Raw genomic sequence first — 57671 nt, 5'->3', positions numbered from 1 at the left:
AAACGGATTAAACGTTCTTCTGGAATACCGATTTCCTGATGCCAAACATCATATGCTTCCTGGTCTTCAGGGTGAATCGTGATGGATAATAACGCTGGATCAAAGCCCATCCATTTTTTATCTGTTAAAAACTCCCAAGCGTAATGAATTGCTTCTTTTTTAAAGTAGTCACCAATAGAGAAGTTTCCTAACATTTCAAAGAATGTATGATGTCGAGCTGTTTTCCCAACGTTTTCAATATCGTTGGTACGAATCGATTTTTGAGCATTTGTAATACGTGGATTATCAGGGATAATACGGCCATCAAAATATGGTTTTAAAGTTGCCACACCTGAGTTGATCCAAAGAAGTGATGGATCATTTATTGGCACAAGTGGAGCTGATGGCTCATGATGATGCCCCTTTTCTTTAAAAAATTCCAAATACATACGGCGAATATCTACTGCTTTCATTGGATAAATTCCTCCTATTTTATATTGTAAAATCACGATACGAATCCTGCGATTTACCGAAGAAAATAAAAAAAGCCCTCATCCCCAAAAAGGGACGAGGACTTGTCATTAGTCTCGCGGTACCACCCTAGTTGTAAGTAAAAACCTTACTTACCTCTTTAGCACTTGTAACGTCAGTGAACGGCAGGGATTAGCTGCACTCTGGAGTAGCTTTCGGCATTTGCTGTTGTGAGGATTTTTTCAGCCTAGAAATCCCTTTCTTGTGCACACACAAATACGTACTTTTTCCATCATCGTTTTTACTTTTTCTATCGAAAATTATAAAAAAAATCTATTGCGCTGTCAATTAGTACTAGTATGACTAACACTAACTAAGCAATCATTTTTTTGAAATATATCCACATACCCCATGTAAAAATAACTAAGAAGGCGCTAATTGCAATAGTTGTATAAGGGGTATCTTGATAAGGTAAAGGTACATTCATTCCAAAAAAACTAGTAATTACTGATAGTGGTAACATAATTGTCGAAATGACCGTTAATAAATTCAGCTTTTCAATGGATTTCCCACTGATAATTGAAAAATACGTATCAAGCGTGCTGTTCACTAAATCTCGATATGTCTCTGTGGAGTCGACAATACGTTCTAGATGGTCATTCAAATCTTTATAGAATGGAATATTTTCTTCTTGAATGTCAAATTTCCACTGGCCATTGATTGTAGAAAAAATTCTTCTTTGTGGCATAATGGCCTGACGAATTAAAATAATTGTCCGCTTCAATGCAAGAAATTCCTCTGTCACCTCTTTTGGTTGATAATCATAAATTTCTTCTTCTAGTTCATCTATACGTGCGCGAATTCGTTCTAATACTGGGAAGTATTCGTCTGTAATACCGTCAATAATTGTATGCAATAAAAAATCTGTACCCTTTTCTAAAAATCTTGGGCTATTGACACAAACATTTTCCATTTTTCCTAGCCATTGCAACTTTTGTTTATGCACAGTCACAATATAGTTTGGTCCCATAAAAATATTTAACTCAACGGTTGTAATTTCATTGTTACTTTTCTCATTATAAATTGGTGCATGGAGCACAAAAAATTTATAATCACCATAACTATCCATTTTTGGACGTGAGCCTTCATGTAAGCAATCTTCAACTGCTAGTGGATGAAAGCCAAATACATCAGCTATATTATTCAATTCATTATAACTATAGGCATATAAATCTACCCATAATAAATCTTCGTTATGAATAGGGAGTTGTAAATCAATCATATTGAAATCATGTTGGACTGTCTTCCTGCTGCTATTATAATAGTGGATTTTAATCATTGCATTTCACCTCGTGTTTGTTATTGAGGGAAACAAAAGGTCATCCTTAATCACCCTTTGTCTGCATCGGTGATTAGAAATCGATGACTTTTTATGTGTTTCCGTTTGCCTAAATGATACTTATTCGGTTCAGGACTACTATCCATTTCTCATCACCTTCCTTCCATAACAAAAACACGCCTTCTACGAATGAAGGCGTGTTGAATACACATATCAAAAAAATAGCAATAAAATACATTGCATGCTTGTTACCTTCAAACGTTGAGTTTTAGCACTATGCGGCATAGGAATATGTCCAGCTACGTTAAAAAACACCTTATTTCGATGATTTCTGTTGACCCATTGGCGTCTCTCGACATTTTTGGGTAGTAGCGTATCTCCAGCATAGGAGCCTCACCTAACGAAGGGAGTCTTATTTTTTTATTCCTGTAAATGATAACGGATAGTTTCACAACTGTCAAACTTTCTATCAATCATTTTTCAAAAAGTCTTCCACTCTTTGCACTAAATGCTCTCGTTGATAAGATTGATAGAGCAGGCTAGATAAACGTACAGGATCACCAAAGAAAAAGCGTTCATACAATGTCTGTCTTGTGCCAAAACTACTCATCGTTAAATCCCAAGCTAAACGGAATTTCTTTACTCGCTCTTCCCCTTTGTCTTGAAATGATTGCAGATAATGATCAAGATCCCCATCATCCGTTGCAAAAGCTTTTGCACTCGGTATCGACATTAATCCACTTGCTCCCAGTTGCTGTATGATATCTGTAAAGGTAGGATATACTTTCGGGAAGATATGAATAGCGACCTGTAATGTGGATTGGTCTGGTCTGATAAAGCCAAAGGAATCCCTTTGTGCCTCAATTTCTGATTTTAATTGCAATGCTTTCATCGTTTCTAATGCTACGATGACATCTACCACTTTTTGATGGACATGTTGGTAATCCCCAATATTTATGGAATCCACAATCATTTGTACAACCCCTAGGATGAATTCCGTCTTAGCAATTTGACGTGACAGCACATGATGCAAAGTATACGCTTGGAAGCCACTAACATTCATAAATTGATTGGCCACTTCAACATTTTCGTAATAAAATACCCGTTCCCACGGGACAACTACTTCATCAAACACAACGATTGCATCCATTTCTTCAAAACGTGCACTTAACGGATAATCAAAGGTAGAATCTCCGCCTACAAATGATTGCCGACATAAAAACTTTAAGCCTTTCGTGTTACTTGGAATAGAAAACCCGAAACCTTTTCCTTCATCATAGCCATTTGTTGATAAAACAAGAAGCTCATCTGTTATGCCACCCTGTGTCGCTAGTAATCTTGCCCCTTTAATGACTAAGCCCTCACTTGTTTTCCCAATGATTTTAGCTGCAATGGTTACTTCTTCATCCTCATAGTAAAAGCGCTTGCGATTTACCTGTGGTTCGATAAAGGTATGTGTTATCGTAATATCATTCTCGCGAGCATACTCATAGAACTTTAGCAAATGCTCTGGGAAACAATTTGACTTCTCTTTTAAAAAATCTGACGCTGATGCAAGGGCCATTAATGTTGTATTCATATAATCAGGGCTTCTCCCCATAAAGCCTTGAGAAGATAATGCCCATTCCCTTGCCGCTTTGCGCCTCTTCACAAGATCTTCTGGCGTCAATACTTGAAGAAATGACATGCCAACTTTCTGTTTACTAGTTGGCGATTCATAGGTCATTTTTTCAAGAAGTGCCTCTTGATGTTGTAAATCAAAAAGTTTCGCTTGACTCTGGATAATTCCTTTAAAGGCAGGATGTTCTGACACCTTTCCTGTCACGACTTTCCCATCTATCGAAATATACGTTTTTAAAGCATCAATTCGTTCAATATACTGTTGCCCTGTCATTATTGGCATGCTGTCACCCCTATACATTCCCTATGTTTTTGTACTCATCTAGTATATGAAATGTCCAAATATTAGGTGACGATACATCAATTAGAAAAACCCGATTAGACAGTCTAATCGGGAATATATATTTTAGTCATCCAAAAAATCATATGGAGAGACATCATTCATACCAATCATTGGATGAATATAAGGGGCTGTTTCTACTGTTAGCTTTTGTTCAACGGAAACAGGCTCCTGCATCCCTTCATTATCTACTGGCACTGCCTCGACTTCCACAAGTTCTTCCTCAATTTCCATTGGGTTAAGTCTTGCACGTAAAGAGGTGAAACGCTGAAGGTCATCTGTACGTTGTAAACCATCCGCAAGCACTTCTGGTTCACCACATAAAATCAAAAAGTTTTTAGCACGTGTAATACCTGTGTATAAAAGATTACGCCGTAACATTTTGGAATACCCTCTAACCACTGGCATAATGACCGTTTGAAACTCAGAGCCCTGTGATTTATGGATGGAGCAACAATAAGCTAGTGTCAATTGATTGAGGTCGCTTCGTTGATAGGTCACTTCAATGCCATCAAAGGATACGATCAGTAAATCTTGTTTTTCGATCGTCTCTTTCGCCTTAATAATACTAATGACCTCACCCATATCTCCATTAAAGACATTGCTTTCAGGTTGATTGACAAGCTGRAGAACTTTATCCTTTATTCGATAGGTGACATCCCCAAAGACTAGCTCTTTTCGTGTGCCAGTATCATTTGGGTTAATAAGCTCTTGAATCATTTTATTTAAATTATCTATACCAGCTGGTCCTTTATACATGGGCGCCAACACTTGAATATTACGGATTTCCTGGCCCTTTGCGACAGCACTTTTGACAACTTGAGTAACAACGTTGGCAACTTGGTCTGCTGAAGCCTTAATAAACGAACGATCAGAGGTTTTAGCTGTTAACTCTTGTGGAATCGTTCCTTTTTTTATTTGATGCGCAAGTTCAATAATCGTTGAGCCTTCTGCTTGTCGGTAAACATCTGTTAGCTCGACAGTTGGTAGCTGCTTGGATGCTAATAAATCCTTTAACACCTGTCCTGGACCTACTGGTGGAAGCTGATCCTGATCTCCAACAAAGACAACTTGAACATCTTCATGTAAAGCTTTTAATAATTGATGGGCAAGCCATGTATCAACCATTGACATTTCATCCACGATAATCAGCTTACCTGTTACTTCCCGCTCTGTTTCTTCCTCTTTTTCTTGCCCTGTAAAACCGAGCAGTCGATGGATGGTCATCGCAGGAAGCTCTGTTGATTCGGCTAATCGTTTAGCAGCACGTCCAGTCGGCGCACAAAGAATAATCGGAAAAGGCTCCTCTTTTTGAGCATACTCTTTTGGATTTAAGGATAGCCCATGAAGCTTTGCATAAACTTCTACGACTCCCCGTACAACAGTGGTTTTCCCCGTACCAGGACCACCCGTTAAAATCATAACAGCTGAATTTAAAGCCTGTTCGATGGCATTCGCTTGTGTTTCTGCATAGGTAACATTGAGTAGCTCCTCTGTTTCTCCAATGGCTTTTCGAATTTCATCTTTACTAAAATGTTCAGCCTTATTATTCCGCTCGATAAGCGATAAGATTTTCGATGCAATCCCTACCTCTGAAAAATAGAGTGATGGCAAATATAACCTTGTCTCTTCACCACAAATTTTGCCTTCTTCACGGAGTCTGATACAGGCTTGAGAAATATCCTCGAATGGTATCTCCTGTCGTTGGCTTTGTTCAAGCATTTCCTTAACGAGCGGTAAAACCTGTTCTGCATCTAGATAAACATGTCCATCCGATAAAGCTGCTGTATTTAAAATATGTAAAATCGCTGCTTTGACACGATCAGGATGTTTACCAGTTATACCTAATTTCGCACCTAGCTCGTCGGCTCGAAAGAAACCCACTCCTTCCACATCTTCAATCAAGCGGTATGGATTTTCTGTCAGTAATTCAATGGCTTCTGTTCGATAGGTTTGATAAATCTTCATCCCAAGCTGTGGACCAAATCCCCACTCATTCAATTGAATCATGACCCGCTCTAAGCCTAAGTTTTGCTCAATGGTGCGGTGAATGACTTCTTTTTTTTCAGCGGATAGACGCGGAACAGCATCGAGGGCACTAGGATCTTCTAAAATAACACGGAGTGCATTAGCACCTAGTTTTTCAACAATCGTTTCAGCTGTTTTTTTCCCGATCCCTACGAAGAGGTCACTAGATAAATAATGAATAATTCCTTGCTCAGTTGCAGGTACCTCTTTTGTAAATGTCTCAATTTGAAATTGAGCACCGTATTTAGGATGCTGTTTTAAAATACCAGTAAATCGATATTGTTCATCCATTTGTAGTGGGGGAAAATAACCAACAACAATAATCTCTTTATCTTCATATTGCAAATTCGTCTCTTGAATTTTCACACGTACAATCGAATACATATTTTGCGCATTATGAAAGATAGAGACGATCGGACGTCCGAGTATAAAAAATTTATTGAGTTCAAATAAATCTAAATGATCTGTCATGTTCGGTCCGTCCTTTCTTATAGTTTTCAATCTTTTTATTTTACCATAGCCACATGAAAATATCGCAGACAAAAATATATCCACTTTGTTATTTTTACATTATTTTGACAAATGACAATTCTCTGCCTTTATCCTCCGTTCCATGCTATGATTAATATGAATTAGTTGCACGGAAGGATTGTGAAATTATTGGAATTTAGACCTTGCATCGATTTACACGATGGCAAAGTAAAGCAAATTGTAGGTAGCACTTTGGGATATACAAATCAAGCAGTTGTAGAAAACTTTATTTCTCAACATGACGCTAGCCACTATGCACAAATGTTTGCCCAAGATCGTTTAACAGGTGGACACGTTCTTATGCTAGGCTCTGGTAATGAAGAAGCTGCCCTATCCGCTTTAACAGCCTATCCTCAAGGCTTGCAAATAGGTGGCGGCATTACGGCTGACAATGCTCAAAAGTATATTGACGCAGGCGCTTCGCATGTCATTGTCACATCCTATATTTTTCATGATGGTCAGCTCGATTTAGCGCGTTTAAAGCGCTTAAATCAATTAATTGGTAAAGAACACCTTGTTATCGATCTCAGTTGTAAGATGCGTGACGGAAAGTGGTTTGTCATGACAGATAAATGGACTACATTTAGTCATTTCGAAGTCAATGCTGCGTCGATTGCCTATATTGAAGACTTTTGTGATGAGCTGTTAATACATGCTGTCGATGTTGAAGGAAAAAAGGGTGGTATGCAGGAAAGCTTGGTACAGGATTTAGCTGCCTGGACATCTATTCCAACTACCTATGCAGGTGGCGTTCGTTCAATCGAAGACTTAGAAAAATTTAATCAATTAGCCCACGGAAAACTTCATGTAACCATTGGAAGTGCGCTCTCAATTTTTGGTGGCGATTTACCTTATACAGATGTAGTAGAATATTGTAAAAAAGGCGGGATCTTGTGAAGCTCATTTATAAAGATTATGTTTTTCCATTTCAAGAAACTAATTTAGAGAGAATCATAGATGGTAAGTATTTTAAAGTGAATAAAAAAGATCATTCTCTTGCGATTCATGTACAACTTGACAACGAACAAATGTTATTGRAMKTYTCMAAATCACTAAAGGCAACATGTGGGTTCTTACGCGATCAAGAAACAGAGCCTTATATTGGAACCTATATTGATTTACAAATTTTCGTTGATGAGTTTAATAAGCGCTATAACTTAAATGCTGAAATTATTAGTTAAAACAAGGGGACAAATGGTTCCCTTTGTTTAACCTCAAACCCTCTTCTGCATTTCTTCCTTGCCCCTATTTCTGAAACCTTTTCATTGTCATGTGAGTTATATATTGTATAGCATAAACCACAGGGGGCTTACATGACTAAACTACATATTTTTTTCCTACCTTATTTTTATGCTTTCCGCTCTTCTTATAGAGATGATCACCGTGATCCCCTATGGTGTAGGCTTTCATAGTGGATACAGAACATGGTGGATAACTTTTGGTCCGTTTAATTTTTATATAGCTCGTATTAGTTTGCCTATATTAATTGTTTATTTATGGAAGCTTTCAATCAATAAAAATTTATCATTGACGATAGGATTGAAGTTCATCATAGAAGGTATATTATTAATGAATCAGATGCAGGGCAAATCATTACGTTTGCTTGTGCATCAAACATTCTTTTATGGAGAGCTATAGAAAATTCCATTTGGAAGTATCTCGTTGCCCATCACAGCTATACGAAAAATAAAAATCGAACAAACCGTAAAAGAAAGGATTTACAAACGATGAAAACTGAACTAGAAGTAAACACTTTAAAATCTTTTCAAACTGAATTAACTCGCTTCTTTTTAGCTTACAAATTTGCTCTACAGGAAGTGGAAACGAAAATTAATATATTACAAGAAGAATTTAAGTTAATTCATGAATATAATCCAATTGAGCAAGTTTCTACACGTGTAAAATCACCTAAAAGTATTTTAACGAAGATGATGAAAAAAGAGCTTCCTCCATCAATAGAGACTGTGCGTGAAAATATCCGCGATATAGCTGGTGCTCGCATCACCTGTTCCTTTGTGGAGGATATTTACAAGGTAAGTGCCATGTTACAAGCACAGCATGACATGGAAGTTGTTGAGGTGAAGGATTATATAGCCAATCCAAAAGAAAATGGCTACCAAAGCTTACATCTTATTATTAAAATTCCTATCTTTATGTCAGACCATATGGAAAAGGTCTATACAGAGATCCAAATTCGTACAATTGCAATGGATTTCTGGGCAAGCTTAGAACACAAAATTTATTATAAGTATAACAAAGAAGTACCTGAGCATATTCGACATGAATTAAAGGAAGCCGCACTACAAGCAGCTGAATTAGATCGAAAAATGGAGCGACTGAATAAGGAAATCAATATTTTAAAAGAAAATGAAGCCGAGCCTTCATTGCTAGACAGTACCCCCATCGCACATTTAGCGAAATACTTAACGGAACTACCTGGCAATCAAATAATTGATGACACTCTATTCAAAAAGTAAATTTATTCTATGGTTTAGTCGTCAAATGAAAAACCCACCTCACACGCTGCTTGATCACAGAATGTGAGGTGGATTTTACTTTTTATTCACTATTGCGCTTTCCTTGTAGATTTCGTTGCTACAAAAAAGGAGAAAATAAGAGCACCAATAGCAAAAATAAAGGTAGCTATATATACATAACTGACGCCATTCGCAATAGTGTCCTTTAAAAAGTTTACTTCTTCTAAATTAAACCCACCTTTTGCAAATTCACCATTTAATTGAATTTCACCTTTTCCTAATGAAGCCATTTTTTCACTCGTTGCCAGGTTGAAAATCATACCAAATAGCGCTGCACCAATCGCTTGGCTAAATGTATTTGTAAAAGAGTTCAAACCAATTGAAATACCAAGTTGCTTTGGATCTGCCACCTTTTGTATGGAAATCATCAACATCGGCATAATAAAGCCCATCCCTAGTCCAATTAATGATGATGCGAAATAAACGCTGAAATCACTAGAATCCGAAGATAGTCTTGCCAACAATAGTGTACCCGTAACAAGTAAAATCGTACCCATTTGGATAATGCGTTTATTTGTTAAACGACCGATTAAATAACCTGCCATAATCGAGTTCACCGTCCAAAAAATAGACATTGGTGTTAATAATAAACCAGCCTGCGTTGCATTTTTGCCTAAAACACTTTGAGCAAATATAGGAATATAAACGGTTACACCAATGACAATAGACATACCGCTTAAAGTTAATGCATTAATGACCATTAGTCGTCCATTTTTAAATAGTGTTAACGGAATAATTGGCTCCTCTGCWCGTAACTCCACCCAGATAAAAATACTTAAGAATACAAGAGCAACACCATACATTAGCAGCGATTGACCTGATAACCAGGTTTGTGTTTTACTGTTTTCGATAATAACAAACAGTAACGCAACCATGCCAATTGTAAAAAACACTGCACCTAGGTAGTCAATTTTACGCTTCACTGCCTCTAGTTGTTCTTTATAATGTTTAGCAATTAAATAAATAGAGGCTAAACCAAACGGTACATTAATGAAGAAAATAAAATGCCAAGATACTTGGTCAACTATAAAGCCTCCAAATAACGGACCTACTACACCAGAAACACCCCATACCATACTTAAATAGCTTTGTCCTTTGGCACGCTCTTTTTCAGTCTTAAACAATTCACCAACCATTGTTAATGTAATCGGTAAAATTGAACCTGCGCCAATACCTTGAATTGCTCGAAAAACAATTAATTGCTCCATGGATTGAGCTAAACCACATAACATAGAACCTACTAAAAAAATAATGATACCAGTAATAATCATCCGTTTACGACCAAATAAATCGGCTAATTTACCAAAAATAATCGCCGCTATGGCTGAAGCTAGTAAATAAGCAGAATAAATCCAGCTTATTAAGTCTACACCTAATAAATCAGCCGTAATACTCGGAATAGCAGTACTAACAATAGTTCCCTCAATTGCAGCAAGTGCTGTTACAAGTAATAGTGCAATAAAAACTTTATTCATTCTGTCACCTTTTCCTTTCCTGCATGACATACATTACCAAGTTTGAACTAGAATTAAAAGAGAAAGAGATTCAATTTATGAAAAAATAAACAATTTTTTCTGTATTACTAGATAAAATCAATAAAAAAGCAGCAAGAATGTTAATCAACATTCACTCGCTGCTTATTATCTATCAGTTAAATCGTTGAGCAATCATATCGTAAATATAACGTGCTTGGTCATATTCAGGTTGTAAGGTAAAGGCTTGTTTCAAATGATACATTGCATCCTCTGTTTGTTCGGTAGACACGGCATATAGTACGCCTAAATTATAATGTGCATCTGCATTATTCCAATCCTGTTCAATTAAGAGATCTAGTTCCTTCTTCCCTTCCTCAAACATTTCTAATGCACATAACACTATCGCATAGGCTAAACGAATCTGTGTATCCTCTGGAGCAATTTCTACCGCACGTTGTAAATATGGTAATGCCAATTTTGAGTTATCCAACCGTTCAAAGCATTTCCCCATCATATAATAGACATCGGCACCTTCAATATGATGTTTTAGCGCTTGCTCATATAGCTTCACGGCCTCGGCATAGCGTTCAGCATTGTAATATAAATTCGCTAGACCGTAATAGGCTGTAGCTGCTGATTCATCTACAGTGATTGCCTTTTGGAAGAAACGTTCTGCACGTTCAGTATCCTCTAATACGGCTAATAAATTGCCGAAATTTACATACCCAATAGCCTTTTCAGGCTCTGCCTCTATTGCTTTTGTAAATAGTTGAGCAGCATCCTCATAACGTTTTTCTTGAAATGCTTGGATGCCCTGTTCATTATAATTCATTTGTTCTTCACCTCTATGTAGCGAAAGACTGCTTTTAGGAAGCCAAGAGGCCATAAAAGCAGTCTTAACGCAATTTATCCAACATATGTTAGTTTTTCATTACTTTTAAAGACTTCATCAATCGTTCCGCCACCCATACATTCTTCTCCGTTGTATAGCACTACAGCTTGGCCAGGTGTAATTGCACGTACAGGTTCTGCAAATGTAATGTGTGCACGGCCATCTGGTAAAATTTCAACTTCTACTGGTGTATCAGTTTGACGATAACGGAATTTTGCTGTGCAAGAAAATTTCCCAGGCAATTTTTTTGTCGAAGTATAGCTCATTTTCACAGCTGTTAATGATGTTGAATACGAATATTCATTGTCAAAGCCTTGTCCGACAAGTAGAACATTACGCGCTAAATCTTTTCCTAGCACAAACCAAGGCTCGCCGTCCCCACCAATACCAAGCCCGTGTCGTTGACCAAGTGTATAGTACATTAAACCATCGTGTTGGCCCATTACAACGCCATCCATTGTTTCCATTTTCCCAGGTTGCGCTGGTAAATATTGACTCAAGAACTCCTTGAAATTACGTTCACCGATAAAGCAAATGCCTGTTGAATCTTTTTTCTTTGCCGTAGCAAGGCCAGCTTCTTCTGCAATTTTTCGTACTTCTTTTTTCTCTATATCACCAATTGGGAACATTACATGCGCCAATTGCTCTTGGGATAATTGATTTAAAAAGTATGTTTGATCTTTATTATCATCAACGCCACGTAACATTCTAACTTCACCATCACCACTACGATCAATTCGTGCATAGTGACCTGTCGCTAAATAATCAGCACCAAGGTTCATGGCATGCTCTAAAAATGCTTTAAATTTAATTTCTTTATTGCACATAACATCAGGATTTGGTGTACGCCCTGCTTTATATTCTTCTAAAAAGTATGTGAAGACCTTATCCCAATATTGTTTCTCGAAATTGACAGCATAGTATGGGATACCAATTTGATTACATACTTTTATTACATCGTCATAATCTTCCGTTGCCGTACAAACACCGTTTTCGTCTGTATCATCCCAGTTTTTCATAAAGATCCCGATTACTTCATACCCTTGTTGTTTTAACAAGTATGCCGCCACCGATGAATCTACCCCACCTGACATGCCGACAACAACTCGAATTTGAGAGGGGTCACGTGTTTCTTTCATTGTGGTCACCTTTTCTTTTATCTAATTACAGTTTATGTTTCAATATTTTAACGAAACATAACATAAGTATTTTGCAAATTATTTTTTAGCTAGTTTTTTCACAATTTGAGCCGTTTTTTCTGCTGCATCTTGTATATCCTTTTCCGTTAAACCCTGCCCAAAGCTGAATCGGATTGAATTTCGTAGCTCCTCTGCACTTTGTCCAAACATTGCTACTAACACATGAGAAGGATCAATCGATCCTGCAGTACATGCCGAACCACTCGAAACATAGATACCTGCCATATCAAGGTTCACTAAAAATGATTCTACCTCCATGCCTGCAAAGCTAATATTTAAGACATGAGGCAACGAATCCACCTCATCACCATTTACATGGAATGCTAGCTTTTCCTGTGAAAAAACAGCAAGCATAATTTGCTTAAAGTGATTGTATAGTGAACGCTTTTCTTCACGCAACTCATTTGCAACTTGCACTGCAGTCGCAAAAGCAATAATGGCAGGTATATTTTCAGTACCTGCACGACGTTTTTTCTCTTGTGCGCCCCCAAGAGCATAACTTGCTAACGGTGTTCCTGCTTTTTGATAAAGGAATCCAACACCTTTTGGACCGTTGATTTTATGAGCAGATACACTCAATAAATCCACCTGTAATTCATTTACATCAATGGACTCTAAGCCATAAGCCTGAACCGCATCTGTATGGAATATGGCACTATGCTCACGCAATAGCGCGCCAATCTCAGCAATTGGCTGTATCGTTCCAACTTCATTATTTCCATACATAATTGTCACTAAAATGGTATCATCACGAAGGGCTTTTTGGACATCCTCAATCGCGACACGCCCTTTTTGATCAACAGGTAAATAGGTCACCTCAAAGCCATCACGTTCAAGTTTTTCACACGTATGTAATACTGCATGATGCTCTACTTGCGTTGTTATGATGTGTTTTCCTTCATTTGCACGGGCATAGACAGTTCCTAAAATTGCCATATTGTCAGCTTCTGTGCCACCACTTGTGAAAATAATTTCCCCTGCTTGCGCACCAATTGATTTCGCCAATAGCTCACGTGCATCATCTAGATATTTCCTTGCTTCTCGACCTGCTTTATGAATACTCGATGCATTGCCAAATACCTCTTGCATAGCAGTCGTCATCGCTTCTATTACTTGGCCATTCATTGGAGATGTGGCCGCATGATCGAGATAGATATATGAATTCATGTTGAAAACTCCTTTTTAAACTCTGTGACATCCGCCAGAGGCTTTCGCTTGATTCAGTTAATGCTTGCAAAAAAATACAAGTGTTCTTCGCTCCTCTATAAGTGGGGAGTCTTCCGTACTTAGTGGTTCATTTTAGTACAAAACATTTGCTGAATCGAGATAAAAGCACAAAACCCACATCACTCATCGTAAAAATAGCCATTGAGATGTGAATAGTTCACAATCTCCCAAAAAGATGAAGTGAATGCAGGAGTAGCGCTTTAGCTTAAACTATTTTAAATATAGAACATGTAGCCTTCCACTACATTTTCTTCTGTATATTGTGCTAAATCTTCAATTGTCGTTGTATCTAACACGTTTTTTACTGCATCACGAATACGTAGCCATAACTCACGTTGCGGGGCTTCTTCATTTTCAATACCCTCTACTGGTTGAATCGGCCCTTCTAGCACACTAATAACATGGGCTGCTGAAATTTCGCTAGGTGGATTTGCTAGCATATAACCACCATAAGCACCACGTACACTTTTTACTAAGCCTGAATTACGAAGCGGAGATACTAATTGCTCTAAATATGCCTCTGAAAGCTCCTTTTCCGCCGCAATTTTACGCAAGGGAATTGGCCCTTCCCCATAATGCTTTGCTAATTCAATCATAATTGTAAGCCCATAACGGCCCTTTGTTGAAATTTTCATTTTATCACCCTCAATTAGTCTAGTCAAAATACTACCAACAGTATATCATAATCTCCTCTTGATGAACTCGGAAATACACCTAGAAGGATATGATATACTAATTAAAGCGATTCATAATCGTTCAAAATCCATATGAGTGCTTTATTTTAGCTTAAAAAAATGTATGAAGCAAAAAATGACAACGACAGAAAGGGGAAGTTATTTTGCACAATGAACCACTCGCTTTTCGAATGCGACCTTTAACCCTTGATGAGATTGTTGGTCATCAGGATTTCATTGGTCCCAACACAGCCCTTTATAAAATGATTCAAAATGGACATGTCCCTTCCATGTTGCTATATGGAGAACCTGGTATCGGTAAAACATCCATTGCCAATGCCATTGCAGGAAGTTCCAAGCTCCCTTTCTTCGCACTTAATGCCACACGAGCTGGCAAAAAAGATGTGGAAGATATTGTACAAGAAGCAAGAATTTCAGGGAAAGTAATACTTTTCCTAGATGAAATTCACCGTTTCAATAAATTACAGCAAGATACACTGTTACCACATGTAGAAAATGGATCAATTGTATTAATTGGTGCCACGACAGAAAATCCCTATCATGATGTTAATCCAGCGATTCGTTCACGCTGTGGCGAAATTTACCAGCTAAAACGCTTAACGAAGGAAAATTTAATCGAACTAGTTGAAAAAGCACTTGCTGATGAAAGACGCGGACTAGGTAAATATCATTTTGCCTTAACACCATCACAAATTGAACAAATTGCAGCCGCAGCAAACGGAGATGCACGAAAGGCGTTAACTTTGCTAGAATCCATTTACTATGCCAGTGATGAGGTGGATGGACAAACGGTTGCTGCCGACCATGTCATTGAACATCTCATTAGTCGAATTGGTGTGTATGGCGATAAAAAAGGATCACATTTTTATAATTTACTATCAGCCCTGCAAAAGTCTGTGCGTGGCAGTGATACCAATGCTGCTCTGTATTATCTAGCGCATTTATTGGAAACAGGCGATTTAGTGGCTGTCAGCAGACGCCTACTTGTTATGGCCTATGAGGATATTGGTCTAGCTAATCCCGAAGTCGGACCTCATATATTAGCTGCTATTCAAGCAGCTGAACGACTAGGATTACCAGAGGCACGTATCCCACTTGCCAGTGCTGTCATTGAAATGTGCCTTGCCTCAAAATCCAACTCAGCCATTACGGCTATTGATGCTGCCATTAAGGCTATTCATGAAGGCAAAACAGGTGATATACCTCATCATTTGCGAGATGCTCATTACGAGGGTGCAAAAGATTTAGGACACGTTGGCTATCAATATCCTCATAACACACCGATCGGTACTTTTGGTGGTTGGGTAGACCAGCAATATTTGCCAGACGAACTTGTAGGAACTGAATTCTACAAACCTGTTATTGCTGGTGAGGAAAAGCGCATGGCTGGCATCTACGACAAACTAAAATCATTTCAAGATAAGAAATAATAAAACAAAGCAAAGTCACTATCTTAAGTAATTGAAATGACTTTGCTTTTTATATAACAACAGGATAGGCTACTCTAGCAATCATCCTGTAAAGCTCGGGTTATTTGTTGTATATCGTTCTTGGTAAAACAAATTTAATGGTTCTGCCAAATGTCGAAGTGATGGCAAAATGGACTCTTTCACATCTCCTTCATTTGCCTTACTATGCAAAAAAACAATCAAATTATACGACTGATACAACAAGCTGGCGAACTCTTGATTGTTTTCTCTTACCTCAAAGCGAATTGCTTTTACAGCAATTGCTTGTGCAATTTTTTGTTCTCTTGTTTCACAGGAGGGCTCCTTACTTAATTCATCATCCGACACTCTGTATAACCGTTTTAATGCACCATATACCTCTTTATTTCCACTAAATCGATCTTTTAACCATTGCAAGACAAATTGCAAAAGAATAACTGCATAGATAAGGGAAAGACATTCATCGCCACGTGATTTTTTTGCTAAGCGTTGGAAATATTCTGCTTGTGTGACTAGTTCAAAAAGAATTAAACGTATTGGATAAAGCATGGCATGACCGCTATTGACGTAAAGCTTTTCTCGATCTCTATACATAGCCAACCAAATATCTTTGACCAATGAAATAGATTTCCTTGTTGAGAGCGCTAATTGACATTGAATAAGCTCCTGTTCAATTGTCGGTTGGATAAGCTGTAGAAATAAAAGTTCATCTTCCTCACTAACTAATAAAAGCGGCTTTTCCAAATTCGCCAAATCTATTTCTATTCCATTTACAATCATTGCTTAGCCCCCTTCCAATAAGTTCTTTTAGCTAAGTTCTTACAGCGTGAGCACATATATTACCAATTTTCTAACTATAATTCGACAAAAAAACATAAATACCTTTCAAGAAAATATGCCTTTTTACTTTCCTCACAATAAAAAAGAACCCACGCTACTAAAAGAGGCAAGTAAATCACTCTCTTTCCACATCGAACATTGTAGAAAAAAACTGATTTAAATCCCAATAAGTTACGTAGATTCTTGACGTATAGGCTATTTTCAGAAAATAGATAGTCTATTATTGTCTAAGGTTTATGCAGGAAGTTCTTGTTCCACAAATAATTTAAATTGTTGAAGACATTGCTTCACTTCACCTTTTTGTGACAGTACTTCGTTGCGTATGTTTGTTGCTTTTTCTTCATCCTCTAGCACTTCAGTTAAAAGAGCCATGATATCTTCTAATAATTGCTCATTCTCTTCCTGCTCAATACTCGGTAAGGAATAGGCTGCTATTTTTAATAAATGCTCTACTTTTTCAGGCGTTTTTTGCAAAGCATTCGAAGAATAATAAGTCGATGCAGCTAAAAAGTAGCATAATTTTGCACAACAATCGATAAATAAATGCCAATACGTATTTGCTTTCGGTAATTCCCCTGCCCGCTGATTAACATATTCCTTATAATAGGTAGTGACTTGTATATATAAAGGATTCAATTCTCTCATGGCTTTCGGATAGTTGTTGGATGTATCCAAATAGTCAAATACAATGGCATTCATTTTCTCTTGAAGTTTAACAATATCTAAATGATCACGAATTACTTGAATTTCCATTTTCTCACTCTCCCATATGTCATTTGCTGTTTAGCTTTCTGTCTATTCACTGAGTAGCACCAAGCATCCCAAACAAACTGATCGATTATCTAATGGATGATTCAAATTATAGCAATAAACCATATGAAGTAGTGTGGACATGAAAAAAATAAGACAATTTCGTGAATTAATAGCATTTTATGTACATAAGAGGAACTATTTTGGTAAAATTATACCCTTTGTACATAATCATCAAACAAGCATGGTTCGTTTGCTCGATCGATAATTTCAATAATACTTCCATGCACATATTTTTTAATGCGCTTTTGAGGTATATAAAAATAAGCATTGTTCATAATTAACCATTCACTTAATGTTAAATCACTACCTGCTTGTTGATTCGTTAAGATTTTTTTGTGTCGCAGAACATCAGCCATTTTATAAAAACCATCTGACAATTCGTAGGCTGATACATCAAAATTAAAAATGGGGCTGACAACCTGTCCAACATCAAAAATATGTATAGTTTGGTTTTCTTCATCTATAGCTAACTCTACTGTGCTAATCTCGTCGAAAAGATTTAAACCTCTATACTCCATTTGATAAATTTTTTCCATTTGTATAGGCCTCCTTTTTTACAACGGTCTAATTGTAACATAGAAAAAGTAGCTACCTCTAAATACAATTAAGGCAGCTACTTCTACGAAAATGAACATTTATGCTGTTTTTTGACTATTACCAAAGCACCGTATTTGGTATTAACCTTGTACGCGCGTAATTTTCACATCTTTTAGGATGGTATTGACTACCCAGCTTGCTGCAATTAAACCTGCTACTGACGGTACAAAAGCGTTAGATGAAGGTGGCATCTTTGCTTTTCGAATTGCTGCATCCGGCTTACCTACATGTTCGACAACATCTGGACGTACGACAATTGGACTTTCATCTGAAAATACAACCGTAACACCCTTATGAATACCTTCTTTACGTAGCTTAGTACGAATGATTTTAGCCAATGGGTCTGTATGTGTTTTTGAAATATCTGCAATTTGGAAGCGAGTAGGGTCCATCTTATTTGCTGCACCCATGCTTGAAATAATAGGAATATTACGCTTTAAACATTCCTTCATTATATGAATTTTATACATCACTGTATCACTTGCATCGATTACATAATCAATGCCTTGTGCAAAAAATTCTTCATAAGTTTCTTCCGTATAAAACATGTGCATGTCAATCACTTCACATGCTGGGTTAATATCTGCAATACGCTCTTTCATGACAGCTGATTTTGATTGACCAACTGTTGATAAGTATGCAACAAGTTGTCTGTTGACATTTGTGATATCTACATTGTCCTTATCGACTAGAATAATACGGCCGATTCCGCTTCGTGCACATGCCTCAGCCGCGAATGAACCGACACCACCCACACCAAGAATGGCAACCGTTGTATTTTTTAATTTCTCGAGACCCTCTGTTCCTATTGCGAGCTCGTTACGTGAAAATTGATGTAACATCCTGACACTCTCCATCTATGAAATTTTATTAGTAAACCTAGTTATATACTAAGATAAAATCAAAACCTATCTTACATTTTATCATGTTATTGTTCAAGATAAAAATATAAAGAAAAAGTCAAAATTGTCTACTTCAATCCTTTGAAATAATAATCCATAAAAACATTTCATCCAATTCTGCTATATATGGTAAAATAGTACATTAAAATTAGTTGATTAATCAGGTAAATCTTATATAACATTATGCTCAACCACATAAAGAAAAAGAGATTGATGACTCAATCTCTTTCTCACTCTTCTTTACTTTGTAAATCCAAATGATGCCCATGGTTGAATGTATGTTAATAAAAATAGTTCTTCCTCTACAATGCTAGCTACGACATTACTCGATCCTGTATTCGGAATGTCCTTTAGCACAATCTGTAGCTCTCCCTTATAACGAACATCTAAATTATTATCAATCGTGACATCTCCTCTTATTAATGGCCGTATATCATGCACAGGAAAATCTCCATTTTTATATTTCACACGGGATTGGGTGCTCCGAATCACGTATTCAGACACATCACCCCGATTAAAATGAGGCTCTTTATAAAGAATCGTCTCCTCTAAAATGCTTGTGTCTTCAGACTGGACAACCCTTAACTCAAGCTTATTACGATTTAATTGTCCTAATGCACGTAGTTCTTCCTCAGAAGCAAACATATTGCCAATAATACAATCGTCAATTAACCCTGTATGCCATAAATCTTTCGCCTGTACAGTGATTGGGAGATAACGGTGTTCCTCTAATGTAGGTAACCCGTGCTCTGTTTGCTCCCAAGGTCCATATTGACCATGTTGTGAGGAGATCATTGCTGCTGTTCTCACATTGTGCGCTTTAAAGTGTTGTGACGTTTGTAAAAAATGCTGACGAGATAGCCCCGTAAATCGTTTTGGATAAAAATTATGACAGCCGATAATATTCTCTTTATTGGGCTGATAAGAGATAATATTATCTACATACTTCGTACCATTACTAATGTTTAATTCTATTTTTAGATGACTTGCATCGAGTGACATCAACGCTTCTTCTTGACCTGAAAATCCCATATCTAAACGTAAGGCTGCCAAATAATAATGTTCTTTTAAATAGCCAATATCCCTATAAGTTAAGCCTAAATCATCAAAAACACCTGGTGCAATATCGGCGGATATGTCAAAGCCGAGGCGTTGCGCAAATTCGTTGATTTGTTGTAATTTTTGACGCTCCTCATCCTGTTTTATTGACATAAGGCATGTGAATAAACGATCAAAGCCATTATCATGAGCCAGCTGAACATAGCGCTTCATCTCCTCTAGCGTACTATGCTGCGGATATAGCGAGATTCCTAATCTTTTCACTTCAAACCCTCCGTTAATTGATGCTTATACTTCCACTTTTTGTCCTCTGGATTCCACTACAGATTCCTCACTCTGTGCCGCTAAAGCAGCTTTTTGCTCATTCTGCCTTGCCATACGGTTCGCCATCGAGATAAATGGCAGATAAATACAAACAGCGATGATAATTAAGACCATACTCAAAACAGCACCACGCCAAGATTGAGTTGCTAAAAAACCATTAATAATCGGCGGTGTTGTCCAAGGCGGTGAAACGGTAGCGGCTGGCACCCATCCCCATTTCGTTGCAAAGAATGCAATTGTTACGTTTATCATTGGTGTCAAAATGAACGGAACAAATAAAACCGGATTTAATACAATTGGTAACCCAAAAAGTAATGGCTCATTGATATTGAAAATCCCAGGTGCTGCGGATAATTTCCCAACTGTATTATATTGCTTATTCTTTCTCGCAAATATGAAAATCGCAATAATAAGTGCTATTGTTGTACCAGAGCCTCCCATATTAATAAAAGCATCAAAGAATGGTTTATTGACAATGTAAGGCGCAACTTTACCAGCAGAGATTGCTGCAACATTTTCATTAATAGCTGGTAAATTAATCGTTTGCATGAATGGTTCGATGATATTTGCTCCATGTACGCCAAGTGTCCATAAAAATGTATGTATAAATGCCAAAATTAAAGCAGCAAGCCATGTATTTGTTAGACCCATAAATGGCTCTTGAATCGCAGAGTAGAAGGACCCGACAATATCTGGTATATCAAAACCTGCTGAAATAATTGTACGTACTAAAGCAAATATTCCAATCGTAATAATGGCAGGAAGTAACGCAGCAAATGATTTGGAAACAGCTGGTGGTACACCAGTTGGCATTTTAATTAGTAGTTTAGGATTGCCAGACAATCTACAAAACAATTCTGTAGAAAGTAGTGCCACAATCAGAGCAATAAATATACCACCCGTGCMTGTTGTTAAGCCGGTTAATCCACCTTCCCCGAAAGTCCCAAACGTCATGTAGCTTGATAAACTAATTACTCCAGCAGACAGACCATCTTTTTGATAACTTTTAGCAAGATGATAAGCAACCGTAAAGGCAATGAGCAGTGAAATGATATTAAATGTAGCACTCCAAATATTACCGCCAAATTGAGTCCATGTCTCATGTTTCCAGATGGCATCGAGTGTATTTTGATAAAATTTGATAGGCAAATTGTTAATAAGTACAGCCAAAGATCCCACAATCGTTAAAGGCATAATCGTAATAAATCCGTCACGAATGGCAACTAAATGACGCTGATTCCCAACCCTAGCAGCAACCGGTACAAACTTTTCTTCTAAAAAACGGAACACTCACATACACTCCCTTTGCTTTTTATTGATAACATCAAAATTTGATGTTACTCCCCTTGAATTCGTTCATATAGCTCAATCATTTCCTGTGCTAAATCTCGAAAAGTAATAGCATTCATTAAATGATCCTGGGCATGAATTAATAACATCGAAACCTCTACCTTTTCTCCCCTTGCTTCTTGAGACAGTAACCCCGTTTGAGCATGATGCGCTTCAATTAATGACTCATTCGCTAATTTGATTTTTTCTTTTGCTGCCTCAATTTGCCCCTTTTTTGCTAGCTGAATAGCTTCCATACACTCACTTTTCGTATTTCCACTATGCACAATCAGTCCCATAATGGACGCCATTAATGCTGTATCTTCCATTCCCCATTGCCCCTTCTTTTATCCAATTAGTTGTAGAGCCTGTTTCAGGACATTTTCACCGTTCATCATGCCGTAATCCGCCATATTGATCACATCGATTGGAAAGCCTTTATCCTTATATTTTGTTTCAAATGAACCTTTCAAATAACGAACCTGTGGGCCTAATAAAAGAACATCAGCCTTCTTTGTCGCTAAGATCTTTTCCACCTCTCCTTCAGCAATGGCGTAAATATCGGCTTCAATATTTTGCTCTTGCGCCGCTTTTWGCATCTTCGACACTAATAAACTAGTACTCATACCTGCTACACACACTAACATGATGTTTTTCATTCGATACACTCCTTTTATTTTCTTCGATTGTGTAATCGCTTACTTATTTTGAGAATAGCACCTATTGGTATATACCACAATATAAATTTTACAGTAAATTTATTTATATCAAGTTATTTACAGGATTGGGCTATATCAATTTTGTCGTGAAATTAATGATTATAATCAACTGGTATAGTCCAGAAAAAAAGCCAAAAAATTTTTAAATTTTCTTATTATTCAATACCTAGAAATACTCATAAAATGCTGGCTTTTCAGTAGGGATTGCCCATTCCCACTGTTCGATCACTTTTTCTACCGTAGGTTGATTAGCATAGACAACTGTTTCTTTGACAGAAAGATAACCTGCCATCATAGCAGAAAAAAGATTAATTGGTAGTGTTAACATATGCTTATCAGAAACTGAACTTGTCTCAATTATTGCGACCTGACCATTTTTATTTATTTGATAAATATGCTCATTCCAGAGACAAAATGGATCTTCAATACGAATCGTTAATGTTTCTTGAATATCCTTCCACGGATACTGCTGCATAAATGCATAAACATCTACTACTCTAATCATCACATCCTGTATGACTTCCCTTTTGAATTGTGGCTCCTTGAAATAAAAGCCAAAAGGATAATGATTACTAGTAACTCCCGTTATGCTACTGACACTTGCTGCATGAGATGTCATATAACGCCACATAGCTTGTTCAGCTAAGAGATTTGCTACAACAAAGTCTTGGATAGTAAATGCCCCATCTCGAATCGTATAACGAATATAGCCTTCTATGTTACTGCCTTGAAAATAGGCAGCAAAGTGACTATCTGGACTCCTTCTTTCAAGTCTTTTCCACCATCCTTCATCCCTTACCATGCCACCATTTCGAATGATTGCCTGTGCATTATGAAAATCCTTAATCATCTGAAAGAGCGCAGGATCTAACCACTCAAAGCTCATCCTTTTCATGACGTTTACTTGTTTCCCTAAAGAGGGAAACATAGTTTGAGGGATTGTATAATGGAGCTTCTCAAAAAATAATTCCCAACCAAAATAACGATAGAAGGACACAGAAAATGGCGCTAAAACTGAAATCGTTTGTCCATTGTCTCTCATTTTTTGCAGCGCTTCTGTCATAAGCCTTTTGATAATACCCTGTTGTCGATACTCAGGATACGTTGCAACAAAGCCGATGCCTCCCATTTTAAATGAAACTCCATGCACTGTAATATTTAGCGGTAATATTAATAGCTGCCCAACCATTTTTTTGTCATCATAAGCACCTAAGGTCGTGCTTTGCTCAATCCAATAATGAAAATCCTCTCGACTAGCCCCTGAGTACTTATTTGGAAAGCAATAGTCTCTCAATCGATGAATCTGCCCATAATCATTAGGCGAGACGATGTGAATGTCCATTTAACCACCCCTAAAATTCCTAATATTCAGATAATTAGTCATAAGATTCTTTTACAGTGGCATAATCATAACCACTGCAAGAATCTTTTATCCCTCTTGCCATTCTTCTCCTATTGCTTTAGACAACATGACTTCAGTAATAGTTTGAAATAATGTTGCTACATTTGGTCCATCCGCTGAAATTTCCACTACACTTCTTGTTTTCACACCTAATGACATCACGCCCATAATAGACTTTAAATTAACGGATGTTTCTTCGTATGTTAATTTAATATCACTTTGAAATGGTGTCACTGCAGTTACGAGTAATGCAGCCGGTCTGGCATGGATACCTTCAGTAGATGTAATTTTATACATTTTCTTCATTTACATACCTCCACTCTTTCACGTGAAATTAATCCGATGTTGATATTTGGCAATCATTTTCTCATTATGTGACCAATCCGAATCAACATTATTGCTGACAAAAATCGGTAACTCTATTGAGGACTTTGCTAGTGTTTCTATGATTTCACTGAACAAAGCATTTAATAGTAATGAACCAATAACAGTAGATGCTGGCGCATACTGTATGTCATGTATAGTTAGTACACCATCACCAATCGGTATATGTGTATTAATTACAAAATCTACCACATCTTCTAGCCGCAGCCCACTGTGATGACGTGTAGTCTGTTCCTTATAGTGGAGCGATTGGAGGGATAGCACAAATATCCCTGAATCCTTTGCTAATAAAGCGGCGTCAATAGGTGCTGCATTTCTCCCTGAGGTTGAAATGACGATGCAAACATCATTTTCACGAAAGTCAAACTGTTCCTTATGCTGTTCAATAATAGTTGAATCTTTCTCATTGATTGAAGAAGCTAATGCTCCAGCATGTAAAGCTAATGGTTCAATAAATATAGGACGGACGGGTACTAAACCACCTGCTCGATAAAATGCCTCCTGTGCCAATAGCTGTGAATGACCACAACCAAATAATTGAATTATCCCACCTTTTTGGAGACGTTGGACAATGATTTGAGCCACATCACTTATATGTGATGCCTCCTTTTCCTTCACAACCTGGATAAGCTTTTCGATTTCAGAAAAATATGCATGCATAAAATCACCTTTTAATTTCACTTATGAATTTATAACGATCAGCTCGATACGTACTGCGCACAAGCTCAAAGGGCTTACCATCTGATAAATAACTTGTACGTTTGATAATTAAAACTGGTGCTGTTTGATTAATTTGTAGAAACTTACTATCCTCTTTCGATACGATGGCTGCCTCCATCTGTTGTACCGCATTCCCTATTTTTTGATGGAACTTTGCTTCGATTAAGGCATAAAGCGAGCCCATTATTTGCTTCTCATCCAACTCCGGATAAATTTTAACTGGGATATATGTTCTTTCGATTGCCATTGGTTGCGCATCTGCATTTCTTATGCGCACTACAAAAAATACTTCTTCGCCAGACTCTATCATCAAATCTCTTGCAATATCCACTGGTGGTATAATTTTCTCAAATCGTAATACCTTACTGCTTGGTTCCATTCCTCTTGCCCGCATATCTTCCGTGAAACTCGTTAAGCCTTTTAACGGTTGCTCTAATTTTGGATTTGCAACATACGTTCCTCTCCCTTTTTCTCGATATAATAGACCACTATTTACTAGATTGGTAATGGATTGACGAACAGTCATTCTACTTACATCAAATTGTGCAGAAAGCTCTCGTTCTGATGGGATAGTCTCACCAATTCTGTATTCTTCTAAATAAATTCGTTGTTTAATAATCTCTTCTATTTGTATATAAATAGGTATATGAGAATTTTTCTCTAACAATTCTTGCACCTTCCTTATCGCCTTTATGATTTCTCCATACAACTTTACCTCGTTAGATCGGTTTTTGTATTTCGCATGATTAAACAAAGCTAAATGATATCCACGATAACAGTGTGAAAAAGACATATTTACACGTCGCTTGATGTGGTAACTTTCTCACTATCATTGTAGCATCTGAGCTCAATCATTGTACCATTATATTCTCAACTGACTAATCACCGTCTTGTAATTTTGATCCAATTTGCCTTATTTCAATAGGCTTTTCCCTCATGTGTTTTGTATCAACCACAATTAAAACGCTTTCAAAATCATTTAAATAAAGTGTTTTTCCTCGTAATATCTGCCTAAAGATATAATGTATCTTTTCCTTTAGCGGATATAGCTTCTCAAAAGGTATAGTTGTCTATACCAATTATATGCTGCTTCATCAGAAATAAAAAGTAATTGTTCATATTTTCTAAACATTCACTTAAAACACTCTACTAGTTCTTGTTTAATTTTATGTAAAAAAAGGAGCTATTAATAAGCTCCTCTCAATCCTATGTATAGGACGAATCCCAATTTTGCCGTAATGCCAAGAAACATTCGTTTTGAACCCGCAATTTGCAGGTGGGTGCCCGCTTTGCAACTTTAAACGTCCCGCTTTGTTAGGGGMATGTTTGCGACTMCAAAATGAAGGCTCCCGATTCTATAATGTTCGGTCAAAACTGTGAAGTAGAGTTAGCAGTTAGACAAACACATCAGGATTCGTATTACAGTTATCATAACACCACTTTTCTGATAATTCAAACGATTTTCTCTAATAATCTATAATTTCTTACGAAAACGCAAAAAATACCTAGATTCCCAACAGTATTTGCTAGGTAATCCAGGTATTTTGAATTATACATTATTTTCTAAATGGTTTGATAGCCAGGCTTAGTTCACTTAGTTGCTCAGGAGATACTTCGCTTGGTGCTTCTGTCATCAAGCAGCTTGCACTAGCTGTTTTAGGGAATGCGATTGTATCGCGTAAATTAGTACGACCTGCTAATAGCATAACGAAGCGATCAAGACCAAAGGCAAGACCTGCATGTGGTGGTACGCCGTATTCAAACGCTTCTAATAGGAAGCCAAATTGTGCTTGTGCTTCTTCTTCTGAGAAGCCAAGTAATTCAAACATTTTCTCTTGTAGGTCACGTTCGTAAATACGTAATGAACCACCACCAAGTTCATAGCCGTTTAAAACGATATCATATGCTTGTGCACGTACTGCTGCAGGGTCTGTGTCCATTAACGCTATATCTTCATCAAACGGGCGTGTGAATGGATGGTGTGCTGCATAGTAGCGTCCATCTTCCTCAGAGTATTCGAATAATGGCCAATCAGTAATCCAAAGGAAAGCAAATTGTGATTCATCGATCAGATTTAAATCTTGTCCTAATTTTGTACGAAGAGCACCTAATGAAGCTGCTACAACATCGGCTTTATCTGCTACAAATACTAGAATATCGCCAACTTCTGCTCCCATACGCTCGATTAAAGCTGCTGCTAATGCCTCGTCAAAGAATTTCGCAATTGGTCCGTTTAAGCCTTCTTCTGTTACCTTTAACCAGGCAAGACCTTTTGCTCCGTAAATCCCAACGAATTTTGTTAACTCGTCCATGTCTTTACGAGAATATTTGTCAGCTGCACCTTTAATATTGATACTTTTCACTTGTTTTCCTTGTGCAACCGTATCAGCAAATACTTTGAAATTACAGCCTTCAAAAATATCATTTAACGCCACAAGCTCTAATCCAAAACGTACATCTGGCTTATCTGAACCATAACGATCCATTGCTTCTTGGTATTTCATGCGCTGGAATGGTGCAGGAATGTCGATTCCTTTTACTTCTTTCATAACCGCTTGAATTAATCGCTCGTTCATTTCTAATACTTCTTCTTGTGTTAAGATACTGGTCTCAATGTCCACCTGTGTAAACTCTGGTTGACGGTCAGCACGTAAATCTTCGTCACGGAAGCAACGCGCAATTTGGAAGTACTTTTCAAAACCAGCAACCATTAATAATTGCTTAAATAATTGAGGTGATTGTGGTAAGGCATAAAATTCACCTTCATGTACACGTGAAGGAACTAAATAGTCTCGAGCACCCTCTGGCGTTGATTTTGTTAAAATTGGTGTTTCAACTTCTAAGAATCCTTCATTTTGTAGGAAGTTACGAATTGTACGTGTCACATCAGAACGCATTTTGAAAGTATCGAACATTACGGGACGACGTAAGTCTAGATAACGATATTTTAAACGTAAATCTTCTGATACATCTGTACGATCTTCGATTTGGAATGGCGTTGTTTTTGCCGTATTAATTACGACTAATTTTGTTGCTTCCACTTCAATTTTACCGTTTGGTACATTCGGGTTGATTTGATCCTCTGTACGAAGGATGACTGTGCCTTCCACTTCGATCACATATTCACTACGCACTTTATCCGCTAATGCGTGTGCTTCTGCAACATCTGGACTAAACACAACTTGCGTAATACCTGTACGGTCACGCAAATCAATAAAAATTAAACCACCAAGGTCACGACGACGCTGTACCCAACCTTTTAATACGACTTTTTCGCCTTGTAACGCTTCTGACAGCTCGTTACTAGCATGTGTTCTTGTAGCCATTGTTAAATTCCTCCAAAATATCTTCAATTTATGTAGCATTTCCTAGAAATGCCCTCTGTCTATTTTTAAGCTTTTTGTGTTAAATAGTTCACTAGCTCTGAGAACGCCACTTTGTGCTGCTCCCCAGATTCCATATGTTTTACAGCCGCTGCTTGCTCTTCAAGTTCTGTTTCGCCAAGAACAAGCGTATATTTTGCACCTAGTCGATCCGCTGATTTCATTTGAGCTTTCATTTTACGGTCTAAATAATCCATCTCTGTCGCAAGTCCCTTCGCTCGGAAAGTGCTTGTCAGCTCAACAGCCTTTTGCTTCGCTTCATCGCCCATTGCAATAATGTAAACATCTAGCCCTGAAGCTGTGTCTAATTCAACACCCTCCGCTTCAAGTGCCAGCAACAAACGCTCAATACTTAATGCAAAACCTATACCTGGTACATCTGGACCGCCAATTTCTTGCACTAATCCATTGTAGCGTCCACCACCACATAATGTTGTAATAGCACCAAAGCCTGATGCTGTGGACATAATTTCAAAGGTTGTGTGATTATAATAATCAAGTCCTCGTACAAGATTTGGATCGACCTCATATGAAATACCCAATGTATCTAAGTACGATTTCACTTGATCGAAATAAGCAGCTGACTCTTCTGTTAAGAAATCAGTTAACGCTGGAGCCGTTTGCATTAATGGATGCTCACGATCTACCTTACAATCTAAAATTCGCAATGGATTCTTTTGTAAACGATTTTGACAGTCTGAGCAAAATTCATGAATATGTGGCTCAAAATGCTGTAATAAAGCAGTACGATGTGTATCACGTGTTTCTTTATCGCCAAGAGAATTAATCACTAATTTTAAATCCTTTAAACCCGCTGATTCGTAGACGTCCATAGCAAGAGCAATGACTTCTGCATCAATCGCAGGATCTGCTGAACCAATTGCTTCTACCCCAAACTGTACAAATTGACGATRACGACCAGCCTGTTGGCGCTCATAGCGGAACATTGGTCCTAAATAAGAAAGCTTAACTGGCTGATCAGGAGCACCAAACATTTTATGCTCCACATAGGCACGTACGACACCAGCCGTATTTTCTGGACGTAGTGTTAATGAACGCCCTCCACGATCTTCAAATGTATACATTTCCTTTTGTACAACATCAGTTGTTTCCCCAACACCACGTGCAAATAGATCCGTTTGCTCGAAAATTGGTGTGCGAATTTCGTTATAGCGATAAACACGACAAATATCACGAATAATCGCTTCAACTTTTTGCCATTTTTCAGATTGACCTGGCAAAATATCTTGTGTCCCTCGTGGCACTTTAAAACTCATGTAATTCCCTCCTATATTGATTGCTTATGATAGAGCAGCTGTAGTCCCACTTTGAGCGAATGCATGCTTTGGTTGAGCAAATTTTTGTCCGGTTGGAGCGGGTTACAGCCTTGATGAGCGCTTTTCATACTAATTAGAGCGCCTTCCCCTCTTTTCTGAGCAAAAACAACAATCCCTCTTAAAAAACTCATTACTTTTTGAACAACAAAAAAGCCCTCGTCCCTTGCAATAGCAAGGGACGAGAGCTGTATAAGCTTCCGCGGTTCCACCCTAGTTGACACAAATGATTACATGTGTCCTCCTCTTAATCGGATAACGGCCGATTCCGTTTTTTCCTACTAGGCACTGCTTTTCAGAAAAAAGCCTCTCAAGTGTTATTCACGTGATACATTTTTGTAGGAAAGATTGCAGCCTAAGTCTTTCCCTCTCTTTTCCAATAGTGGTATACGCTACTTGCTTGGTCATAAGCGATTAATCATTTTTCGATTACCCTTTATGTTAGTCACTAGCTAAAGCAATGTCAACTATTTTTGTATTTTTCATCAGTCTATGTTGAAAATAACTAATTCTGTTACCATTTTACCACGAATTTTATGATAAAAGCATGGTAAAATAGCACAAGGAATAGGAGGAATCTGATGAGGACAAAAATTTTACATAGTATAATCATCTTCGTACTAATGGTAACGATGGCGATGCCAAATAAGAACTTTGTTCAAAGAGCTTCCGCTGACACCAGTGATCTAAAAGTCGCTGGAACGATTCTTCATTTGCGAGAGGGTCCTGGATTGTCTTATCCCATTATTACGACTTTAGAAGAAGGTGACCCTTTAACCTCAATCGGTCGAGAAGGTGATTGGTACCAAGTCAAAGCAGGCAATTACGAAGGATGGGTTGCCTCTTGGCTGACAGCACCTACTAATGCTAAACAAGTGATCGACAAAACCGTCATTTCACAAGTTGACCGTTTAAATATTCGAACAGAACCAGATATCTCTTCAGCTGTTCTTGGTCAACTTTCAACTGGTAACCAAGCAAACCTCGTTGAAGAAAATGGAGAATGGGCAAAAATCGATTGGAATGGACTAACAGGATGGGTGTCGAAGGATTATGTCACGATCAACGATAACCCTAAAAAAGAAACAGAACCCAAAGAAGATGCTGTAGAAGTAACCACTACAACCACGGCACCCGCTAACAAAGATACAACCTTCACCATTTTAGTGGACACCCTTAATGTTCGTAAGAAGCCAGATTTGAATGCTAAAAAAATCGGCACAGCAACAAAAGGACAAGCCTTTAAAGTCCTCGCACATGAGCATAATTGGGTACAAATTCAGTACAATGATAAAAAAGTAGGTTGGGTCTATAGTTTTTACGGTACATTCTCTAATAAAGTAAAAAGTACCTCAAAAACATCAACTTCCAAAGAGTTAGAGTCTGTTACGATTATTTATAATGGGACAAACCTACGAACGGATGCCTCAACAGCAGCAGAAGTGGTTGAACGTGTAGATGCTGGTGTAAATTACCCGATAGTAGGCGTTAAAAATGATTTTTATGAAATACAAATAGACGACGAAAAAACAGCTTTTGTCGCGAACTGGGTGGTCACAACAAGTTCCAATAAAGCGACAAGTCCACAGAAAGAAAAGGAAGAGCCTCGCAAAAAAGGTACTTTAACTGGATTAACAATCGTTGTTGATGCTGGTCACGGTGGAAATGATCATGGCACAACTGGTCAACGAGGTACAGAGGAAAAGGGCATTACGTTAAAAACGGCTACTTTGCTTGCTTCCAAGTTAAGTGCTGCTGGCGCAAACGTTGTCATGACGAGAGAATCGGATGAATATGTGGCATTGCGTAAGCGTGTATCGATTGCCCATCAATATGAGGCAGATGCCTTTATTAGCCTTCATTATGATGCGACAGATGATAGCTCCATTAACGGCTTCACATCCTATTATATGAATAGCAATCAAAAAGGGCTTGCTGAAGCAATTCATGATGGTCTTTCCAGTAAACTAGATTTAAGAGACCGTGGTACACAACAAGGGAATTATTTAGTTTTACGAGAGAATCGTCAAAAGGCCGTCCTTATTGAGTTAGGCTTTTTAAGTAATTCCAGTGAGGAGCGCGTCATTACAACAGCTAAATTCCGTGAACAAGCGACTCTTGGTATTTATCAGGGAATTCTCAACTACTTTAATGAACAAGAAGAATAAGCAAAAAAAGCTGCGGATGATGATAACATCCACAGCTTTTTTATATTTAAGATATTCCTAATGCTACCGCAGCAATTAGCGCCAGACAGGCAATCAATGCCCACCCAAGAATCATCTTCCAGATAAACTTAATCCACTTTTCATATGGGATACCTGCAACAGCTAAATACGCCATTAATGCAGACGAAGTAGGAATAATAGAGTTCGTTAAGGAATCCCCATATTGGAAGGCTAAAACAGCCACTTGTCGCTCTAATCCTAGTAAATCAGTGATTGGAATCATAATCGGCATTGTTGCAGCTGCCTGTCCACTACCAGATGAAATAAATAAATTCAAAAGAGCTTGGATAAATAACATGCCGATTGCACTGATAGCATGTGGCAAATGTCCAATTGTTTCTGATGCTGCATAAACGATTGTATCAATAATTTTCCCCTGCTCTAAAACAACTGTAATAGCACGGGCAAAACCTACAATTAAAGCACCAAATGTTACTGCCTTGGCTCCCTCAATAAAGGAATCAAAGATAGTAGCAGGTTTTAAACCACCAATTAATCCTGCAATTAACCCCATAATTAAAAAGGATGCAGTTAGCTGCGTTAAGAACCAGCCCCAGTTAAAGACACCATAAATATTAAAGCCAATCCCACAAGCCATGACAATAAATACGAATTTATGCTTGCCTGTTAATGCAGGGATGTCAATCGCTGAAACATTGGATTTAGCTTTTTGCTCAATATCGTAAATAACGCTTGCTTGAGGATTCTTTTTCACCTTAAAAGCATAGCGAGATACATAGAAAATAGCAAAACCTAATACAAAAACATAGACAACAGCACGGAAGCCAATCCCTGAGAATAATGGCACATCCGCTAATGATTGTGCTACACCTACCGTAAAGGGATTAAGCATTCCTCCAAAAAATCCACTGGCGGCACCAAGTGTAATCATGGCTGTTCCTGTTACAGCATCAAAGCCCATCGCGCGTGCAATGGCCACACCAATTGGTACGAAAATAATAGTTTCTTCCGCCATCCCCATTGTAAAACCACCAACAGAGAATAAAATCATCGATAAAGGAATCAGTAATTTCTCTCTGCCCTCTAAAGCTTTTACTCCTTTATAAACACCAGCCTCAATAGCACCTGTAGAACGAATAATACCAAATACACCACTGACTAAAAAAATGTAGAAAATAATTTGAGCCCCTTTTTCGAGACCCATTGGAACCGCTGTAAACATTTCAAAAAAGGAAACTGGCTCACTCTCAATATGATGATAGCTTCCATCTACAACGAGCATTCGCCCTTCTTCATCCTCTACACGTTCAAACTCACCCGCTGGTATAATATAGCTTGCAATACCTGCTAAAAAAATAATAGCAAAAATAATCGTATATGTATGAGGTACTTTCAACCAGCTTTTCTTCTTGACCCCCTGTTCATTTTCCATTAAATCACGCTCCTTTTTCTGATTTAGACATTAGCAGTATATTGTCGCTATTTGTCGCTAATTGAAAATAAATATACATGAGTTTAAATTTATTGTAAAGTATTAATTTTCTATTATTTCTGAAAGCACACGCTATCTTTCCTAATTAAACCTCTTGTTCCTCTTCTATAAACATGGAAAATTTTATACACATACTCAAATAATAATGGGCATTTTCAACATTATTTTTTGTTTTCCAAAATAATAATTTCATCGTATATGACGAATTGTTTTTTATTAAGGCAGGAGCAATATGCAGCGGTGTTAGAATGATAAAGTTGTATGGATTGTCCTTAAATGCTTTTTATTCATGAACTTCATAAAGATCCCCTTATTACTGGGATGAAAGACATCAAAGGTTGTAAGTAGAATGGAAATCGTAGGTTAACTATCCATGAGGAATCAAATGGACTTTCTTACATATCGTTTATATTTTTTTAAAAAAATAATATTCAAAGAGTAGAAACTGTTTTAATAGTTTTTATCTCTTCGAAATAAATTTGCTATTTAGGTATTTTTATTTGCCCTAAACAAATAAAAAAACCTTCTATCATTTATTATGATTTGAAGGTTCATATTTTCTCATTTTTTTGTAGTTTCCAATGTAACCCATACAATTTCCTCCATCCGAATGAAGAAAGGCGTACGATTTTTCTCAAGAACCATATGGTCAGGTAGTATGGATAATAAAATACCTTGTTGAATATTTTTTTCTGTTTGCACAACTACTGCCTGACCAATCATCATGTTAAGAGTTTCGTATAAATATGGATTTGTTATACTTCTCGTCTGCGTCATGTTTAAGACACTCCTTCCTATAAAACTAACCATACTCTTTAGTATATGAAGGAATTATAGGAAATGTTCCATTATTTTGACTCTAGAAGAATTGTGACTGGACCATCATTAATTAGTGCTACATCCATCATGGCACCAAAAATACCTGTTTCCACATGTAAGCCCTGCTCGCGTAAAGCTTGATTAAAAGCCTCCCACAGTGGCTCAGCTGCTTCTGGTCTAGCTGCATTGATAAAACTTGGACGATTCCCTTTTTTTGCATCCCCATACAATGTAAATTGTGAGACGGATAAAATAGCGCCCCCATGCTCTAAGATCGAATGATTCATTTTTCCATCTGCATCTTCCCAGAGACGTAAATTGGCTACTTTTTTTGCTAAATAGGCAACATCCTCTTGTGTGTCTTCATGTGTGATTCCCACTAAAAGAACATAGCCGTGATCAATGGCTCCTGTAACAGTTCCGTCCACTGTTACAGAGGCAGCTTTACTGCGCTGTAATACTACTTTCATGTACTAAACCCCAATTCTATATTGCCTATCAATTAGTTAATGACACGTTGCACCGAATAAATATCAGGTGTTTGTTTAATTCGCTCAACTACTTTATGCAAATGTGAAATATTCGAAATAGAAATTGTTAAATGAATTGTTGCCATTTTATCACGGTCAGCACGACCACTTACTGCTAAAATATTCGTTTTCGTTTCACTAACAATTTGCATGATTTCATTTAAAATGCCAGGTCTATCAAAAGCTGAAACCTCAATATCAACAGGGTATTCCTTTTTCTCAGGAATGACACCATGCTCCCATTCTACTTCAATTAAGCGCTCCTGCTCATCCTCAATTTGAATATTTGGACAGTCCTCACGATGGACAGAAACACCTCTACCCTTCGTAATAAAACCTACAATATCATCACCAGGAACGGGCGTACAGCAGCGAGAAAGTCGAATGAGCATATTATCAATACCCTTTACAATAACACCCGATTCCGTACGTTTTTGTGGAATTGGATTTTTCATTTTTTGTTCAATTTTCTCTAGTGCTTCTTCCTGCTCACGTTCTTTACGACGTTTTTCAGCTAAACGATTTACGACCTGTTGCGCAGTAATCCCATTCACACCAACTGCAGCATACAAATCTTCTTCATTCGTATAGTTAAATTTGTCGCATACCCGTTTTAGGTTTTCGGAGGACATCGTTTCCTTTAAATCGAAATCCTGAGCACGGATTTCTTTTTCAATCATTTCTTTACCTTTGACAATATTTTCTTCACGCAGGTGTCGTTTAAAGAATTGCTTTATCTTATTCTTCGCCTGCGAGGATTGAGCTATTTTTAGCCAATCGCGACTCGGACCAAAGGATTGTTTAGAAGTTAAAATTTCAATGATATCGCCCGTTTTTAATGGTGTATCAAGCGGTACCATCTTCCCATTGATTTTCGCTCCAATCGTACGATTTCCCACTTCGGAATGAACACGGTAGGCAAAATCAATAGGAACAGAACCTGCTGGCAATTCAATGACATCACCTTCAGGTGTAAAGACATAAACCATATCAGAAAATAAATCAAATTTTAAGGATTCCATAAATTCTTCTGCGTTGGAAGATTCATTTTGAAATTCTAAAATTTCACGGAACCACGTTAATTTTTGGTCAACATTCTGCTTTTGATGATCAACGTTTTTGCCTTCTTTATATGCCCAGTGCGCCGCAATCCCGTACTCTGCAATTTTGTGCATTTCCTTTGTACGAATCTGTACCTCCAACGGATCACCATATGGTCCAATAACAGTCGTGTGTAGGGACTGGTACAGGTTTTGTTTTGGCATAGCAATATAGTCTTTAAAGCGTCCTGGCATTGGTTTCCAAAGTGTATGCACAATCCCTAATACGGCATAGCAATCTTTAATACTATCGACAAGAACACGAATGGCTAATAAATCATAAATTTCATTAAACTGTTTCTTTTGTAACACCATTTTTCGATAGATACTGTAAATATGTTTTGGTCGACCATAGACATCTGCGTCAATTTCAACCTCATTCAGTTGTGATTTCATCTCAGCCATCACATTTTCTAAATAAGCTTCACGTTCATCACGTTTTTTCTTCATCAGACTGACAATACGATAATATTGTTGTGGGTTTAAATAGCGCAGTGCTGTGTCTTCAAGCTCCCATTTTACAGTCGAAATTCCAAGACGATGAGCAAGTGGTGCAAAAATCTCGAGCGTCTCTTTTGAAATGCGTCGTTGCTTTTCAGCAGGTAAATGCTTTAACGTACGCATATTATGAAGACGGTCTGCTAGCTTAATGAGGATGACACGAATATCTTGCGCCATAGCCACAAACATTTTCCGATGATTTTCTGCCTGCTGCGCCTCTTTAGATAAATATTTAATTTTCCCTAGTTTGGTAACACCATCAACAAGAACGGCCACCTCTTCGCCAAATTCACGTACCAAATCATCCCGTGTAAAATCCGTATCTTCGACAACATCATGTAAAAAACCTGCCGCTACAGTTTCTGGGTCCATTTGTAATTCAGCTAGAATACCTGCTACTTGTACTGGGTGAATAATATACGGTTCACCAGAGCTACGGAATTGCTCAATATGGGCATCCCTTGCTAATTCATATGCTTTTTTCACGAATGCGACATTTTCATCATTCATGTAGGATTTGACTAACTCAAAAACGTCCTCAGGAGTCAAAATTTGCTCTTTCGCCATAACATGTCCACCTTGCTCGTCAAATTTTTCAGATTAGATATAAACTTAATTGTATAAAATATTGTGGTCTATTGTAAAGAGACTGTATCATTTAGTTTAGTTAATCTCGTGAACAGTTCGAAAAATGGAAAAAATATTCTTCTTTTTAATAAAAAAGACCCTCTGCGACTTCACGTCACAAAGAGTCCTTGTTTCGACAAATTGATTAATGTAATTGATTGTAAGCTACAGCAATTTTCGCGCCGACTACTGCATTGTTTTTCACTAATGCAATGTTGGCATCAAGACTTTTACCTTCTGTTAATTCTTTAACTTTGCCAAGTAAGAATGGTGTAACATTTTTACCTTGAATGCCATTCTCTTCAGCTTCAACTAAAGCTTTTTCAATAATGTTTGTAATAAATGCATGCTCTAATGCTTCAGACTCAGGAATTGGATTTGCGATGACAGCGCCACCTTTTAAGCCTAATTGCCATTTCGCAGATAGCATTGCTGCAATTTCTTCTGGCGTATCTAATTGGAAGTTTACATCAAATCCACTTTGACGTGTGTAGAATGCTGGTAATTCATTCGTACCATAACCAACCACTGGCACACCTTTTGTTTCAAGATATTCTAATGTAAGACCGATGTCTAAAATAGATTTTGCACCCGCACAGATAACGGCAACATTTGTTTGTGCTAATTCTTCTAAATCAGCAGAGACATCCATTGTTGTTTCCGCACCACGGTGTACACCACCAATACCACCTGTAACAAAGATTTCAATACCTGCAAGCTCTGCACAGATCATTGTCGCTGCAACTGTTGTAGCACCTAATTTTTTCGTTGCTAGTAAGTAGCCTAAGTCACGACGTGAAGCTTTTGCAACACCTTGAGCATTACCGAACATTTCTAGTTCTTCATCTGATAGACCAATTTTAATTTTCCCATCAATTAATGCAATTGTTGCTGGGACTGCACCATTATCGCGAATAATTTGCTCAACTTCACGCGCAGTTTGCACGTTTTGTGGGTATGGCATACCGTGTGAAATAATTGTTGATTCTAACGCAACGATTGGTAGACCTTTTGCTTGTCCTGCTTTTACTTCTTCTGATAATACGATGAATTCTTTCATGTTGTTATTCCTCCATTTCATTTTTCAACAAATCTACTGATAATTCAGGTCTTACTGTATAAGGAGATGCCAATGTATTTTTTGCATTGGTTAATCCAGCATCAATACATGTCTCAAAAGATTGTCCAGTCAGCCAACTGTGAATAACAGCGCTGACAAAGGCATCTCCTGCTCCTGTCACATCTTCAATTTTGTCAATCACTTTAGCGGCAACATGACAAGGGGCAATCGTTGTAGATGCTGCATAAACGCCCTTGCTACCAGCCGTGATAATGACATGCTCCGCACCTAATTGTAGGAGCTGTTGTAAAGCTTTTTCATAATGGGTAGCGTTTTCAATTTTATGTCCAACAATCGTTTCCGCTTCATCTGTGTTACAAATAAACCAAGTTACGCCTTGTAATGTTTCAGGTAGTCGATTCATTTTTGGCGAAGATACTGGCACAATGACAAGTGGAATATCACGAGCAAGGGCTACTTGCTGGATATACGCCACTGTTTCTTTTGGACAGTTTAAATCCAAAATAAAACAGCCCGCGTTTACAAGCATTGTTTCATGTTTTTTCAACAAGCTCGGTAACAGAAGGTCGTAAACTTCCATATTTGCTACAGCTAGTGCTAGCTCACCTTGTTCATCCATGATGGCAGTATAAGAACCTGTGGAAGCCTCTGCAAGCTGCTCTACATAACGTAGATTCATAAAGGATTCCGAAGCCTCTTGGATCACTTGCCAATCAGCATCCTTACCTGCCGTTGTCAGTAACGTCACTTGGTGGTTTAATCTGCCTAAGTTTTCAGCAATATTTCGACCAACACCACCTACACTAAAGGAAGAACTGGCAGGGTTAGATGTTCCAAATTGAACATTGCCCTTGACATGGAATTTGCGGTCTAAATTAGCTCCACCGATGCAAATAATTTCATTTTCTTCGGGTAATATATAAGCACGACCTACAATTTTTCCTTGCTTCGTTAAACTAGDCACTAAATTAGCAAGCACAGGACGCGACAGATTCATTACATCTGCCATTTCTTGCTGAGACATAAACGGATTCTGGCGAATTAAAGCAAGCACCSYCTGTTCTCTTTCATTCATAGCATCACCTTTTATTATATTTGTTTATATTATAAACTTTTGTTTGTGTTATGTCAAAAGATTCTTTATTAAAAAAGTTGAACCTCATCTTACTGAGGTTCAACTTTTTTTGTTTATGCTTGCTGAGGTGTTTGTTTTTTAACAATGATGACGAAKAAACTGGCCATTGCACAAAACATTCCTGCAAGGAAAAAAGCCCATGTATAAGAGTTAAAAAATTTATAAATTAACCCTCCACCATACGCAGCAACCGCCGCTCCTGCTTGATGGGAAGCAAATATCCACCCATAGATAATACTGCTTTTTTGCATACCAAAAATTTGTCGTGTAATACTGATGGTCGGTGGCACTGTAGCAATCCAATCTAGTCCGTAAAAGATCGTGAAAATCGTTAATAAAACAAATGATCCTTGTGCAAGTGCATAAGGGAGCAATAATAGAGATGCGCCTCTTAACAGGTAATACCAAAACAATAACCACCGATTATCGAAGCGATCAGATAACCAGCCAGACGCAGTTGTACCTAATAAATTAAAAATGCCCATAAAAGAAAGGAATGATGCGGCAGTGACTAAAGGAACGCCAAAGCTAATACAATAAGAAACAAAATGAGTACCAATTAATCCGCTTGTCGATAGCCCACAAATAAAAAAGCTACCTGCTAAGAGCCAAAATGCTTTAACCTTAATCGCCTCAAATAAACCTTTAAAAGCCATAGCTATTGGATTCTTCTTTTGCTGTATTTGTTGTTCCTCTATAGCCTCCTCTTGTCCATAAGGAGTTAACCCCATATCCTGAGGTCTATTTTTTMTAAAAAGCGCAATCATGAAAAACATTATGATACTAAGGAGTAGCATTAATGTGATAGCCCATCGCCAAGAATAGTGTTCAATAATGATAGCTAGAACTGGTAATAAAATTAACTGGCCCGTGGCTGTACTTGCCGTTAAAATACCAACCKCTAATCCTCTGCGTTTTACAAACCAATGATTCGCAACATATGGACTAAGGACAGTTAAAAAAAGACTTGCTCCAAGACCAATAATGCCCCCCCAAATAACGATTAGCTGCCAGGATTCACTCATCAAAAATGTTAAAGTCATTCCTAATACTAAAGTTGCCATAGCACCTAGCATCATTTTCTTTAAGCCAATGACTTCAAGTAATGCAGCCATAAATGGTCCAGATATGCCATATAAAAACAAACTTACAGCAAAGGCTAAAGCAATGGTTGAACGATCCCAGTGAAATTCTTTTTCAAGAGGGTCGATAAACACGCCAGATGATGACATTGTAATTCCTGCGACAATTATCGAGAAAAATGTGACGATTAAAATAAACCAACTATAATGAACACGCTTCACCTCAACACCTTCTTTTCTTTGATAGACTACAAAACATGTATATACATGTTTAAGTCCGCTTATTTCATTTATATGTATATACATGTATAATCATAGTAATCGTTCATAAAGCTGTCAAGAAGTAATTTCTAGTTATTGGGTGTATACTTATAATTAGTAGAATCCCCTTAAAGGAGTACTGTCGATGAAGAATCAACTTAAAAATATTGATTATACACAAATTTGTGTTTGTGCAAACCTTAGAAAAAAAACAAGGGTTGTCACACAATTATATGATAAGCTGCTACAGCCTACAGGTTTAAAAGTTACACAATATTCAATGCTTGCACATATCGACCTTCAACAAGCTGTCTCAATCAGCCGTTTAGGTGAAATTTTACAACTGGATCAAACCACTATAACACGTAATATTAATCTATTAAAGCAACATGGCTATGTTGAGTTAAAGCGAGATATCAATGATGCTCGTACCAAAAAAATAACGCTCACTGAAAAAGGTTTAGAAAAGCTGCATGAAGCAGCACCTATTTGGCAAGGCATTCAAGATAGAATTATCGAGGATATTGGAACCGAAAAATACGCAGATTTCTACGATACCTTGCGAACAATGCAAAAAATTATTCAAGCCTATGACGAAGTATAAAAAAAGCGCCCACAGTATAGGGCGCTTTTTGCCATGCTCTTAATATTGAATAAGTGTTTTAATATTTAAATCGCCAAGCTTTTCGCGACCATTTAATTCTAGAAGTTCAATCAGGAATGCACAGCCTACTACCTGACCACCTAATTGTTCTACTAAACGAACCGTTGCTTCAACTGTACCACCAGTCGCTAGTAAATCGTCACAGATTAAAACTTTTTGACCAGGCTTAATTGCATCATGATGCATTGTTAACGTATCTTTACCATATTCAAGACCGTAGTCTGCACTAATTACCTCACGTGGTAATTTACCAGGTTTACGAACAGGGGCAAAGCCGATTTCAAGTGCATAGGCAACTGGACAACCGATAATAAAACCACGTGCCTCAGGGCCAACAATAATTTCAGCGCCCACTTCTTTTGCATATTCTACGATTTGGTCTGTTGCATATTTGTATGCAGGACCATTATCCATAATTGTTGTAATATCTCTGAAGGTAATGCCCTCTTTCGGCCAATTTTCAACCGTTGTAACGTATTGCTTTAAATCCATGTTATTGCTCCTCCTACGAAACGTTATTCGTCCGCTGATGTTAAACGTTCATCAAACCATTGTTTTAATTCTATATAAGGAGCATAGACAAGCTTTTGCTCCATTTCAATCTGTTCTGAACGTTGTTTGTAAGACGGTGCCTCTGTTAGTGCTTGTTTTGGAGCATTCACGTTGACAGTCGTCAGTCCACTCTCCATTTTAACAAAATCAAGCTCAAAAAACACCTGTGTCATAAATTTTAGTGTATCTAATGGCCACCCCGTATGCTTCGCTAAATCTGCGATATGCATATCAAGCGGAAAGGCTGGTCGATTTTTCAAGAACTTATAATACCAAGCAAATTGCTCACGAGTAGGTAGACCACTGAAGTATTGCGAGTCAGGCATATAAAAATGAGCATAAATACGTGAAGGGGCTGTCTTCTGTAAAACGTCCTCTAGCTTTTGAACATTGTGTGGCAAGTCTAATAGCACGATGTAATCACTTTGTTCAATATTTGAAAGGGCTGGGTCAACCAGTGTAATAGGTGCACCGATTAATGATTGATAATAGGTCATCGTTTCTGGACGAAAGGCGATAAACCGGGCCACGTCCTTCGGTACCGTATTCAGCCATCGAGCTGTTTGACGGATACCACGAATATCAAATAACTGCCATTCTGTAGTTTGGACATCCTCGATCATAAATTGGGCTTTTTTACGTCCCTGCCATTCGTTAATTTGCAAATCGCCTATAAAGGAAACTTTGATGCCATACGTTAATTCATCATGTAAATGCCCTTTGTTAAAACCAACACTATCCAATTTATCATAGCCGTTTGTTATTTCCATTTTAATATGATTCTCGCCCGCTCCAATTTTACGCATGGAGGCGATTTCTACATCCTCTAGCACATACACAGGCTTAGGGAAATCTGTGCCAAATGGTCCTAGTGTTGAAATTTCCTCAATAGCATCCGCTGAAATTTCGTCAATGCTGAGCGGTATATCAATATGCACTACAGGTGTTAATTGCTCCTCTGTTAAACAGGCTCTTGCCTGAGCATCTAAGCGAGTACGTAGTTCATCCACATGCTCTAATGATAAGGTCATACCTGCAGCCATAGGATGTCCACCAAAATGCGGTAAAATATCTCGATTTTTAGCTAGTTCATTATATAGATGAAAACCTTCAATACTTCGAGCAGAACCTTTTGCTATGCCCTTTTCGGGATCGAGTGACAGCACAATCGTTGGACGGTAATACAGTTCAACAAGACGTGAGGCTACAATTCCTACAACACCTGCGTTCCAGCCCTCGCCAGCAACAACAAGAACTAAGGAATTGCCGATTTTTTCATCTGCTTCAATCAGTGCGATGGCTTCATCTGTAATACTTTTCACAATATCTTTGCGCTCGGTATTGCAGGCATTTAGCTTTTTTGCCAATGCGGTTGCTTTAGCATTATCCTCCGCCATTAATAATTCGACACCAGGAGCTGCTTCACCTAGACGACCAACAGCATTCAATCGTGGACCAAAATAAAAGCCAATCGTTTCTTCTGTAATTTTCGTCTGCTCTGTACTGGCTATGTCACACATCGCTTGTACCCATGGACTAAGGGAACGACGCATTTCTTGTATGCCCCTCTTCACGAGATAGCGATTTTCATCCACCAACGGAACCAAATCTGCTACAGTGCCAATCGCCACAAATTCTATTAGATGGCTTGGTAGTTCACCATAAAGAGCATGTGCCAGCTTAAAGGCTACCCCTACTCCTGCTAGCTCGCCAAATGGATATTGCCCTTCTGGTATTCGGGGATGAAGAATAATATCTGCTGGTGGTAGCTCCTCACCTGGCTCATGGTGATCTGTCACAATGACATCCATACCAAGCTCCTTTGCTACTCGAATAGGCTCAATACCAGATATACCATTATCCACTGTAATGATTAACTGTACACCATCTTCATAGGCCTCCCGAAATAGGGCTTCATGCGGACCATAGCCATGGATAAAACGATTCGGAATTTTAAAGGAGACGTCTGCTCCAAGATCTAGTAAAACATGTAACATAACGGTTGTGCTTGTCACACCATCCGCATCATAATCACCATACACTAAAATTTTCTCACCATTTTCTAGTGCTTGTTCAATTCGTGCTACCGCTTCAGCCATACCATGCATAAGAAATGGGTCATGGATATTTGCCTCAGTCATATTTAATAAGCTTTCTGCCTCAGCCGTTGTTTCGCAGCCTCGTGCTGCTAAAATTTTTGCTGCAATCGCAGAAAGTTGTAAGTCATTTTGTAATGCTTGTACAAGTGTTGCGTCAGGACGCTCCACCTGCCATCTTTTTTTTGATAGAATCATCTGCTCACTTCCTTACGAAAGCTATTATACCGAATTTCTATAGGTTGCGCACTATCCGTTAGATTGATAGTTTTATCCATCGATTTTTAATTTCTATTCGTCACTTTCCCATTTATTTCATCATCAAAAAAAGCCTACTCTTCTAAAGAGTAGACTTTTCTAACATACCTTTCGAGGCGGCTACTAATGCTTCCACCGTTGCCAAATCTCCTTGATGCAATGCCGTCACAATGGCACTACCGACAATTACACCATCTCCCAAAGCCCCCATCTTTTTCACTTGCTCAGGTGTTGAAATACCAAAGCCTGCAAGCACAGGGATTGGACTTGCTTGACGTAAGCTTGCAAAATGCTGTTCTAAATTATCGGCAAAACGCGATCTTGCTCCTGTGATCCCATTAACGGTCACTGCATAAACAAAACCTTGACTAGCTGCTGCGATGCGTGCTATACGCTCTGGAGGGCTTGTCAATGAGATAAGCTGTACCACATCAATGCCATATGGATTTAATGCATCACGTAACAACTCGCTCTCTTCCAATGGGACATCTGGTACAATTAAACCCTTAACTCCTCCAGCTACACAGGCTTGCGCAAAAGACTTTAAGCCATATGCTAATACTGGATTGAAATAAGTCATGACTACGAGGGGCACTGTTATTTCATCTCTAAATGACGCGAGTGTTTGCAACACGTTTCTTAATGTCACACCAGCTTTGAGTGCACGTTCTCCTGCTCGTTCGATTGTTGGACCATCGGCAACAGGATCTGTAAAAGGAATCCCTACTTCAATAGCTGTTACCTCTAATTGCTGCAGTTTTAAAATAGTTGGCTTAATGGTCTCTAGCCCTCCGTCACCTGCCATGATATAAGGTATAAAAGCTTTATGACCTTCAGCTTTTGCCTGATCGATCGCTTGCTGTAAAGTTGTCATTTTACATCCCCCCTAGTGCTGCTCGAACTGTGTGAACATCTTTATCTCCTCGACCAGATAAGCACACAACAATGATCTGATCTTTTGCCATGGTCTTTGCAAGTTTTGCCGTATAAGCAATAGCATGAGAACTTTCAAGTGCAGGCAGTATCCCTTCTGTTCGGCTTAATAATTTTAGTGCCTCCAGTGCTTCAGCATCTGTGATGGAGTCAAATTGAGCTCGACCAATATCATGTAAATAACAATGCTCTGGTCCTTTCCCTGGATAATCTAACCCAGCTGAAATAGAATGTGCTTCTTGGACAAAGCCGTTTTCATCCTGTAATAAATACATGTAGGCGCCATGTAATACACCTAATTTTCCACCTGCGATGGCAGCAGCATGCTTCCCAGTTTCAAGACCACTTCCTGCTGCTTCAACACCGTATAAGGCAACTGATTCATCATCAACGAATGGGTGAAACATACCGATTGCATTACTGCCACCTCCAATACAGGCAACAACTGCATCAGGTAAACGCCCCTCTTTTTGCACGATTTGCCTTCTTGTTTCTACTCCAATGACACGCTGAAAGTCCCGAACAATTTTTGGGAATGGGTGAGGACCTAAGGCAGAGCCTAAAATATAATGTGTATCCTCAACATTTGTCACCCAGTAACGTAGGGCAGCGTTCACAGCATCCTTTAATGTTTTAGAACCACTTTCCACCGATTGAACCTTTGTGCCAAGCAACTCCATACGAAAGACATTTAACTGCTGACGTTTTATATCTTCTGCTCCCATAAAAACAACACATTCTAGATTTAATAATGCACATGCAGTAGCTGTTGCCACACCATGCTGACCAGCTCCTGTTTCAGCAACGATTTTCTTTTTACCCATGCGTTTGGCTAGAAGTGCTTGCCCAATCGCATTATTAATTTTATGTGCACCTGTATGGTTTAAATCTTCACGCTTTAAATAAATCTTTGCTCCATCTAGCGCCTTCGTTAAATTTTCTGCGTAATAGAGCGGTGTTTCGCGGCCAACATAGTCTTCTAAATAATAGGACAGCTCCTCTGTAAATGCAGGGTCTAGTAATGCTTGCTCATAAGCAGCTTCTAATTCAAGCAAGGCTGTCATTAATGTTTCGGGCACAAACCGACCACCAAATTGTCCAAAACGCCCTTCTTTTGTCGGTACACTATTTGCTATTGATATTCCCATCATCTGCTCCCCCTCTTTACTGCCTGTAAAAAAGCTTGTATTTTGGTAGAATCCTTGCTTCCATTTGTTTCTACACCACTTGAAACATCCACCATAAAAGGCCCTACATCCGTAATAGCCGCTTCAATATTGTCTACATTGAGACCACCCGCTAATAGTAATTTTTCTTTGGGAATCCCTACTTGCTCAAGGAGTGTCCAATCAAAAGTGTGACCACTCCCGCCTTTAAACTCTGTACCAGGCGCGTCAAATAAATAATAATCTACCTGATAGTTGGCAGCCGCTTGAACATCCTCTTTTTCTCGTATCGATAATGCCTTTATGGCGGGATAACCTTGCTCCTGAATAAATGCTGGCGTTTCCTCCCCATGATATTGCACATAATCTAAGGGCACTCGCTCTACTGCTTCCTTTAATTCGGCTGACGTTGGATTCACAAAGACACCTATTTTTAAAACGCCTTGTGGTACATGCTTCGCTAACTGTTGGGCTTGCTCAATGGATACACGACGTTTACTCGGTGCAAAAACAAACCCTATAGCATCTGCACCAGCATGAACAGCTGTTTTGACATGTTCTTGCTCCTGTAGACCACAAATTTTGACCTTTGTCATACCGATGCCCCCTCTTTACTTACTTGCAAATCTCGTAGTGCTTGCCCCGCATCTCCACTCCTCATTAAAGCTTCACCTACTAGGACACCACTAGCCCCCATCGAAGCTACTAGCTTCGCATCGTCCTGCGTCCATATGCCACTCTCACTAATTAATACTCGATTCTCATCAAATGGAAACACATTAGCAATTTCTCTGGTGCGCTCTAGGCTTACTTCAAAGGTACGTAAATCACGATTATTAACGCCAATTAACTTTGCATCTACCGCAAGAGCGCGTTCAAGCTCTTCACAATCGTGTACTTCCACTAAAACCTCTAGGCCTAAGCCCGTTGCATAGCTATATAAATCACGTAAGGCATCGTCTGTTAAGGCTGCCACAATTAATAAAATAATGGATGCACCTGCCGCCTTGGCAAATCGAATCTGCACTCGATCAATCATAAAATCCTTACAAAGAAGTGGGGTATCTACAGCAGCAGCAACTGCTGCTAAATCTTCAAAGGAGCCTTTAAAAAATTCCTTGTCTGTTAAGACCGAAATAGCTGCTGCTCCTGCTAGTGCATAGACTTTTGCTTGAGAAACTGGGTCTGCTCCGCCAGCTATTAACCCTTTTGAAGGGGAAGCACGCTTCATTTCCGCGATGACTTGCAGTGTATGAGCTTGACACAATGATTCAATGAACGAGCGACGTGGCGTTTCTGTAAAGTTTGCTAAAGGATCTGGCTGCTCTAATAAAGCACCTACCTCAATCTTTTTTTGCAGTAATATTTTATTGAGTATATTCATTACCCTACCTCCACTTCTTTAATTTGCATGCTATATGTTACAACCGCCTCTAATTTTTGTTGTGCTCTACCGCTAAAAATACTTTCCTTTGCCATAGCAACACCCTCTTTGATGGTTTCCGCTTGACCATAGCCAAATAAGCCGATGCCAGCATTTAATACTACTGTATCTAAATAAGGACTCCGTTCCCCAGCCAATATTTTTTGCATAATCACCGCATTTTCATCTGCATTGCCACCACGGATGGCCTCTAAAGGGGCCATTTGAAGACCGACATCTTCTGCATTTAGGGAAAAGGGAATTAAATCTCCTTTATCTACTAAAACCAATGTATTTTGACCTGCTAATGAAGCCTCGTCTAAGCCTTGTGGTCCTGAGACGACAATGGCCCGCTCACGTCCAAGCATTTGTAAGACTGAGGCATATTCCATGACAAAATTCGGTCGATTAATGCCTGTAAATTGTGTGGATAATGGGACCGGATTTGTTAAAGGACCAACAAGATTAAAGATTGTCGGTTTTCCTAATGAACGGCGAACTTCACCAATTCTCTTTAATTTCGGATGAACATTCGGTGCATAAATAAAAGCGATTCCCTCTCGCTCTAGCAAATGGGCTGTTTGTGGGATGGAAATAGCTGTATGAATACCTAGTGCCTCTAGCACATCTGAGCTACCAGAGGAGGAAGAGATTTTACGGTTCCCATGCTTGGCAATTTTGACACCTGCCCCAGCTAACACGAAAGCAGAAGCTGTACTGATATTAAAAGTATGAAGACCATCTCCACCTGTACCGCAATTATCCATATAGCTACCTTCTTTTACGGCTATATCAAGAGCAAAAGATCGCATAATAGTTGCTAATGCGGCTACTTCATGTGCAGTTTCTCCCTTCGCAGCTAAAGCTGTTAAAAAGCTTGCTATTTCTTCTTTAGGAGTATCATCCTGAAATAACCATTGCGCTGCCTGTAGCATTTCTTCGTACATGAGATGTGTTCCCTGCAGTACTTTCCCTTGTAATCTTTCCATTAGTTTTGCCCCCCATTGTTCACCAGTAACTGTAAAAATGCCTGTTCTTCCTCTTGCACTTGATGTAAAACGTTTTGCACATTTGTATATTTGGTAACAGTTATTGTTGCTTGCAAATGCATGGTATCCTGTTTAACTACAATAGATTGACCTGTTAAGGCAAAATCCAAATGACCATTAAATCCAATAAAGCCGAGAGCACCAAAATAACCAGCTGCATACGGATGCTCCGTTGCTGAAAGTGGGGATATGGTTGCTGCTAAAACATCCAGGGCATGAAGCATTGGTAAAAGCTTTCCTTCCACCCTAGTCGTCATGTGCAGTGCCTTTTTGGACCGCTGGATACGCATAGCCTCCATGACCTGAACAGAATCTCGGAAACAAACCGACTGTAATTCTTGCTGAATAGCCCTAACAAGAAGTGCATGTGATTGCCTAATGCTTTCATGGTTGTATAATTTACGTTCATTTTCTAGTTCTTCATTTTTTGTTTCCCCTCGCGGATATGTTCCCTCTGTAGGAGTCGCAATAACGCTTTCACCTTTTACTCGGATTAGACTTTCAGGAGAAGTACCTAACACAACATGATCCTCAAATTCAATATAATACATATAGGCTGCAGGCTTTTTTTTACGTAGCTGTCGATACAAAGCCAACGTATCACCTTGAAAATTGGCTACATTGCGGTTCGGCAAAACTACCCTTGTTATGTCATCATGTAAGTTGGCTTGCATTGTCTGTAAAACCGTTGCAAATGATTGGTTTGTTGTAGTATCAAGCGGTTGATAACGATAAGATGCTTCGTCACTGATATGCCCGTTTACTATTTGTTGAGCCAATTCTTCCAAATCAGGTTCCTGCTTTTCTGCATCTATATTTGTATGAATCAATGTCACTTCATCTGTTTGATGATCGAAGACAATAATCGTTTCATAGACATGAAAATAAGCATCAGGCAGTTCTATTTTTTTATCTACGAACATCGTTGTACCGCCAAAGCCTATATATCCAACGGCACCTCCTGAAAATGGAAATTGCGTCGTATTGGAAATACGTGGCATGAGGCGTTTAAGAAGAACAATAAGTTCCCCTTGATGCACGTATGTTTTTCCTGTTTTATAGGAAACCTCTTGGATTTCTTGGCCCACACCTTTATATGTTTTTCGTGGATTAGCACCAATGAAGGAAAATCTTCCAGCTCCTTCGTGTTGGGTAGAACTTTCCAATAAAAATTTATGTTTTCCCTGTAAACGCCTAAAAATCAAAATAGGTGTTAAAGAATCGCCATTGATCGTTTTCATTTTTGTTCTTGAACTCGTTATTTGCATAGCTATTTTGCTCCTTTTTCAAAGATTCCTTTAGCTAATGTCTAGACGAATGCTGAATGAAAATAAAAAAGCCCTCTGCAAAAAGGATTATTCCTAATTGCAGAGGACGATTATGACCGCGTTGCCACCTCATATTAGAGCATATGCTCTCACTTTTGTGCTTTACATCATGGCTATGGTAAACCATACCTTGAAAGCACCCCTATAACGTGGGGAATCACGTTCGCTTTTTTATAAGCGACTCTCATAAGTCCATTCACATAAGCTGTAAATCAGTTTACACCAGCCACTGACTCTCTTTATTACACACTTAGGCTACTACTCTTATTCAACAATTTCTCAGCTATTCTCATCTAAACTCAGCTCATCTGTTCTGTGGCTGACCTCGCTCCCGAGATCTTCTACCTTGACCGAACAAAAAGTTAGCCTTAATTCTATGCCAATCCAATACTATTGTCAATCAATTCTGACGAAAAAAGTTGAAATTCCTATTTTATCAGAGGAATCAAAAGTAGGTATATTATCCTTCTATAAAAACTTATTGGAGAATAAGATTTCCTACGATTGAAAATTCCTTGACTATTGACCATGTAAATATATCAAGTTATAGTAATTTCAGAACATCAATTTTTTCCATATAATAAAAGAAAGTAGGAAGTTTATGTCCGTTCGCAAAAAATTAAATATAGGATTCATTTCCTTAACATGTTTACTTTTTATCTCAAGCATCGTATCATTTATTCAATTTAAAACAACTCAGAATGATTTAGAAGAAGTATTAAAGCATCGGATGGTGCAAATCCAATTAACAGATAAAATCCAACAACAACTTGCGTCTCAAGGTTTATTTTTACGCTCCTATATTTTAAATAAGAAGGACGAAACAGCTAAGGCCAATTTAGATCGCTATGAAAAGTTGTTACCTGAAACAGTTCATGAACTTTCTACTATTGTTCGATCAGATTATACAAAAAATATTATGCAGCAAATCACGGAATTGCAAAAAGAGTTACTGTCAAATTCACAGAAGGCTTTACAAGCGTTTAATAGTGGCAACACGGATCTAGCACTCTCAATCATCAATAATGATGTTACAAAATACAATAAGGACATTTTTAAGTTAACAACTGAATTATTAGCTTATCACGATGAACAGCTTCAAAATGTTGACCAATCTGTTAATCAAACCGTTTCACGCGCTATTATCATTGCTATTAGCCTTCTCCTTGCAAGTATTATTATTGGTTTATATTTTATGCATATGGTCAAAGCCTCCATTGTCCTGCCCCTACGCAAGGTTATTGGAGCAGCAGATACATTAGCACAAGGTGATTTAACAATTGCTGAGCTTGACCATCAATCAAAAGATGAGATCGGTACACTTGCCAATGCAGTCAATACATTAAAACAAAATCTAGCTGGTTTAATGACTAACATTCAAGATAGTGCATCCCATTTATCGGCTGTTTCAGAAGAGCTTTCTGCTAGCACTGAAGAAGTAACTGCAACTTCCGATAATATTGCTCAACGAATTCAAAATAATGTAACACATATCACTTCTTCTGCTAGTGCCTCTCAGCAAAGTGCTGTGGCAATGGATGAAACTGCATCAGGTGTCCAACGCATTGCGGAGGCGACTCAAAGTCTTCATCACAATGCAGAAAATCTGACGCAGCTTGCCCATACAGGTGGTGCAACGATTGCAACAGCAAAAGAACAGATGAATATGATCGCACTAGCAACTTCTGATATTGCAACATTAACGCAAAAACTAAGTAAGCAATCAGAAGAAATTGGGCAAATTACAACAGTGATTACAGCAATTTCAGAACAAACAAATTTACTGGCACTAAATGCAGCTATTGAAGCAGCAAGAGCAGGAGAACATGGGAAAGGCTTTGCAGTCGTAGCGGATGAGGTACGAAAACTTGCTGAGGAATCGAATCAATCTGCTAGCCAAATCGTTGCTATTACAAGAGAAATTCTAACAGATACACAAAATGTTGCAGCATCAGTAAATAATGGTTTAGCTTCTGTAAAGGATGGTGTAGCCAAAATTCATGAGGCTGGAGATGCTTTCTACTCCATCACCTCTGCTGTTGCTGCATTCACAGAGCAAATTAAAGAAATTTCTGCCACATCTGAAGAAATCTCTGCTAGTGCAGAGCAGGTTGCAGCTTCTGTCACGGAAATTGCCAATGTTTCTAACGAATCAGCAACGAATTCTCATATGATTGCAGAATCTGTTGACGAGCAAGTTGCGACCATGCAGCAGGTAAATACTGTCGCAGAAGAATTAAGTGAAAATGCGCAACAGCTACAAGGCTTAATCCAGCAATTTAAATTGTAAATACTATATGAAAAATCTGCTGCTTTTTATAAAAGGCAGCAGTTTTTTTTGCATGAAAAAAGCAGAGAATAGAAAACTATATGTTTTCCATTCTCTGCTCATTATATTATACAGTAGGCTCGTCTGTACCCCATTGTTTCTTCTCTTTTTTACGTAGCTTCCCATCTGATTTTTTCATTTCACGAATTTTTAATGAATACCAGATTTGAGCTGCGATACAGATTGAAGAATACATACCTGTAATCAAACCAATCAATAACGCGATAGAGAAGTTTTGAATAGATGGTGCACCAAAAATTAATAGGGCTACAACAACGATAATTACAGTTAATACTGTATTAACCGAACGACCCATTGTTTGGCGTAGCGATTTATTCACGATATTCGCCAATACTTCACGGTCATTAATGGTATCATAACGATCTAAGTTTTCCCGCATACGGTCAAAGGTAACAATCGTATCATTGATGGAATACCCAACAATTGTTAATACAGCCGCAATAAACGTAATATCTACTTCTAAACGCATGAAGCTAAAGACGGCAACAATTAAGAATACATCATGCAATAATGAAACAATTGCACCAATACCCATGCGCCATTCAAAACGAACTGCTACATAAATGATAATCCCTATTGCTGCAAGAGATAAAGCCTTAATCGCATTTTTTACAAGTTCCTTACCAACTGTAGGCGATACAGTACTTACAGCTGGTTCATGACCATATTTTTCGCCAGCTTCTTTTTTAAATTCTAAAATTTCTGCTTGTGTAAGGTCATCTTTATAGCGAATGACTGCTGTATTACTTTTCTCACCAGAGAGTATGATATCTTCTGATGAAAAATCAATGCTATCTAGATATTTGGACACTTCTTCTTTTGTTAATGTTTGATTCGATTCAATTTGGACACGAGTACCGCTTGAGAAATCGATACCTAGGTTAAGGCGGAAGATGCCAAGAACCACTAAACCAGCCACTAAAATGGCTAATGAGAACGTATAGAATTTCTTACGGTTGTGAACAAAGTCAAATCGATCGAATTTCGTTGATAAATCTAATGTACCAATATTTTCATCTAGACTATGCTGTTTAGATTTTGCAATACCAAACCATGCAGGACTGTTGAAATAGCCACTGTTTACAAGTAGTCCTAATAGGACACGTGAGCCCCAAACTGCTGTTAAGAAGCTCAATAAAATACTAATAATTAATGTTGTAGCAAATCCTTTAACAGAGCTTGTTCCCCATTGGAACAATACTGCTGCAGCTAATAAAGTTGTCAACTGCGCATCGACAATGGCTGATAAAGATTGTTTAGAACCAATTTGGAAGGCTTGTTTAGCGGAATAACCCACTCGTAGCTCTTCACGTATACGTTCTGCCGCTAAAATATTGGCATCTACTGCCATCCCTATACCCAGGACAATGGCCGCAATACCTGGGAGTGTTAATACCGCATTAATCCAGTCAAAGACCACTAATACTAGGAATGTAAACACAACCAGTGTAATGATGGAAATAAAGCCTGGTAAACGATAGTAGAATAGCATAAATAAGAAAATAACTATTACGCCGACAATACCAGCAAAAATAGTACTTTTCAGTGCTGCATCACCAAATTGAGCACCAACAGAAGTTGAATAAATTTCATCTAGCTTTACAGGCAATGCCCCAGCATTTAAAATATCTGCTAAATTTTTTGTTTCTTCAACAGAGAAATTACCGCTAATCATAACATCTGTTGTATTTAATGTTTGACTAACTGTTGCTGCAGATGCATAGCGAGGCTTTGCTTTTTGTGATTCCGCTTTATAGGAATCGACACCCTCTTCAAAGTCTAACCATACAACCAGTAAATTTTGACCTGCGGGTTTTGCCGCAATTTTACTTGTTATATCAGCAAATTTTTTCGCATCTTTTAAAGTTAAGGATACAATCGGACGATTTTGTTGGTCAAAAGAGCCTTTAGCACCGTTAGCTTTCAAATCGTCTCCATCTAATAATAAATTATCATCAACATCACGGAATGTTAAATTCGCAGAAGTAGACAATAACTTACGTGCCGATTCCTGATCCTCAACACCAGCTAATTGCACACGAATACGATTTTTGTCCTCAACCTGAATACTCGGTTCACTAACCCCCATCGTATTTACACGTTCACCAAGTGCAGTGGATGTTGCTGTGACAATTTCTGGTGTAATTTTTTGTCCTTCTTTTAATTCATTTACCTCGTAAAGCACTTCAAACCCGCCCTGTAAGTCAAGACCAAGCTTGATGTCCTTTAAGACGCCGTTTACAGTCGTACTAATACCTGCTGCCAATAGCACGATAATCAGTAGGAATGCAACTATACGACTTTTTAGTTTCATCAATAAATCCTCCTCGAATTGGTGTAAGGGCTGTCCTTACACGCCAAACAAGTAACTAGCAATACCTTTTGAAACGTTTAATCCTCCTTTTCATCTAGAATCGTGTTACCTGTGCTTCAAAAAGGTTGCTTTACTTATTTCAATCGTTCATAACGCGCAAGTTTATCTTAGTATTATTAGGTACTAGCCTTCTAAATGTCAATAAAAGCAATGAAGACTTATGTAAGTAAGAACTTATTCAAAATAAAAAAAGCGCAACACACTTATTATGAAACAGGTTGCGCTTGGTGTCAATTCAACACGTATAGGATTCTTAGAATTATTGTAAAATTTGACACATCATTGATTACGTTCTGACTGGACCAAGCAGTAATTGTAACTCGTCTGTATTGACTTCTTCAAACCAATTATTACTTTGTAAAAACTCTACTTGATTAAATGAGACGATATCAGATGGTGATACCGAAAAAATGGTAGAAATGACTTCATATAAACGTAGTTGCTCAACTTTCTTTTTACGCCATTTTTTTTCAATACAGTAGCGCCAGAGTTCTTCGGCTGTAATAGCATTATATTGATAATGCTGGAACTCTGCTATCTTACTATCAATTGCCGGACGAATCTTTTCAAATAGTTGCTCATATTGCATACTCATTTTGAATCATCTCCAATCAAAGTCGTAACGTAAGACATGCTTGCATACAAATAGTGTAAATGAATTTTTGCGGCTTGAGAAGGGACGGATGGCATGAGTTCTTTTGTACGAGGTACATTATTTTTAATGTTTGTGATTTTTTTATCTAAACTTTTTGGCTTCTTTTATAGAATGCAATTTATGCGGATTGCTGGTGAAGAGGCTGTCGGTATTTATATGACCGTCTATCCAGCGTTTATTTTCTTCATCTCACTCATTCAACTAGGACTACCTATCGCTGTGGCTAAAATAGTGGCTGAATTACTAGCAAAAAATAAACGTGAGAACATCTTTGGTGTCATGCGTACAGCCATTCTTTGGTCATTCATTGGCATGATCATTTTTATGCCACTCGTTGCACTAACAATACCATATATTTCAACAACCCTATTACATAATGAACAGACAACATTTACACTATGGATTGCACTCTTTGCTGTACCAGTATCAGTTGGATCTGGCTTATTACGTGCCTATTTACAAGGTGTTGCAAAGATTACACCGACAGCATGGGCACAAATGATCGAACAAATTGTACGTATTAGCTTCATTACTTTAATGCTACCCTATGTGGCTAATTACAATAATGCTGCTGTCACGGCTGCGGCGGCAATGGGCATTACACTGCTAGCCGAAGTTGTAGCATTCTTGTATTTATGGCTACACTATATCGTTTCCAAAAAGAAATTACTGACACGAAAAACTAAAATTGAAGGGTATCCTGCATCACCAATGTTACGTATTGCCCTTCCCTCTGCAGGCAGTAAGCTTTTTGGTTCTTTCACTTGGTTTTTAGAGCCGATTATCTTTTTAAAAGCTTTAACTGTGGCCGGTTTAACCGCTTCTGCTGCCACTATTTTATATGGTGTCATCTCCGGTGTTTTGGTGCCATTACTGTTATTTCCTGCGTTTGTATCAACAGCCTTATCGATTGTGCTCATTCCAGCTGTTAGTGATGCCGTCGCTCGTCAGCACACCCCGCTATTACAGGAACGAATTTCGGTATCCCTAAGATTGTCTTCGCTAGTGGGGTGCTTTGCTGCTACGTATTTCTTTGTGCATGGAGATGAATTAGCGATGAAGCTTTTCCATTTAGAAGAAAATCGTGGGTACGTTAAAATTTTAGCACCTATTTTTTATTTTTATTATATTCAAAGTCCTCTACACTCCATCTTACAGGCAATTGGTGAGGCAAGAGCTGCCATGATGAACTCCATCTATGGTGGGCTAGGTAAACTTTTCGTGATGTTTGTACTCGCCTCTCAACCAGGTATCCAAGAAAAAGGAGCCGTTGTAGCTATTGGCTTTGGGGTATTACTAACGTCATTCTTGCATATTGCAACAGTTAGACAACGTAAAAACCTGCGTGCGGGCTTCAGAATGTTTGTCGTGCCTTATAGTTGTTTTATTGCTGTTTGCGTCGCCCAGTATTTCCTTATTCCAATACTATCACTACCATTTATTTTAAGTAGTGGTGTGACATTATTTTTGCTATTTACCTTTTTATTATTTACCAATCAGTTGCGTATTACAGATTTCCGTTACATTAAAAAATTGGCGAAGAAAGTCTAGGATTCCTTTAATTGGATATGCAGCTTATTGTCTTCCCAAATACAAAAAAATACCGTTTCACTGTCAGTAATATTATTTTTTGCTAGCTCACCCATTAGCCAATCCACATCTTTATGCATGGTAAATAAATGTCTCTCTTGGATATCACCGTCGATAATCAATGGATACACAAAGGCTTTTTCATCTTTTTTATAGACAGAAAGATTGCCTGAAGGCTCTAAATACGCAAAGGCTACATCTGTCACAGATGCAATTCCGTTTTCTCGTAATTGCTGACATAAATCATCTAAATTATAGCGGTGTTTTCTCATCTCGCTCTCTAAAATAACACCGTCTTTTACTAATAAAGCAGGGTCACCATCCACTAGGTCACGTATTTTTTTGAACTTTAATGACAAAAAGGCACTTAATATTTGAATAAAGAGCAAAATAATGATAGGTAGTATGGCATTAAAGAGAGGATTTTTATAATCGTCTAGCGCAAAGGCTGCTACTTCTGCAATTAATACAAATACGACCAAATCGATGACTGATAATTCACCTACTTCTCGTTTACCCATTAAACGGAAAACGATGATGATAAACACATACAAAAAGCAAGTTCTAAAAATAATATGGTAATATTCTTCCATATAAACACCCCCATACTATCAAGGTGACCTTACTTATTGTTTTTTATACAGTTTTCAAGGAATAGTCCCTACTTGTTCGTACACACTAACATAGAGCTTAGATGCTTATCACAATAAACATGCAAACAAGGTGAGGACATGACAAAAAAAATAATCGTTTTCGTTTTTGTTTATATCCTTTTTCTTATTAGACCTTATCCTATTTACGGGTATCAAGAACAGGAAATACCTATTCT

50 protein-coding genes, 1 other RNA gene, 1 riboswitch and 3 other annotated features (2 of these 55 running past the window's edge) are annotated in these 57671 nt (G+C 38.2%); of the genes, 9 read left to right on the top strand and 42 right to left on the bottom strand.

The genetic code is table 11. The annotated features are described in order from the left end of the window. From alaS to ACHZEU_RS21325, 4 genes are all read right to left on the bottom strand, one after another. On the bottom strand, window positions 1-452 hold the start of the coding sequence (gene alaS, locus ACHZEU_RS21340) for an alanine--tRNA ligase (RefSeq protein WP_048392141.1). The gene continues 2209 nt to the left of window position 1, outside the view; the window shows 452 of its 2661 coding nt (coding positions 1-452); it begins with the start codon at window positions 450-452; its stop codon lies beyond the left edge, outside the window. Between the two features lie 87 nt (window positions 453-539). Then, window positions 540-755, bottom strand: a binding site (T-box leader). Between the two features lie 68 nt (window positions 756-823). After that, on the bottom strand, window positions 824-1789 hold the full coding sequence (corA, locus tag ACHZEU_RS21335; protein WP_048392140.1) for a magnesium/cobalt transporter CorA: 966 nt from the start codon (window positions 1787-1789) through the stop codon (window positions 824-826). Between the two features lie 246 nt (window positions 1790-2035). Next, window positions 2036-2201, bottom strand: a riboswitch (M-box (ykoK) riboswitch). Between the two features lie 57 nt (window positions 2202-2258). Continuing rightward, window positions 2259-3692 (bottom strand): 4-hydroxyphenylacetate 3-monooxygenase, oxygenase component, encoded by a 1434-nt coding sequence (gene hpaB, locus ACHZEU_RS21330; RefSeq protein ID WP_048392139.1) that lies wholly within the window; start codon window positions 3690-3692, stop codon window positions 2259-2261. Between the two features lie 123 nt (window positions 3693-3815). Further along, entirely contained in the window at window positions 3816-6248 is a 2433-nt protein-coding gene (locus ACHZEU_RS21325; protein WP_048392138.1) for an ATP-dependent RecD-like DNA helicase, read from the bottom strand. Window positions 6249-6437: 189 nt separating this feature from the next. On the opposite strand from ACHZEU_RS21325, the gene hisA reads away from it, so the two are divergent. The 3 genes from hisA to ACHZEU_RS21310 all read left to right on the top strand — a co-directional run bounded on the left by hisA (window position 6438) and on the right by ACHZEU_RS21310 (window position 8785). Continuing rightward, entirely contained in the window at window positions 6438-7205 is a 768-nt protein-coding gene (hisA, locus tag ACHZEU_RS21320) for a phosphoribosylformimino-5-aminoimidazole carboxamide ribotide isomerase (protein ID WP_404803747.1), read from the top strand. Continuing rightward, the gene (locus ACHZEU_RS21315; protein WP_404803746.1) at window positions 7202-7489 is read left to right on the top strand and encodes a hypothetical protein; all 288 of its coding nucleotides are present in this window, start codon (window positions 7202-7204) and stop codon (window positions 7487-7489) included. The genes hisA and ACHZEU_RS21315 overlap by 4 nt, the downstream gene beginning before the upstream one ends. Window positions 7490-8035: 546 nt before the next feature. Further along, entirely contained in the window at window positions 8036-8785 is a 750-nt protein-coding gene (locus ACHZEU_RS21310) for a GTP pyrophosphokinase family protein (protein ID WP_404803745.1), read from the top strand. 89 nt (window positions 8786-8874) lie between these two features. Here the strand turns inward: ACHZEU_RS21310 and ACHZEU_RS21305 are convergent, their stop codons facing one another. The 5 genes from ACHZEU_RS21305 to cymR all read right to left on the bottom strand — a co-directional run bounded on the left by ACHZEU_RS21305 (window position 8875) and on the right by cymR (window position 14273). After that, the gene (locus ACHZEU_RS21305) at window positions 8875-10320 is read right to left on the bottom strand and encodes an MDR family MFS transporter (protein ID WP_404803744.1); all 1446 of its coding nucleotides are present in this window, start codon (window positions 10318-10320) and stop codon (window positions 8875-8877) included. Between the two features lie 172 nt (window positions 10321-10492). After that, entirely contained in the window at window positions 10493-11152 is a 660-nt protein-coding gene (locus ACHZEU_RS21300) for a tetratricopeptide repeat protein (protein ID WP_404803743.1), read from the bottom strand. Between the two features lie 74 nt (window positions 11153-11226). Further along, window positions 11227-12351 (bottom strand): tRNA 2-thiouridine(34) synthase MnmA, encoded by a 1125-nt coding sequence (mnmA, locus tag ACHZEU_RS21295; protein WP_066036484.1) that lies wholly within the window; start codon window positions 12349-12351, stop codon window positions 11227-11229. A gap of 78 nt (window positions 12352-12429) precedes the next feature. Next, window positions 12430-13578: a cysteine desulfurase family protein gene (locus ACHZEU_RS21290; RefSeq protein ID WP_054550056.1), complete on the bottom strand. Its 1149-nt coding sequence runs from the start codon at window positions 13576-13578 to the stop codon at window positions 12430-12432. A gap of 275 nt (window positions 13579-13853) precedes the next feature. Then, a complete protein-coding gene (gene cymR / locus ACHZEU_RS21285) occupies window positions 13854-14273 on the bottom strand; it encodes a cysteine metabolism transcriptional regulator CymR (RefSeq protein ID WP_004226809.1) in 420 nt (139 codons plus the stop codon). 203 nt (window positions 14274-14476) lie between these two features. Here cymR and ACHZEU_RS21280 point away from each other — a divergent pair, with 203 nt between their 5' ends. After that, on the top strand, window positions 14477-15763 hold the full coding sequence (locus ACHZEU_RS21280) for a replication-associated recombination protein A (RefSeq protein ID WP_404803742.1): 1287 nt from the start codon (window positions 14477-14479) through the stop codon (window positions 15761-15763). A gap of 81 nt (window positions 15764-15844) precedes the next feature. Here ACHZEU_RS21280 and ACHZEU_RS21275 read toward each other — a convergent pair whose 3' ends face one another. From ACHZEU_RS21275 to hisS, 15 genes are all read right to left on the bottom strand, one after another. Continuing rightward, window positions 15845-16561 carry a hypothetical protein gene (locus ACHZEU_RS21275; protein ID WP_279495616.1) on the bottom strand — a complete coding sequence of 239 codons (717 nt, stop codon included), beginning with the start codon at window positions 16559-16561 and terminating at the stop codon, window positions 15845-15847. 294 nt (window positions 16562-16855) lie between these two features. Beyond that, window positions 16856-17374: a hypothetical protein gene (locus ACHZEU_RS21270; protein WP_048392128.1), complete on the bottom strand. Its 519-nt coding sequence runs from the start codon at window positions 17372-17374 to the stop codon at window positions 16856-16858. Window positions 17375-17583: 209 nt separating this feature from the next. Continuing rightward, on the bottom strand, window positions 17584-17970 hold the full coding sequence (locus ACHZEU_RS21265; protein WP_048392127.1) for a hypothetical protein: 387 nt from the start codon (window positions 17968-17970) through the stop codon (window positions 17584-17586). Window positions 17971-18111: 141 nt separating this feature from the next. Next, window positions 18112-18873 carry a ThiF family adenylyltransferase gene (locus tag ACHZEU_RS21260; protein WP_048392126.1) on the bottom strand — a complete coding sequence of 254 codons (762 nt, stop codon included), beginning with the start codon at window positions 18871-18873 and terminating at the stop codon, window positions 18112-18114. Window positions 18874-19173: 300 nt separating this feature from the next. Further along, on the bottom strand, window positions 19174-20256 hold the full coding sequence (locus ACHZEU_RS21255) for a DUF871 domain-containing protein (protein ID WP_404803741.1): 1083 nt from the start codon (window positions 20254-20256) through the stop codon (window positions 19174-19176). Between the two features lie 24 nt (window positions 20257-20280). Continuing rightward, window positions 20281-21606 (bottom strand): PTS sugar transporter subunit IIC, encoded by a 1326-nt coding sequence (locus tag ACHZEU_RS21250; RefSeq protein WP_404803740.1) that lies wholly within the window; start codon window positions 21604-21606, stop codon window positions 20281-20283. A 47-nt stretch (window positions 21607-21653) separates the two neighbouring features. Then, complete coding sequence (locus ACHZEU_RS21245) at window positions 21654-21974, bottom strand: PTS lactose/cellobiose transporter subunit IIA (RefSeq protein WP_004226783.1); 321 nt, start codon at window positions 21972-21974, stop codon at window positions 21654-21656. 18 nt (window positions 21975-21992) lie between these two features. Further along, on the bottom strand, window positions 21993-22304 hold the full coding sequence (locus tag ACHZEU_RS21240; protein ID WP_404803739.1) for a PTS sugar transporter subunit IIB: 312 nt from the start codon (window positions 22302-22304) through the stop codon (window positions 21993-21995). Between the two features lie 226 nt (window positions 22305-22530). Next, window positions 22531-23706, bottom strand: coding sequence for an enhanced intracellular survival protein Eis (gene eis, locus ACHZEU_RS21235; RefSeq protein ID WP_404803738.1), 1176 nt, complete (start codon window positions 23704-23706; stop codon window positions 22531-22533). An 87-nt stretch (window positions 23707-23793) separates the two neighbouring features. Continuing rightward, a complete protein-coding gene (locus ACHZEU_RS21230) occupies window positions 23794-24072 on the bottom strand; it encodes an HPr family phosphocarrier protein (RefSeq protein WP_404803737.1) in 279 nt (92 codons plus the stop codon). 18 nt (window positions 24073-24090) lie between these two features. Then, window positions 24091-24810: a sugar isomerase domain-containing protein gene (locus ACHZEU_RS21225; RefSeq protein WP_103118484.1), complete on the bottom strand. Its 720-nt coding sequence runs from the start codon at window positions 24808-24810 to the stop codon at window positions 24091-24093. Window positions 24811-24814: 4 nt separating this feature from the next. Next, window positions 24815-25537: a GntR family transcriptional regulator gene (locus tag ACHZEU_RS21220; protein ID WP_004226770.1), complete on the bottom strand. Its 723-nt coding sequence runs from the start codon at window positions 25535-25537 to the stop codon at window positions 24815-24817. A 550-nt stretch (window positions 25538-26087) separates the two neighbouring features. After that, window positions 26088-26287: non-coding RNA, 6S RNA (gene ssrS, locus ACHZEU_RS21215), on the bottom strand. A 139-nt stretch (window positions 26288-26426) separates the two neighbouring features. Beyond that, a complete protein-coding gene (aspS, locus tag ACHZEU_RS21210; protein WP_404803736.1) occupies window positions 26427-28196 on the bottom strand; it encodes an aspartate--tRNA ligase in 1770 nt (589 codons plus the stop codon). 65 nt (window positions 28197-28261) lie between these two features. Continuing rightward, complete coding sequence (hisS, locus tag ACHZEU_RS21205; protein WP_404803735.1) at window positions 28262-29530, bottom strand: histidine--tRNA ligase; 1269 nt, start codon at window positions 29528-29530, stop codon at window positions 28262-28264. A 231-nt stretch (window positions 29531-29761) separates the two neighbouring features. Beyond that, window positions 29762-30004: a binding site (T-box leader), on the bottom strand. A gap of 164 nt (window positions 30005-30168) precedes the next feature. Between hisS and ACHZEU_RS21200 the strand changes: the two genes are divergently transcribed. Further along, the gene (locus ACHZEU_RS21200; protein ID WP_048392119.1) at window positions 30169-31755 is read left to right on the top strand and encodes an SH3 domain-containing protein; all 1587 of its coding nucleotides are present in this window, start codon (window positions 30169-30171) and stop codon (window positions 31753-31755) included. A 46-nt stretch (window positions 31756-31801) separates the two neighbouring features. On the opposite strand, the gene ACHZEU_RS21195 is transcribed toward ACHZEU_RS21200, so the two are convergent. The 7 genes from ACHZEU_RS21195 to ACHZEU_RS21165 all read right to left on the bottom strand — a co-directional run bounded on the left by ACHZEU_RS21195 (window position 31802) and on the right by ACHZEU_RS21165 (window position 40365). Next, complete coding sequence (locus tag ACHZEU_RS21195) at window positions 31802-33208, bottom strand: YfcC family protein (protein ID WP_259948225.1); 1407 nt, start codon at window positions 33206-33208, stop codon at window positions 31802-31804. A 621-nt stretch (window positions 33209-33829) separates the two neighbouring features. Then, window positions 33830-34045, bottom strand: coding sequence for a DUF2642 domain-containing protein (locus ACHZEU_RS21190; RefSeq protein ID WP_048392116.1), 216 nt, complete (start codon window positions 34043-34045; stop codon window positions 33830-33832). Window positions 34046-34116: 71 nt separating this feature from the next. Continuing rightward, window positions 34117-34557, bottom strand: coding sequence for a D-aminoacyl-tRNA deacylase (dtd, locus tag ACHZEU_RS21185; RefSeq protein WP_048392115.1), 441 nt, complete (start codon window positions 34555-34557; stop codon window positions 34117-34119). Between the two features lie 32 nt (window positions 34558-34589). Then, window positions 34590-36785, bottom strand: a complete 2196-nt coding sequence (locus ACHZEU_RS21180) for a bifunctional (p)ppGpp synthetase/guanosine-3',5'-bis(diphosphate) 3'-pyrophosphohydrolase (RefSeq protein ID WP_048392114.1) — start codon at window positions 36783-36785, stop codon at window positions 34590-34592. A gap of 205 nt (window positions 36786-36990) precedes the next feature. Beyond that, window positions 36991-37905, bottom strand: coding sequence for a pseudouridine-5'-phosphate glycosidase (locus ACHZEU_RS21175; RefSeq protein WP_048392113.1), 915 nt, complete (start codon window positions 37903-37905; stop codon window positions 36991-36993). Between the two features lie 4 nt (window positions 37906-37909). After that, a complete protein-coding gene (locus ACHZEU_RS21170) occupies window positions 37910-39001 on the bottom strand; it encodes a carbohydrate kinase (protein ID WP_404803734.1) in 1092 nt (363 codons plus the stop codon). 113 nt (window positions 39002-39114) lie between these two features. Then, complete coding sequence (locus ACHZEU_RS21165) at window positions 39115-40365, bottom strand: MFS transporter (RefSeq protein ID WP_404803733.1); 1251 nt, start codon at window positions 40363-40365, stop codon at window positions 39115-39117. 184 nt (window positions 40366-40549) lie between these two features. Here ACHZEU_RS21165 and ACHZEU_RS21160 point away from each other — a divergent pair, with 184 nt between their 5' ends. Next, window positions 40550-41008 carry a MarR family winged helix-turn-helix transcriptional regulator gene (locus tag ACHZEU_RS21160; RefSeq protein ID WP_048392110.1) on the top strand — a complete coding sequence of 153 codons (459 nt, stop codon included), beginning with the start codon at window positions 40550-40552 and terminating at the stop codon, window positions 41006-41008. 39 nt (window positions 41009-41047) lie between these two features. On the opposite strand, the gene ACHZEU_RS21155 is transcribed toward ACHZEU_RS21160, so the two are convergent. From ACHZEU_RS21155 to ACHZEU_RS21120, 8 genes are all read right to left on the bottom strand, one after another. Beyond that, on the bottom strand, window positions 41048-41560 hold the full coding sequence (locus ACHZEU_RS21155) for an adenine phosphoribosyltransferase (protein ID WP_004226730.1): 513 nt from the start codon (window positions 41558-41560) through the stop codon (window positions 41048-41050). Between the two features lie 23 nt (window positions 41561-41583). After that, window positions 41584-43914, bottom strand: coding sequence for a single-stranded-DNA-specific exonuclease RecJ (gene recJ, locus ACHZEU_RS21150; protein ID WP_103118487.1), 2331 nt, complete (start codon window positions 43912-43914; stop codon window positions 41584-41586). Between the two features lie 142 nt (window positions 43915-44056). Further along, window positions 44057-44848 (bottom strand): tryptophan synthase subunit alpha, encoded by a 792-nt coding sequence (gene trpA / locus ACHZEU_RS21145; protein WP_066036497.1) that lies wholly within the window; start codon window positions 44846-44848, stop codon window positions 44057-44059. 1 nt (window position 44849) lies between these two features. After that, window positions 44850-46055, bottom strand: a complete 1206-nt coding sequence (gene trpB, locus ACHZEU_RS21140; RefSeq protein WP_279495623.1) for a tryptophan synthase subunit beta — start codon at window positions 46053-46055, stop codon at window positions 44850-44852. Further along, window positions 46055-46669 (bottom strand): phosphoribosylanthranilate isomerase, encoded by a 615-nt coding sequence (locus ACHZEU_RS21135; RefSeq protein ID WP_279495624.1) that lies wholly within the window; start codon window positions 46667-46669, stop codon window positions 46055-46057. The genes trpB and ACHZEU_RS21135 overlap by 1 nt, the downstream gene beginning before the upstream one ends. Further along, entirely contained in the window at window positions 46666-47457 is a 792-nt protein-coding gene (trpC, locus tag ACHZEU_RS21130) for an indole-3-glycerol phosphate synthase TrpC (protein ID WP_066036499.1), read from the bottom strand. The genes ACHZEU_RS21135 and trpC overlap by 4 nt, the downstream gene beginning before the upstream one ends. Next, window positions 47457-48485, bottom strand: coding sequence for an anthranilate phosphoribosyltransferase (gene trpD / locus ACHZEU_RS21125; protein WP_066036500.1), 1029 nt, complete (start codon window positions 48483-48485; stop codon window positions 47457-47459). The genes trpC and trpD overlap by 1 nt, the downstream gene beginning before the upstream one ends. Further along, the gene (locus tag ACHZEU_RS21120) at window positions 48485-49813 is read right to left on the bottom strand and encodes a chorismate-binding protein (RefSeq protein WP_066036501.1); all 1329 of its coding nucleotides are present in this window, start codon (window positions 49811-49813) and stop codon (window positions 48485-48487) included. Before ACHZEU_RS21120 ends, trpD begins: the two co-directional genes overlap by 1 nt. 99 nt (window positions 49814-49912) lie before the next feature. Then, window positions 49913-50154: a binding site (T-box leader), on the bottom strand. Between the two features lie 320 nt (window positions 50155-50474). Here ACHZEU_RS21120 and ACHZEU_RS21115 point away from each other — a divergent pair. Then, window positions 50475-52163 (top strand): methyl-accepting chemotaxis protein, encoded by a 1689-nt coding sequence (locus ACHZEU_RS21115; RefSeq protein ID WP_066036502.1) that lies wholly within the window; start codon window positions 50475-50477, stop codon window positions 52161-52163. A gap of 106 nt (window positions 52164-52269) precedes the next feature. On the opposite strand, the gene secDF is transcribed toward ACHZEU_RS21115, so the two are convergent. Both secDF and ACHZEU_RS21105 read right to left on the bottom strand, forming a co-directional pair. After that, window positions 52270-54537, bottom strand: coding sequence for a protein translocase subunit SecDF (gene secDF / locus ACHZEU_RS21110; RefSeq protein WP_066036503.1), 2268 nt, complete (start codon window positions 54535-54537; stop codon window positions 52270-52272). A gap of 346 nt (window positions 54538-54883) precedes the next feature. Continuing rightward, window positions 54884-55192, bottom strand: coding sequence for a post-transcriptional regulator (locus tag ACHZEU_RS21105; protein ID WP_279495625.1), 309 nt, complete (start codon window positions 55190-55192; stop codon window positions 54884-54886). A 93-nt stretch (window positions 55193-55285) separates the two neighbouring features. Between ACHZEU_RS21105 and ACHZEU_RS21100 the strand changes: the two genes are divergently transcribed. Continuing rightward, window positions 55286-56803: an oligosaccharide flippase family protein gene (locus tag ACHZEU_RS21100; RefSeq protein WP_048395180.1), complete on the top strand. Its 1518-nt coding sequence runs from the start codon at window positions 55286-55288 to the stop codon at window positions 56801-56803. Here ACHZEU_RS21100 and ACHZEU_RS21095 read toward each other — a convergent pair. Beyond that, on the bottom strand, window positions 56800-57435 hold the full coding sequence (locus tag ACHZEU_RS21095; protein WP_066036504.1) for a DUF421 domain-containing protein: 636 nt from the start codon (window positions 57433-57435) through the stop codon (window positions 56800-56802). The genes ACHZEU_RS21100 and ACHZEU_RS21095 overlap by 4 nt on opposite strands. Before the next feature lie 138 nt (window positions 57436-57573). Between ACHZEU_RS21095 and ACHZEU_RS21090 the strand changes: the two genes are divergently transcribed. Then, window positions 57574-57671 carry the 5' end (the start) of a polysaccharide deacetylase family protein gene (locus tag ACHZEU_RS21090; RefSeq protein ID WP_279495626.1) on the top strand. Its footprint extends 754 nt past the window's final position, so the window shows 98 of its 852 coding nt (coding positions 1-98); it begins with the start codon at window positions 57574-57576; its stop codon lies off the right edge, out of view.

Origin of the sequence: Lysinibacillus sp. S1 (genome assembly GCF_044986265.1) — a bacterium.
Classification (GTDB): domain Bacteria; phylum Bacillota; class Bacilli; order Bacillales_A; family Planococcaceae; genus Lysinibacillus; species Lysinibacillus capsici.
This window is presented reverse-complemented; position numbering and strand designations above follow the sequence as displayed.

Coding starts and splice junctions, on each gene's coding strand:
- corA (WP_048392140.1), bottom strand. CDS start 1,789: ATGATTAAAATCCACTATTATAATAGCAGCAGGAAGACAGTCCAACAT.
- hpaB (WP_048392139.1), bottom strand. CDS start 3,692: ATGCCAATAATGACAGGGCAACAGTATATTGAACGAATTGATGCTTTA.
- ACHZEU_RS21310 (WP_404803745.1), top strand. CDS start 8,036: ATGAAAACTGAACTAGAAGTAAACACTTTAAAATCTTTTCAAACTGAA.
- ACHZEU_RS21300 (WP_404803743.1), bottom strand. CDS start 11,152: ATGAATTATAATGAACAGGGCATCCAAGCATTTCAAGAAAAACGTTAT.
- mnmA (WP_066036484.1), bottom strand. CDS start 12,351: ATGAAAGAAACACGTGACCCCTCTCAAATTCGAGTTGTTGTCGGCATG.
- ACHZEU_RS21290 (WP_054550056.1), bottom strand. CDS start 13,578: ATGAATTCATATATCTATCTCGATCATGCGGCCACATCTCCAATGAAT.
- cymR (WP_004226809.1), bottom strand. CDS start 14,273: ATGAAAATTTCAACAAAGGGCCGTTATGGGCTTACAATTATGATTGAA.
- ACHZEU_RS21275 (WP_279495616.1), bottom strand. CDS start 16,561: ATGATTGTAAATGGAATAGAAATAGATTTGGCGAATTTGGAAAAGCCG.
- ACHZEU_RS21270 (WP_048392128.1), bottom strand. CDS start 17,374: ATGGAAATTCAAGTAATTCGTGATCATTTAGATATTGTTAAACTTCAA.
- ACHZEU_RS21265 (WP_048392127.1), bottom strand. CDS start 17,970: ATGGAAAAAATTTATCAAATGGAGTATAGAGGTTTAAATCTTTTCGAC.
- ACHZEU_RS21260 (WP_048392126.1), bottom strand. CDS start 18,873: ATGTTACATCAATTTTCACGTAACGAGCTCGCAATAGGAACAGAGGGT.
- ACHZEU_RS21245 (WP_004226783.1), bottom strand. CDS start 21,974: ATGGAAGATACAGCATTAATGGCGTCCATTATGGGACTGATTGTGCAT.
- eis (WP_404803738.1), bottom strand. CDS start 23,706: ATGGACATTCACATCGTCTCGCCTAATGATTATGGGCAGATTCATCGA.
- ACHZEU_RS21230 (WP_404803737.1), bottom strand. CDS start 24,072: ATGAAGAAAATGTATAAAATTACATCTACTGAAGGTATCCATGCCAGA.
- ACHZEU_RS21225 (WP_103118484.1), bottom strand. CDS start 24,810: ATGCATGCATATTTTTCTGAAATCGAAAAGCTTATCCAGGTTGTGAAG.
- aspS (WP_404803736.1), bottom strand. CDS start 28,196: ATGGCTACAAGAACACATGCTAGTAACGAGCTGTCAGAAGCGTTACAA.
- ACHZEU_RS21200 (WP_048392119.1), top strand. CDS start 30,169: ATGAGGACAAAAATTTTACATAGTATAATCATCTTCGTACTAATGGTA.
- ACHZEU_RS21195 (WP_259948225.1), bottom strand. CDS start 33,208: ATGGAAAATGAACAGGGGGTCAAGAAGAAAAGCTGGTTGAAAGTACCT.
- ACHZEU_RS21190 (WP_048392116.1), bottom strand. CDS start 34,045: ATGACGCAGACGAGAAGTATAACAAATCCATATTTATACGAAACTCTT.
- dtd (WP_048392115.1), bottom strand. CDS start 34,557: ATGAAAGTAGTATTACAGCGCAGTAAAGCTGCCTCTGTAACAGTGGAC.
- ACHZEU_RS21180 (WP_048392114.1), bottom strand. CDS start 36,785: ATGGCGAAAGAGCAAATTTTGACTCCTGAGGACGTTTTTGAGTTAGTC.
- ACHZEU_RS21175 (WP_048392113.1), bottom strand. CDS start 37,905: ATGAAAGAATTCATCGTATTATCAGAAGAAGTAAAAGCAGGACAAGCA.
- ACHZEU_RS21160 (WP_048392110.1), top strand. CDS start 40,550: ATGAAGAATCAACTTAAAAATATTGATTATACACAAATTTGTGTTTGT.
- ACHZEU_RS21155 (WP_004226730.1), bottom strand. CDS start 41,560: ATGGATTTAAAGCAATACGTTACAACGGTTGAAAATTGGCCGAAAGAG.
- recJ (WP_103118487.1), bottom strand. CDS start 43,914: ATGATTCTATCAAAAAAAAGATGGCAGGTGGAGCGTCCTGACGCAACA.
- trpA (WP_066036497.1), bottom strand. CDS start 44,848: ATGACAACTTTACAGCAAGCGATCGATCAGGCAAAAGCTGAAGGTCAT.
- trpB (WP_279495623.1), bottom strand. CDS start 46,055: ATGGGAATATCAATAGCAAATAGTGTACCGACAAAAGAAGGGCGTTTT.
- ACHZEU_RS21135 (WP_279495624.1), bottom strand. CDS start 46,669: ATGACAAAGGTCAAAATTTGTGGTCTACAGGAGCAAGAACATGTCAAA.
- trpC (WP_066036499.1), bottom strand. CDS start 47,457: ATGAATATACTCAATAAAATATTACTGCAAAAAAAGATTGAGGTAGGT.
- trpD (WP_066036500.1), bottom strand. CDS start 48,485: ATGGAAAGATTACAAGGGAAAGTACTGCAGGGAACACATCTCATGTAC.
- ACHZEU_RS21120 (WP_066036501.1), bottom strand. CDS start 49,813: ATGCAAATAACGAGTTCAAGAACAAAAATGAAAACGATCAATGGCGAT.
- ACHZEU_RS21115 (WP_066036502.1), top strand. CDS start 50,475: ATGTCCGTTCGCAAAAAATTAAATATAGGATTCATTTCCTTAACATGT.
- secDF (WP_066036503.1), bottom strand. CDS start 54,537: ATGAAACTAAAAAGTCGTATAGTTGCATTCCTACTGATTATCGTGCTA.
- ACHZEU_RS21105 (WP_279495625.1), bottom strand. CDS start 55,192: ATGAGTATGCAATATGAGCAACTATTTGAAAAGATTCGTCCGGCAATT.
- ACHZEU_RS21100 (WP_048395180.1), top strand. CDS start 55,286: ATGAGTTCTTTTGTACGAGGTACATTATTTTTAATGTTTGTGATTTTT.
- ACHZEU_RS21095 (WP_066036504.1), bottom strand. CDS start 57,435: ATGGAAGAATATTACCATATTATTTTTAGAACTTGCTTTTTGTATGTG.